Here is a 53,089-nt window from a genome sequence, read left to right as displayed (position 1 = left end):
CCGCGACCCCGACGCCGGGCCGAAGTTCGTGTCGACATAGCCGGGATCGAACGCCGCCACCGAAAGCCCGGCGTCATGGTAGCGCCGGTGTAATTCCTTGGTGAACAAGACGATTCCCAATTTGGTGAGCGCATAGGCCTTGCTTGGGCGCACACGGTGAGTCTGCTCCAGATCCTCGGCGCCGACCCCGCGGAGCAGTTTGTGCGATGCGCTGGAGGTGTTGAGCACACACGCCCGCGAATCGACCAGCACGTCCAACAGCAGCGTGGTGAGCAGAAACGGCGCCAGGTAGTTGACCTGGTAGGCCAGTTCATACCCGTCGCCGGTTATCTGCAGAGTGCTGGTCATGGCTCCGGCGTTGTTGGCCAGTACATCGATTCGGGGGTATCGCGACCGCAACTGCCGCGCCAACGAGCCCACCTGGCACAGGTCCGTGAAGTCGGCCACGAAGCAGTCTGCGCCCAATTCCGTTGCTACAGTGCGGGTCTTGCTTTCCGAGCGCCCGACCACGACGACACGCGCCCCGCTGTGCGACAACCGGCGCGCGGCCGCTGCGCCGATACCGTCGCTAGCGCCGGTGATGACAATCGTCTTGTCTGCGGCGCTCACCCCGCCATGGTAAAGGTGAGGTGCAATTCGGACAGCCCGCGCAGGATGTAGGTCGGCTCGTACGTGTAGCGACGCTCGCCGGCCGGTCCGTGCTTGGCGTCGTCGATACGGATGTCGGACATGCGGTCGAGGATGCGCTCGATCGAGACGCGACCTTCCACCCGGGCCAGCGGCGCGCCGGGGCAGGAGTGCACCCCGCGGGCGAATGCCATGTGCTCGCGGACGTTCTTGCGGTCGAGTGAGAACTCGTGCGGGTTGTCGAAGCGGCGCGGATCACGGTTGACCGCACCCGGCAACACCATCACCACGGTGCCGACGGGAATGTCGACACCGCCGATGGTGGCTGGCTTGCGGGCCAGCCGCGAGTCACTTTTGACCGGGCTCTCCATCCGCAGCGACTCCTCGATGAACGCCGGAATCAGGCTGCGGTCGGTGCGCAGCCTTTGCTGGATGTCGGGCCGGTCGCCGAGTACCTGCAGCGCCGCGGAGAGCAGCTTGGCGGTGGTCTCCTGTCCGGCGGCGAACAGGAATGTCGCCGACCGGACCACCTCGATGATCTCGGGTGTGGAGCCGTCGGGATACTTCGCGGTGGCCAGCGCGGTCAGCACGTCGTCGCGGGGGTGGCTGCGCCGGTCCTCGATGTAGCCGCAGAACTTGTCGTCGAGCCACTCCAGCGGGTTTACGCCAACCGAGCCGTGGTCGAGCGAGCCCACCCGGTTTTCCGGGCGATCGGCCCCCAGCACGGTGCGGAACTGCTTGTGGTCTTCCTCCGGCACACCGAGCAGATCGGCAATCACCAAGGTGGCGAACGGTTTTGAATATTCGGCGATGAATTCACACTCGCCGTTGTCAAGGAACTCCTCGAGCTGGCGGTCGGCGAGGCTCCACATGAAGTCCTCGTTCTCCTTGAGCCGGCTGGGCGTCAGCAGCCGGCTCAGCAGCGAGCGCGCGCGGGTGTGGTCGGGCGGGTCCATCGTGACCATGTGCTCGAACATCGGGAACTGCTCACGGTGCGCGTCGATCTGGGCGGACAGGTCGTCACCCTCGGGCTCGAAGGGCAGCGGCGGGAACGGCCCGCCGAGCGCGACGCAGTTGGAGAACGTGTCGGGATCCTTGTAGACCGCGTTGGCCTCTTCCCAGCCGGTGACCGCGACGACGTTGTAGTGCGGCAGCCGCAGCACGGGGTTCTGGCTCCGCAGATAGTCGAAGTAGTCGTACGGGTCGGGAACCAGGGAGGCGTCGGTGAAGAAGTCGACCGATTCGAAAGTGGTCATGTACTGCGTGCCTCCCGAAGCTGAGATTTGATTGGCGGCGACGTGAGCTGGCGTCACCCGGAAATCGACCAAAGTGCTGAGCACTTGCTTAGCATGGCGCTAAGGTCGGGGTCAAGGTTGCCGATACGATCGGCGTGGTCGGCACAGTCGAAGGTTCGGAGCATCGCATGACAACGGCGCGCAGAATCGGGGCGCCGGACGCCAAGAATCGCTCCGTCCTGCTCGACGCGGCCGAGCAGTTGATGCTCGAAGAAGGGTATGCCGCAGTCACGTCACGTCGCGTCGCCGAGAAGGCGGGGCTCAAGCCGCAGCTGGTGCACTATTACTTCCGCACAATGGACGAGCTGTTCCTGGCGGCGTTTCGTCGTCGCGCGGAAGAGGGGCTTCGCGTCCACGCGCAAGCGCTGCAATCGCCGCAACCGCTGTGGGCGCTGTGGCGGTTCAGCATCGACCCGACCGCTACAGCGGTGACGATGGAATACGTCGCCCTTGCCAATCATCGCAAGGCCCTCAAGGCCGAAATCGCTTACTATGCTGAGCGATTCAGAGAGGAACAACGCGAGGCAGTGTCGAATGTACTGGAGCGCTACGGCATTGACGCGGCGGAGGTTCCGCCGCTCGTTTGGTCGGTTCTGATCACCAGTGTTTCGCGAGTGCTGGTCATGGAGCAGGCGCTGGGAATGTCCGCCGGCCATGCCGAAACCGTGGAATTCGTCGAACGTTATCTGCGCCGGCTGGAGGGCGACCCTCTGGCCAGCGGTACCGAATGGCCGCACTGAGCACGGGGACACAGCCGAACCTACTGGGCAGCAAAGTAAAAGCCCAGCAAGAGCCCGAAAAGAGCGACCAGCCATCCGTTCGTCGTCATCTTGAGCCAGGCCGGGGCCCGCCGGACCTCCATGAAGTGCCATATCACCAGCTGAGTCTTGAACGCTGCGATCAGCAGCACGACGACGGTGACCGTTGCGTTGAGGTGGTGCGCCGCGCCGCCGCCGCGGGCGGTCAGCCACGACGCGACTGTCACCGCTGTGAGCAGTGCCCACACGTAGGTCAGTGGGTTGCGAAGATACGCGGTCACAAGATCACCTCATCAGATAGAGCAATGCGAACAGCACGAGCCACAAGATGTCGACCATGTGCCAGTACGTTGCGCCGGTTTCCGCGAACAAGATTCGGGGTTTCGCTGGTCCGCGCAGGTTGCGGATCACGAAGCAGAGGATTACCAAGCCCAGCAGCACGTGGCAGAGGTGCAGTCCCGTCATCACGTAGTAGTACATGAAGAACAGGTCTGTTCCCGGCGTAATGCCGGCGACGATCTTCGGGATGTACTCGAACATCTTGAGCAGCGGGAAGACCGCACCGCAAACAACGGCAAGCCAGAAGAGCCGGTAGGCATCCGCGGTCCTGCCGCTGCGGCCCGCCGACGTACCCAGCGCAACGAACAGCGAACTCGTCAGCAGCACGACGGTGTTGATGATGCCGATGTTCAGATTCAGCTTCGCCTGGCTCTGCAGGAACATGGCGTGGTCTTGACCGCGGTAGTACATATAGCCCACGAAGTACGCGCCGAAGATGAACAGGTCGCCGATGACGAAGAACCACATACTGGGCTCACCGGGAAGGTGTCTGCGCACATCGACGTCTCGTGGCGAGCTGCCGGTATTGAACTTCTCTGAGACCTCGGTCATGCGCTGGCTCTCGGCAGCAGTTCCGGTGACGCGGGTTCCTTGGTGGGCCAGGCATTTTCGAGCTCGTGGTCGGGCTGATTCTTGATCGCCCGGTAGATGCACACGTACACGATGAACTGCCATGACACGAACAGCGCCATCGCCAACCAGAAGGTCATCAGGCCGTTCCAGGCGAACGGGCCCGACTTGGCGATCCAGACCGGTGCGGCGATCAACTCGGTCACGTACTGCCATACGGTGTAGTAGCCGAGCCATTTCGGCAGGATGTTGTTCTGGTCGAGGATGATGGCCAGGCTGAAGGCCATCCACATGATGCAAAAGCACCCCAGCGAGCCGATGAAGGCAAGGTAGCCGAAGTCGTAGAGCATCCCCAGGATCGCCGGGTCATAGCCGGGGCGGAAGGCGCCCAGCCCGAAGCAGAACATCGGGAAGAGCATGCCGACGATGGTGCCGGTGGTGGCACCCATGATGACGGTGTACCGAAATACCGGGCTGACCGACATTCGCTTGATCTGGATGAGGTAACACGCGTTGGACACCGGCGCCAGACCGAACGCCAATGTCAGGATGACGCAGGCGATCACCAGGTTGTGAGACTGCATGAACTCGACGATCTCCGATTGCGAACTGCTCGGCGATCGTGGCGGCATCATCCAGCTGAGGGGGACGAACACCAACCCGAACAGGCTGAAGAAAACCGGGACCGACCAGAACGCGATCCACTGATCAAGCTTCTTGGAGTCGCGCCACCGGACGGTGGTGGTCATACCAGCGCCTCCTGCTCCTCGCCCTGGCGGTTGACCACGCCGAGCAACACAATGAACATCACCACGACGTAGCAGGCAAAAGCGCTGAGGCGCAGGGTGAATGACAGTGCTCCATCCCAGGCGAGCGGTCCCGACATGTGCAGAATCGAGAACGCACTAGGTACCAGCACGGCAGCAACCGCGATGTTGAAGTGCGCCACCCAGCGCGGAAAGATCGGGTCTGGCCGAGCGTCTAGGTAGATGCTGGCGGCCAGGCAGAGGTTCGCCACGATGATCGTGCCGACCGGCGCGATGAAGAAGAACCACGCCATGTCGTTGAGCAGGCTGATCAACTGGGGGTCGCGCTCGGGCCGAAACGCCGCAATCCCCCAGCAGTAGTCGGCGAGGATGAACGCCGTCAGTCCGACTCCGACACAGAGGATGTAGGCGTAGGTGAAGACGTCGCTCGACGTGCCGGTGCGGGATATCTGCACGGCAGTGACGGCGAAGAGCGGTACCAGAGAGCACGCAATGAGATTGCACAGAATCGCAACCCCGAGTATGCCCGTGACGTTTTCGGCGAAGAACGTCGCGACCTGTTCGGGAGTCATCGTCGGCGACAGCGGCGGCGAAAACACCGGGAACAGAAAATAGGCCAGCACGAAGAGCGCCGCTGCCGGCGGCACTGTCCATAACAGGATCCGCTGGCCCCTGGTATTCATCGCTGTAGAGGTCGTCATCGCCACTGTCCTGCCTGTCTGGATCTGCTGCCCCGGGCGACCAGATTCGCGCCCCTTCGTCAACCAGGGCGGATCGCCGGCTCTCGACCTGCTGGAGCCTTCATAGGTCCTATCACAGTGGCTGACAGATGACAATGAGAAATTGCAACCTGTACGCCGATGATCTTGCCTCAACCTGTGTTGAACTGCATTTATCACGCTCGTCGACGGTGTGCCGGCGCTGACGGCTTGGTCGATCTCCAGGCGATTTCATTGACAATCGTCAGATTTCTGGACTTGTGCTGCACAATGGGTGCGTGCCACGCAGTGCGACTCGACGCGAAATCCAGCGTCGGAACACCCGAGAGCGCCTATTGGATGCCGCAATTGTGGAGTTTCAGCGTGCCGGCACCCAATCGGCGGACATCAACGCCATCGTCAAGGCGGCAGGGGTGGCGCGAAGTACCTTCTACTTCCACTTCCCCACCAAGGAACATGTGCTCCTTGAGCTCATCCGGCGAGACGAGATGCGCCTTGCGGAGGAGCTCGGGCGATTTCTCGACACTCGCCATGACCTACCGGGCGTGCTGAAGACGATCGTCGAGTTGGTCTTGGACCTCGAAAGCCGCTGGGGCTCGGCCTTGTTCCACGACGTCATCCGTCTCTACTTCTCACCCGCCCGACCCGAACGAGAACAATGGTCCAACCACCCGATCTTCGTGCTACTTGCTGCTGAGATCGAGCGCTCGCGCATCCGCGGCGAACTCTACGACGACGTCGATGCCTACCACAGCGCGGCGTTCTTTCTCCTCGGCGTCTACGCACTCCTCACTACCCTCGGAGAATTTCGATCTGAACGCGACGTGGCACTTACGAAATTCGTGACGAGCACCCTGCGCAGTTTGCAACGCGTGGAGGCGCATACCGCCGCCCCCGCCTGACGGGCAGTTCACGCGCATCGACTGCCCCCGCTTACGCACTAATCCAGTTGCCAGCTCATGTTTTTGGCGAAGGCCAGCGCATCATCGGAGATGGTGCCGAGGGCCTTGGAACGCTTGGTGTACTCGTGCACCATCGCCAGGAAGTTCATCGGGTTGTAGGCGTCTTCCTCGTAGCTCCACAGCCCGTCGCCGCCGTAGTGCAGCACGGTCAAGTTCGCGGCCTGATGGATGCTGCCGTCGCCGGGGTCCTTCATGCGGTTGAGGACCTTCATGACGACCCAGCCCCGGTCCTCGTCGATGATGTACCACTCGGCCGGATAAAACGGCATCTCCGAGCCGGGAAAAGTGTTCATTGTCGAGGCGATCCACTCGCGGATCTGTTCTCTGCCATGCATTTCCCCGTACACGTGCTCCAGGTATACGGCGTCCTCGGTGAACAGGTCAGCGTAATGTGACCAGTTCCAGGTCTGCCCGATCTCGACGACAGCCTGGCTGTAGTCGTTGAATGCGCGCTCAATTTCGCTACGCGACCAACGCCCCATCTATTCCTCCGATCAGTTAACGCCAGCGCGGACTCATCACAGCCTGCAGCGCTTCGGACACCATTTCCTGAAGCGGTCGATGATCGTCGCGGGAGGTGCGCACCCACTGCTGGAACGCGAAATCGGCTGCAGCGAACGCCAAGTGGACGAGCAGGGCGGGCCGGATGTCCTGTTCGGGATCGGTGCGCATGCGGGCGGCGGTGAGTTTCACCAAGCGGCTCTTGTCCTCGGGCGCCATGGTGGCCTTGTCGAGCAGGCCGGTCGCGGCGAGGATGGCGGTCCGCCATTGCTCGGTGTCGTCGTCCTGGAAAGCGGCGGTGCGGGCTTCGATCGCGCGGGCCAGCGCAACGTCGGACGGCTCCGCGCTGGGGCGCTCCTCGAGCAGCGACGCGATCGCCTCCCAGCCGCGCCGAACCTGGTGCAGCAGCAGCTCCTCCTTGCTGGCGATGTGGCGGAAGAAGGTGCTCGGCGAAACGCCTGCGGCGGCGGCGATCTGCTCGGTGGTGACGTTGTCGAACCCGTGCTCGGCGAACAGCCGGTAGGCAGCCAACCGGATTTCGTCGCGGACCTGCGCACGCTGGCGGTCCCGCAGTGATAAGGGCTTGTCAGGCAACGGGTTTGGACTCCCGAATAGTCGGCAGGAGTTTGGGCGCGGGCCGCCCCGCGATCAACGGCAGGTCGAGATAAGTCTTGATGCCGGGCTCGGCGGCGCACGTCTGCGGGATGGCGTGCACGCAATGGTTGGCGGTCGCCACCACGCCGGGATTGCGCTTCAGGCCCTCCGCGATCGAATCCGGTTGCAGCCCTTTGACAACCACTTCGAGGTGTGGGTCGCCGTCGACCTCCAGCTCGAACCGTTCACCCCGCTCGCCAAACGTCCACGGCGGGTCCAGGTGCTCCTCGCCCATCAGCCAGTTGACCGCGGCGGTGATCACCGGCTCGCCGTCCACGAGCGCCTGCCAACGGAAGCGCCGTGCCGCCACCCGGCCCGGCTCGATCTTGAGATAACCGGCATCGATTGGCGCGGCGGCCACCGCCACCTCCTGCGTCGAGGCGAACGTCGGATCGCGCAAGCCCAGATAGTCCGCCACCATCCACACCGAGGACTTGAAGCCGCCCTCCAACAGCGCAGCCATCGGGCCCTGCGCGGCCTCTTCGGGTGTGGCCCCGAAGCCCATGATGTGATGCACCACGTCGGGCGCGTTGTACGTGCGGATGTCGGAGAATTCCTCCGCTCGCACATGGGTGATGGCCGTGGACAGCGCTGAGATCATCAGCGGGAACTTCTCGGTGATGCCCCCGGGATGCAGACCCGAGCCGTGCAAGGTCACCGCGCCGTCCCGGCAGGCCTGCTCGATCGCCTGCACCCGAGCGTCGCGACGGTCCGGGTATACCCAACCGAGCGGTGTCACAACGTTTTTCCCCGACCGCAGAATGGTTTTGACCTCGCCGTCGTCGGGAATCAGCGGTGCATACACCACGCAGTCGGCGTCGAGCGCCAGCACGTCGTCCTTGTTGGAACTGGCGACGACACCGAGCGGTTCTCGGCCGAGGATTTCACCGACGTCGCGCCCGTGCTTCTCGGCACTGTGTACCCAGCAGCCGGCCAGCTCTAGCTCAGGGTGATTGAGCACCGCTTCGACGGCCGCCTTGCCAACTCCACCGGTGGCCCACTGAATGACCTTGAGGGCCTTGGTGTTTGGCTCCATAACGAACCTTCCTTACGACCACAGCTCAGCCGGAAGCGTGTCGTATGGTGGGAGCGTATGGCGAGTTGAGAGTGACTGTCAAGAGCGCGCCATGCAGTGTCCGATGAAGAGCGCCGCTGGTGACTCAGTCCTCAGTAACCGAACAGCGGGTAACGGCACGCCGTGCCATCCTCACCAGTGACGTATCGAGCAGAGCACACCTTTGGGGCCGTCCTTTGACACCACGACCTTGCCGTCGACCGTTAGATCGCAGTGCAAACCTGGTGTGCCGGGTTCGGTGCCGGTGCTGGCCGTGACCATCGCCCAGACCTCAGGTTTGGCCAGGTCGAGCTCGTAGCTCCACGGGTGGCCCGGCGAGATGTCGACTTTGACGTTGGGCACGAACTGATACGGGTTGTGGCTGTAGTCGGAGAAGATCGCCGGTTCCTGATCGAGGTAATAGATGTCGGTGTAGATCGGTTTGGCCGCCGACACCGTGTACTTGACGTGATGCTTGACGACGGTGTCGTCGGCGCGCGCCGGTGCGGCGACGCTTGTGGCCGCCAACAGGACTGCCGACATCGTGAGTGCCCTACCGATGGCTGTCACGTCGCACCTCCAGCCCGAGAATTGTTGCCGCGGTTCATCACTCGATCCGCGGCCTGCCAGTGAGCGTCGCTCACCCACAGCCGCGCGAAGGCCTGCACCGCTTCGTCGGGGGAAACCCCGCCCACCACACGCTTGATCTCACCGGCCGGGCGGCTGGCCAACGCGCGGGCGATCATTCGCCAATCATCGTCGAAGGTGGACCGCGGCAACACCCGATCGACCAATCCGATGCGTTCGGCCTCGGCGGCGTCGAGCACGGTTCCCGTCCCCGCCAGCAGCAGCGCCCGGCTCTTGCCCACCAGCGCGGCCAGTCTTTCCGCGCCGCCCCAGGCCGGCATGATCTCCAGCGTCACCTGGTTGAAACCGATCTTGATGTCGTCGGCGGCCAGCCGGATGTCGGCGGCGACGGCCACCTCGGCGCCGCCGCCCAGCGCGTGGCCGTTGAGCGCGGCGATCACCGGCGCCGGAAAACCGGCCAGCCGATCGCAGATCGACCGCATCCGTCGCGCCATTGCCGCCGCGTCGTCCTCGGTCCTGATCGCGCTGAGCTCTTTGAGGTCCCCGCCCGACACGAATGCACGATCACCCGCGCCGGTGATGGCCAGCGCGCGGGCTCCTTCGGCCGCGTCGAGCGCCTTGTCCAACTGGTCCATGGTGTCCAGGGAGATGGCGTTGCGCGCGTGCGGGCGGTCGATCGTGAGCACCGCAAGCCCGTCGTCGAACTCCAGGTCGACCATCCGCGGCGCTCCATCGTGCGATATTGGCATTCTCTTCAGCGGAGAATAGCATCGCCGTCGCGCTGGCCAGGCGCCGATCCCAGGGCGGCCACTGCGACCCGGCGTTGCGATAGGCTCAGCGTGAGAATAGTATTCTCCCAAACTGCGAAGGAGGATTTCATGGGGCAGTTGTCGCACCGGGAAGACGTCCCGTTTCCGATTTTCGACGCCGATAACCATCTCTACGAGCCGCCGGAGGCGCTGACCAAGTTCCTGCCCAAGGAGTACAAGGACTTCGTCCAGTACGTGCAGATCAACGGGCGCACCAAGATCGCGCTGCGCGGGGTGATCAGCAACTACATTCCCAACCCCACCTTCGAGGTCGTCGCCCGGCCGGGCGCCTGGGAGGAGTACTTCAAGTACGGCAACCCGGACGGCAAGAGCAAGCGCGAGCTGTTCGGCGAGCCGATGCGCGCGATCCCCGCGTTCTTCGAGCCCGGCCCGCGCCTGGAGAAGATGAACGAGCTGGGCCTGGACCGCACCCTGATGTTCCCGACGCTGGCCAGCCTGATCGAGGAGCGGCTGCGCGACGACCCAGTCGCCATCCACGTCCTGATCCATGCGCTGAACCAATGGCTCGACGAGGTCTGGGGCTTCAACTACCAGAACCGGATCTTCACCACCCCGGTCATCACCTTGCCGATCGTGGAGAAGGCGATCGAGGAGCTGGAGTGGGTGGTCAAGCGCGGTGCCCGCGCGATCCTGGTCCGCCCGGCGCCGGTTCCCGGCTTCCGCGGCCCCCGGTCGTTCGCGCTGCCCGAGTTCGACCCGTTCTGGGAGCGGGTCGTCGAGCACGACGTGCTGGTCGGCATGCACTCGTCCGACAGCGGCTACTCCCGCTACACCTCCGAGTGGGACGGCGCCGACCAGGAGATGCTGCCGTTCCAGACCAACGCGATGGGCATCCTCAACGAGTGGCGGCCGATCCAGGACTCGGTCGCGTCCTGGGTGATCCACGGCGCGCTCTACCGCCATCCCAAGCTGAAGGTCGCGATCGTCGAGGCCGGATCGAAGTGGATGACCCCGTTGCTGGACGGCCTGGCCGAAGTCTTCCGCAAGGCCCCGGAAGCGTTCCCGAGCGACCCGGTCGAGATGGTCAAGAACCGCATCCATGTCAGCCCGTTCTTCGAGGACGGCATCGACGATCTGGTCAACCTCGTCGGCGTGGATCAGGTCTTGTACGGCTCGGACTGGCCGCACCCAGAAGGGCTGGCGGAGCCGACCTACTACGTCAACGCGCTGTCGCACCTGCCCGTCGAGGATCAGGCAAAGATCATGGGCGGCAACCTCGGTCGACTCGTCACGGTGTGACATCCGGGCGGTAGTCGATGCAGTGGGGGTACCCCCAGCCGCGTAGCGGCGAGGGGGCCGCGTAGCGCGATGAGGAGGAGCCGGCCAATCGGGACTTGGAGGACCATCCCCGAGATGGTCTTGAGCGCGGCGGACCGGTTCTGCGACGCGGAAGCAGTTGTCGACGGTCCGCTGCGCCTCACCTTTGCGCAACTTGTCGAACGAATCCGCTGCGCCGCAGGCGCTTTCGCTGACCTCGGAGTCGGCAAGGGTGATCGGGTTGCCGTCTGGGCGCCCAACAGCGCCGAGTGGATCATCGCGGCGTTCGGCTTGCTCACCGCGGGCGGGGTGCTGGTCCCGGTCAACACGCGGTTCAAGACCGAAGAAGCCGGCGACATCATCGCGCGCAGCGGAGCCAGGGCAGTCCTGGTGCAGAAGGGTTTTTTGGCCCAGGACTACACGGCGCCCGCAGGTATCCCGGTCATCGATCTGAAATCCGACTTCCTTGCCAGCGGTTCGCCATTCGAACGGGCCGTGAGTGGCACCGACATCGCCGACGTCATCTTCACCTCGGGCACCACGGGCCGCCCGAAGGGCGCGATGATGAATCACCAACAGACGCTGCGGATGTACGACGAGTGGGCCACCCTTGCGGCCCTGCGCGAGGGCGACCGCTATCTGCAGATCAATCCGTACTTCCACACATTCGGTTTGAAAGCGGGACTGATCACGTCCTTTTTGCGCGGCGCGACGATGGTGCCCGTCGCTGTGTTCGACCTCGACGCAGTGGTGGAACTGATAGCGCGCGAACGCATCACGATGCTGCCCGGGCCGCCGACGCTGTACCACTCGTTGTTGACGGTCCGCGACAAGGACAAGCTGTCGACGTTGCGGGCGGGCGTGACCGGTGCCGCCGACATCCCCGTCGAACTGGTCCGCCGCATCCACGGCGAATTGCCGTTCCAGACGTTGATGACCGGATACGGGCTCACCGAGGCCGGCAACGTCACGCTGTCACGCCCCGGCGACTCCTTCGAAGATGTGGCCACCACCGCGGGCCTGCCCTGCGACGGGGTCGAAGTGCGTATCGCCGACGACGGTGAGGTCCTCGTCCGCGGATACGGCGTCATGCAGGGGTATTTCGGCGACCCCGTCGCAACCGAACAAGCAATCGACGCCGAAGGCTGGTTGCACACTGGCGATCTGGGTACGCTGAACGCGGCGGGACGGCTACGGATCGACGGGCGCAAAAAGGACATGTTCATCGTCGGCGGGTTCAATGCCTATCCGGCCGAGATCGAGAGCTTTTTACTGGAACACCCCGCGGTTGCCCAGGCCGCCGTGATCGGTGTTCCCGACCAGCGACTCGGCCAGGTGGGCAAGGCCTTCGTCGTGCCGAAATCACCGGTGTCCGAAAACGATTTGATCGCATGGTGCCGCGAGCGGATGGCCGGATTCAAAGCGCCGCGATCGATCGAGTTTCTCGACGAGCTGCCGCTGAACGCCACCGGCAAGGTGATGAAGGACCAACTCCGGTGAGCACCGCCGACCTCAACTCGCACTCGATGGTGCTCGCGTCGGATTACCGGGTTCCGGATCCGGATCGGGTGTGGCCGCTGCTGCAACGCCGCAAATCGGCCCTCGCCGACATCGGCGCCCACCACGTTCTGCTGTACAAGTCGACACAGGACTACGGACGCGTCCTCGTCACGATCGGCGTGCGCAGCCGGGAGCCGATCGTCGAGCTGCTGCGGTCGCGGGTGTTCTTCGACTGGTTCGACGCAGTCGGTGTCGATGACATTCCGGCGGTATTCGCCGGCGAAATCGTCGAACGGTTCGATTCGTCCCGGGCTTCCGAGCCGCATGCGCCCGGGATCGTGCTGGCCGCTGTCGCACCCGTCGACAGCGTGGCCACGCTGACCACCGGAGTCCGGGCCGCCTGGGACCGGTTCACCGCAGCAGGCATCCGAAAGACGTGGCTGTTCCAGGCTTTCGACGACGGGCAGGAAGTGATGATCCTGCAGGAATTCGACGACGAGGCCACGGCGCAGCACTGGATCGACCAGCCCGACCCCGCGGCCGAATGGATGAGCGGGCCGGGAACCGGCGCCTATCCGCCGTTGTTCGTCGGCAGATTCGTCGACGTGATGCGTATCGAGGCGGGGCGGTGATGTTCGTCTGCTTGTGCAACGGGATCACCAACAACAAGGTGGCCGAGGTTGTCGCCCAAGGTGCGTCGAGCACCAAGCAGATCGCCGAGGCATGCGGCGCCGGCGCGGAGTGTGGCCGCTGCCGGCACACGTTGCGCGCAATCCTTGGCGCATCAAGCGACTCAGCGACGCGCACTCCCGTCCGGTGACGTGGGTTTGGTCAGCTCGGCCAGCAGATCGGGGGCGTCGAGTCGTGGTACGACGGCCTCGATGAGCACCATCCGGTCTTGATGGGCGGCGGCGGCGGTGAGCGCCGCGTCGAGTTCACCATAGGTCTGCGCCCGGAACGTCAGATGATCGGTCACGCCCAGCGCGCCCGGAATCTCGGCCCAGTTCCAGCGCACAATGTCGTTGTAGGGGGCCGTCTTTCCGTGAATCATCCGCTCGACGGTATAGCCGTCGTTGTTGACCAGCACGATGACCGGTGAGAGTCCTTCGCGAGAAAAGGTGCCCAGTTCCTGCACGGTCAACTGTGCGGCCCCGTCGCCGATCAGCAGCACCGGTCTGCGGTCGCGATGCGCCAGTCCCGCCCCGAGTGTGGCGGGCAGCGTGTATCCGATCGACCCCCACAGTGGTTGACCGATGAAGGTCACCCCGCGCGGAAGCCGATGGCCCGCCATGCCGTAAAACGAGGTGCCCTGATCAGCCAGCACCACATTGCCGGGGGTCAGCGCCTGACAGAACCTGTCCCACAACGCTTTTTGGGTGAGCGCCGTGTCGGGCGGCGGAAGCTGCGGCGGCTCACCGCCGTCCGTCGAGACCACCGGCGGCGAGCTGACCCCGCGCCGGGTGAGGATCGTGGTGACGGCGTCCAGCGCCGCCTCCATCTCCAGCGGCGCGAACACCTGGGTCCCGACGGTGCTCTGCTGCGCGCCGACGTCGATGGTGCACGCCGGATCGATGCGTTGGCTGAAGAAGCCGCTGACCATATCGGTGAACACCACCCCGGCAGTCAGCAGCACCGGTGCGTCTTCGATCGCGCGGCGAACCGGTTCGTCGCTGGCCGCGCCAGCGTAGATCCCCAGGAAATTGGGGGAGCTCTCGTCGACCAGGCTCTTGCCCCACATCAAAGTGGCGTGCGGCACCTCGTCGGCGGCAAGCAGCGCCTCGAGTTGTGGGATTGCGTCGAGGCGGTGGACGAGGTAGTCCGCGAGCACGGTGACTTGGTGATCCGCAATGAGTTCGGTTGCGGCTTCGGTGAAATGAGCCAGCGCACGCGGACTGGTCCCACCGGTGTAGTGGGGCAGCGGTGCGGTGGGCCGCTCGACTTCGAAGCGCGCCACGTCGGTGGGCAGCAGCAGGTAGCCGGGCCGCTTCTGCTCCCGCACCTCGCACAGCACCCTATCGATCTCCCGGGTCGCCGTGGCCGGCATGAGATTGGCTTGGGCGCAGGTGATTTCCCGGCTCATTCGAAAGAAGTGCTCGAAATCGCCGTCGCCCAGCGAATGATGCAGCGCGCGGCGGGTGCCCTGCGCGTCTTTCGATGGCCCGCCGACGATGTGCAGGACCGGCACGTGCTCGGCGTAGCTGCCCGCTATCGCGTTGGTTGCCGAGAGCTCGCCTACGCCGAATGTCGTTACCACAGCAGACATTCCACGCAGCCGCCCGTAGCCGTCGGCGGCGTAGCCGGCGTTGAGCTCGTTCGCGTTGCCCACCCACCGGACGTCGGGGTGCGCGACGATGTGGTCGAGGAACTCCAGGTTGTAGTCGCCGGGAACACCGAAGATTTCGGACACGCCGAGTTCGGCGAGACGGTCGAGCAGGTAATCACCGACGGTGTAGGCAGCAGTCACGGCATCGACGGTACGCCCGGCCGAAAACACCCCAGATCAGACGGCGCCTCGCTATGGTGCGGACCATGGCCATCAAGGAATCCCGCGAAGTAGTCATCGAAGCAACCCCCGAAGAGATCCTGGACGTCATCGCCGATCTGGAGTCGCTGACCGAGTGGTCGTCGTCGCATCAGAGCTCCGAGGTGGTCGAGCGGGGCGACGACGGGCGGCCCAGCGTGGCGAAGATGAAAGTCAAAGCGGCCGGCATCACCGACGAGCAGGTGGTGGCCTACACCTGGGGCGAGAACACCGTCAGCTGGACCCTGGTAAGCGCCGGCCAGCAGCGCGCCCAGGACGCCACGTACACGCTGATACCCGAGGGCGACAAGACGCGGGTGAAGTTCAACATCACGATCGACCCGATGGTTCCACTGCCTGGGTTCCTGCTCAAACGCACCATCAAGGGAGTGATGGACACCTCCACCGAGGGATTGCGCAAGCGCGTGCTGAGCGTGAAGAAAGGCAAATGACCGGCCCGTTGGCCGGTGTGCGGGTCATCGAACTCGGCGGCATCGGGCCAGGGCCGCATGCCGGGATGGTGCTTGCGGATCTGGGCGCCGACGTCGTGCGGGTGCGCCGCCCCGGCGGGCTCACGATGCCGGCCGAGGACCGCGACCTGCTGCACCGCGGCAAGCGAATCGTCGACCTCGACGTCAAGACCCAGCCGCAGCTGTTGCTGGACCTGGCCGCCAAGGCCGATGTGCTGTTGGACTGCTTCCGGCCCGGCACGTGTGAACGGCTCGGCATCGGCCCTGAGGAGTGCGCGGCGGTCAACCCGCGGCTGATCTTCGCGCGGATCACCGGATGGGGCCAGGACGGGCCGCGTGCCAGTACGGCCGGCCACGACATCAACTATCTGTCGCAGACCGGGGCGCTGTCGTCGCTCGGGTACCGCGACCGGCCGCCGATGCCGCCGCTGAACCTGGTCGCCGACTTCGGCGGCGGGTCGATGTTCGTGCTGCTGGGCATCGTGGCCGCGCTCTACGAACGGGAGCGCTCCGGGCAGGGGCAGGTGGTCGACGCCGCGATGGTCGACGGCGTCAGCGTGCTGGCGCAGATGATGTGGACCATGCGCTCGACCGGCGCGCTGCGCGACCAACGCGAGTCGTTCCTGCTCGACGGCGGCGCCCCGTTCTACCGCTGCTACGAGACCGCGGACGGCAAGTACGTCGCCGTCGGCGCCATCGAGCCGCAGTTCTTCGCCGCATTGCTGGCCGGGCTGGGGTTGTCGGCCGACGAGGTGCCGGGGCAGCTCGAGATCGGTTCGTATCCGCGGATGTTGGCCGTCTTCACCGAGCGGTTCGCCGGCAAGACCCGCGACGAGTGGGCCGAGATTTTCGCCGGCACCGACGCGTGCGTCACCCCGGTGCTGACGTGGAGCGAGGCGGCCGCCGATCCGCACATGACCGAGCGGGCCACGGTGATCCGCGCCCACGGCGTCGAACAGGCCGCGCCGGCGCCGCGGTTCTCCCGCACCCGGACCGCAGCGGTCGGTGCGCCGCCGACGGGCACCACGCCGTTGGACGAAATCGGCTGGTAATCGCGGATCTGCCCTCTACATCCGGTCGCGGGGCTACGTTGGGAATAGTGGCCGTACGAGCATCGCGGGAAATTGTCATCGACGCGCCGCCGGAAGAAATCATGGAGGCGCTGGCCGATCTCGGCTCAGTGCCGACTTGGTCGTCGGTGCACAAGCGCGCCGAGGTCATCGATACCTATCCCGACGGCCGGCCGCACCACGTGAAGGTCACGGTCAAGGTGGTCGGCATCGTCGACAAGGAAGTGCTCGAATACCACTGGGGCCCGGACTGGGTGGTGTGGGACGCCGAGAAGACCCTTCATCAGCACGGCCAGCATGCCGAGTACACGCTGCAACGTGAGGGGCTCGAGAAGACGCGGGTGCGCTTCGAGGTCACGCTGGAACCGTCGGCGCCGCTGCCGGAGTTTCTGGTCAGCCGGGCCCGCAAGAAGATCCTCAATGCCGCGACCGAAGGATTGCGCAGGCGCGTGATGGGCGTCGTCGGTTCGGATCGGCGGAGGTAGGCCTCGACGTGGCCGTCCAAGCGTCACGGGAAATCGTCATCGACGCGCCGCCCGAGGTGGTGATGGAAGCGCTGGCCGACATCAGCACTTTGACGTCGTGGTCGCCGGTGCACAAAAACGTCGAGGTGCTCGACCGCTACGAAGACGGCAAGCCCCACCACGTGCGGGCCACCATCAAGATTTTCGGGCTGGTCGACAAGGAGATCCTCGAATACCACTGGGGCCCCGACTGGGTGGTCTGGGACGCCGAGGCGACGTTCCAGCAACGCGGCCAGCACGTCGAGTACACGCTGCAACGTGAGGGCCTCGACAAGACGAGGGTGCGCTTCGACATCACCGTCGAACCGTCGGGACCGGTTCCGGAGTTCCTCGTCAAGCGGGCCAGCAACATCGTGTTGGGCACGGCGACAGAAGGTTTGCGCAAGCGGGTGATGGGCCGCAAAGGCTAGCGTAGGGCCGCCAGGCGCCGGATCGCCTCGTCGAGCGTGTCGTCGCGCTTAGCAAAAGTGAACCGCACCAAGTGATTCCACGGTCCACCGACCGCCGGGTCGCAGAACGCGGACATCGGGATCGCCGCCACCCCGACCTGTTCGGGCAATGACGCGCAGAACTTGGTGCTGTCGTCGTAGCCCAGTGGTCGCGGGTCGGCGCACAGAAAGTAGGTGCCCGCACTGTCGTGGACCTCGAAGCCGATGTCGGCCAGCCCGTTGGCAAGCCGGTCTCTTCGGGATTGCAGCGACGCGCGCAGCGCGGCCACCCAGTCGTCCTCCGTGTCGAGCGCGTGCGCCACCGCCGGCTGAAATGGCGCGCCGCCCACATAGCTCAGGTACTGCTTGGCCGACCGCACTCCGACGATGAGTTCGCTTGGGCCGCATGCCCATCCGATCTTCCAGCCGGTGCAGTTGAACATCTTGGCGGCGCTGGAGATGGTGATCGTGCGCTCGGCCATCCCGTCGTAGGTGGCCAGCGGAAGGTGGCTTTTGCCGTCGAAGACCAGGTGCTCGTAAACCTCGTCGGTGATGACCAGTAGGTCTGCTTGGACGGCTATCTCGGCGATGGCCTTGAGTTCTTGTGCGCTCAGCACCATGCCGGTCGGATTGTGCGGCGAGTTGACGATCAGCGCCCTGGTGCGCGGCGTCACCGCATGCCGCAGCGCGTCGGCGTGCAGCGCGAAGCCACGACCGTCGGGCACCAGCGGCACCACGACGCGTTGCGCGCCGGCCATCGCCACCACAGGTGAGTAGGAGTCGTAGAACGGCTGGATCAAGATGACCTCGTCGCCGGGTTCGACCAGTCCGAGCACCGCGGCGGCGATGGCCTCGGTGGCCCCGACCGTCACCAGCACCTCGGTGTCCGGGTCGTAGTCGATGCCGAAGTGCCGCTGGCGCTGGGCGGCGATCGCGTGGCGCAGCTCGGCGACACCGATGCCCGGCGGGTACTGGTTGACGCCTTGGGCGATGGCGTCTTGCGCGGCCTTCAGCATTCCCGGCGGGCCGTCCTCGTCGGGGAAGCCCTGGCCGAGGTTGACCGCGCCGATGCGCGCGGCCAGCGCCGACATCTCGGCGAACACCGTCGTCGCGTATGGCCGCAATCGCGACACCGTCATGGTCGTCGAGCTTAGGACGGCGAGCGTGCGGCCAGCCGCACGTTGGGTGTCGAGTGTGCGGCCAGCCGCACGCTGGGGTCGCGGGCCTCCCAACCAACAGGTTGATCGGGGCCTGCTGTTAAGGTGGCAGGCATACGGATCCGACCCTTGGAAGAGGAATCAGCCATGTCCGAAGAAGCCTTCATCTACGAGGCCATCCGCACGCCACGCGGCAAGCAGCGCAACGGGTCGTTACACGAGGTCAAGCCGCTGAGCCTGGTCGTCGGCCTGGTCGACGAACTGCGCCGACGCTTCCCCGACCTGGACGAAACGCTGATCAGCGACGTCATCCTCGGCGTCGTCTCGCCGGTGGGCGACCAGGGCGGCGACATCGCGCGCACCGCGGTACTGGCGGCCGGCCTGCCGGACACCACCGGCGGTGTCCAGCTCAACCGCTTCTGCGCATCGGGCCTGGAGGCCGTCAACACCGCCGCGCAGAAGGTGCGCTCCGGCTGGGACGACCTGGTGCTGGCCGGCGGCGTGGAGTCGATGAGCCGCGTGCCGATGGGCTCCGACGGCGGCGCGTGGGCGCTGGACCCGGCCACCAACTACGACCTGGGCTTCGTCCCGCAAGGTATTGGCGCCGACCTGATCGCCACCATCGAGGGGTTCTCGCGGGAAGACGTCGACGCCTACGCGCTGCGCAGCCAGGAAAAGGCCGCGGCGGCATGGTCGGGCGGCTACTTCGCCAAGTCGGTGGTGCCGGTCCGCGACCAGAACGGTCTGCTGATCCTCGACCACGACGAGCACATGCGGCCCGACACGACGATGGAGGGCCTGGCCAAGCTGAAGCCCGCCTTCGAAGGCGTTGCGGCACTGGGCGGTTTCGACGACGTGGCGCTGCAGAAGTACCACTGGGTCGAGAAGATCAACCACGTCCACACCGGCGGCAACAGCTCCGGCATTGTCGACGGCGCCGCGCTGGTGCTGGTCGGCTCCGAGGCCGCCGGGAAGTCGCAGGGCCTCACACCGCGCGCCCGCATCGTTGCCACCGCCACCAGCGGCGCCGAGCCGACGATCATGCTGACCGGCCCCACCCCGGCCACCCGCAAGGTGCTCGACCGGGCCGGCCTGACCGTCGACGACATCGACCTGTTCGAGCTCAACGAGGCGTTCGCGTCGGTGGTGCTGAAGTTCCAGAAGGACCTGAACATCCCCGACGAGAAGCTCAACGTCAACGGCGGCGCCATTGCGATGGGTCACCCGCTGGGCGCCACCGGGGCGATGATCATGGGCACCATGGTCGACGAACTGGAGCGACGGGGGGCGCGACGCGCGCTGGTCACGTTGTGTATCGGCGGCGGCATGGGCGTCGCGACCATTATCGAGAGGGTTTAAAGGCATGGCAGACAACACGATCCAGTGGGACAAGGACGCCGACGGCATCGTCACGCTGACCATGGACGACCCGTCAGGGTCGGCCAACGTGATGAACGAGGCCTACATCGAATCGATGGGCAAGGCGGTGGAACGCCTTGTCGCCGAAGCGGATTCGATCACCGGTGTGGTGATCACCAGCGGCAAGAAGACCTTCTTCGCCGGCGGTGACCTGACCGCAATGGTCAAGGCGCGACCCGAGGATGCCGGACAGTTCTTCGACACCGTCGAACGGGTCAAGAAGGACCTGCGCACCCTCGAGACGTTCGGCAAGCCCGTCGTCGCGGCCATCAACGGAGCGGCTTTGGGGGGCGGCCTGGAGATCGCGCTGGCTTGTCACCACCGCATTGCCGCCGACGTCAAGGGCAGCCAGATCGGGCTGCCGGAGGTGACGCTGGGCCTGCTGCCGGGCGGCGGCGGGGTGACCCGCACCGTGCGAATGCTGGGTATTCAGAACGCTTTTGTGACAGTCCTGGCACAGGGCACGCGGTTCAAGCCGGCCAAGGCCAAGGAAATCGGTCTGGTCGACGAGGTGTTGCCGACGGTCGAGGAGCTGGTGCCCGCGGCCAAGGCGTGGATCAAGGCCAACCCCGACGCGCATGTGCAGCCGTGGGATGTCAAGGGCTACAAGATGCCTGGCGGCACTCCTTCGTCGCCCTCGCTTGCGGCGATCCTGCCGTCGTTCCCGTCGAACCTGCGCAAGCAGCTCAAGGGCGCGCCGATGCCCGCGCCGCGGGCCATCCTGGCCGCCGCGGTCGAGGGCGCGCAAGTCGACTTCGACACCGCCACGCGCATCGAAAGCCGTTATTTCGCTTCGCTGGTCACCTCTCAGGTGGCCAAGAACATGATCCAGGCGTTCTTCTTCGACCTGCAGCACATCAACTCCGGCGGCTCGCGGCCCGACGGCATCGGCAAGACCCCGATCAAGAAGATCGGTGTGCTGGGCGCCGGGATGATGGGCGCGGGGATCGCCTACGTGTCGGCCAAGGCCGGCTTCGACGTGGTGCTCAAAGATGTGAGCGCGGAAGCCGCCGCTAAAGGCAAGGGCTACTCGGAAAAGCTCGAGGCCAAGGCTTTGGAGCGGGGCCGCACCACCGAAGAGAAGTCCAAGGCGCTGCTGGACCGGATCAAGCCGACCGGCGACGCTGCGGACCTGGCCGGCGTGGACTTCGTGATCGAGGCGGTGTTCGAGAACCAGGAACTCAAGCACAAGGTGTTCCAGGAGATCGAGGACATCGTCGAGCCCGACGCGCTGCTCGGCTCCAACACCTCGACGCTGCCGATCACCGGTCTGGCGACCGGTGTCAAGCGGCAAGAGGACTTCATCGGGATCCACTTCTTCTCGCCGGTCGACAAGATGCCACTGGTCGAGATCATCAAGGGCGAGAAGACATCTGACGAGGCGCTGGCCCGGGTGTTCGACTACACGCTGGCTATCGGCAAGACCCCGATCGTGGTCAACGACAGCCGCGGCTTCTTTACCTCCCGCGTCATCGGCACGTTCGTCAACGAGGCGCTGGCGATGCTGGGCGAGGGTGTGGAGCCTGCGTCGATCGAGCAGGCCGGCTCGCAAGCCGGCTACCCGGCGCCGCCGCTGCAGCTCTCCGACGAGCTCAACATGGAGCTGATGCACAAGATCGCCGTCGCCACCCGCAAGGGTGTCGAGGATGCCGGCGGCACCTACGAGCCGCACCCGGCCGAAGCCGTCGTCGAGAAGATGATCGAGCTGGGGCGGCCAAGTCGGTTGTCCGGCAAAGGTTTCTACGAGTACGCCGACGGCAAGCGGGTCGGCCTGTGGCCGGGTCTGCGCGAGACGTTCAACTCGGGTACGTCGCAGCCGCCGCTCCAGGACATGATCGACCGGATGCTGTTCGCCGAGGCGTTGGAAACTCAGAAGTGCCTCGACGAGGGTGTGCTGACGTCGACCGCCGACGCCAACATCGGCTCGATCATGGGAATCGGCTTCCCACCGTGGACTGGTGGCACCGCGCAGTACATCGTCGGTTATGAGGGCGCGCACGGCACGGGTAAGCAAGCGTTTGTCGCCCGGGCTCGCGAGCTGGCGGCCAAATACGGCGACCGGTTCCTGCCGCCTGCGTCACTGGCTTAATGCGGGCTTAACTGGCGAGCAGACGCAGAATCGCGTAAAACACGCTCTCGCAACGCGATTCTGCGTCTGCTCGCCGTAGCTACTGGCGCTGCAGCACATAGCTGCGCGCTTTGAATCGAGCCGCAAACCTGCCGGCGATTCCGCCCTGAGGGGTCCACTGCGGTTCGTCGTCCGCCGCCAGTAGCGCCCACGCGGGTGTGAACCGGCGCTCGATCTCGGCCTGTTCGACTCCTGCCGGCCCGGGGCCGCCGCCGGGTTTGAACGCGATCATCAGCAGGCGTGAGCCGGGGGCGGCCTCCGCGCTGATCTCTTGGACGTAAAGGTCGCGATCGGCCGCGCTCATGCCGTGGAAGCAGCCGTTGTCCACGATCAACTGGAAGGGTCCATTGATTCCAGCCTGACGCAAGTGCGTGACGTCGGCGTGGACAAAGTTGACGGTAGCGTTCGCGGCCTGGGCCTTGGCACGGGCCTTGTCCAGGGCCTTCGGCGTGAAGTCCGCTCCCGTGACTTGCCATCCGTGTTGGGCGAGATAGATGGAGGTGTCTCCGGTGCCGCATCCGACATCGAGTGCCGATCCTGGTGGCGTGTCGGTTTCCTCGACGAGTTCTCGCAGCTTCGTCGAGAGCGGATGTCCGTCCCACGGGGTAAAGCCAAGTGCGTAGAACACGCGAAACAATAAATGCCGAGAAGCCATGTCACAGTCCTCCTAGGTCGGCGGAAAGCCAGTGTTGCGGCTGCAGATAGATCGCGACGCTCTCGCCGAGCTCGTTGCGCGCGTAGTCGAGGTAGGGCTCCACCTTCTCCGGCGGCATGTAGCGGCGGGTCATCTCGACGAGGTGGTCGTCGGTGCCGGGCTCGATTCGGCTCACTGGGCCGTCGACCGCGACATACCGCACCGTCGGCTCGAGCCGTTCGACCATCAGCGAGAAGTAGCCGGCCGCCTCGATGAGCCGCGTCTTGCGTGACCCGGCTCCGGTCAGCACCCACGGCTCGCCGCCGGGCGTGTACTGGTACCAGATCGGGACGGACAATGGCCCGCGGCTGTCGCCGGCGTATACCGACAGCGCCGCAATGTGTGGTTCGGCAAGAAATTGTTCGCGTTCGTCTTTCGACAGGGGCATAGGCAACAGGCTAATAGCGATCGACGACATGGGCGGGCCTGCAGCCGGCGCTCGTCAGTAGTCGGGCACCGGTATCGAGTCGTGCATGCGCACCCCTTTGGTGTTGAGCTTGGCGACGGCGCGGCTGATCGGGGTCGGCAGCGCCGACACCAGTTGCGCCCCGCGCGTCACCACCCACAGCGCGGGAGCCGAACCCGGAACGACGGTTCTGGCGGCGCCACGCGCGAAAGCCCGGCTGCGGCGCACCGGTTCGCGCATCCGCTTCTCGTAGGCCGCGAACGCTTTGGTGTAGTCGCCCTGTGCCTGTGCCAACTCGCCGGCCAACACGTAGGCGCCGATCACCGCGAGGCTGGTGCTGCCGCCGACCGCCGGTCCGGGGCAATAGCCGGCGTCGCCGACCAGACTGACCCGAGCCCGCGACCAGTTGTCGGTCTGCAGCTGGGTGATCGAGTCGAAGTAGAACGTCGGCGTGGTGTCGAGCTGCTCGAGCCAGCCGTCCACGCGCGGATGCATGCCGGCGAACGCGTCGCGCAGTAACTCCTTCTGCTGTTGCACATCTCGATGGTGGTAGTGCAGTTCGGGGCTGTGGAACATGAACAGCACGCGGGCGTCGTCCAAATGCCGAGCGCTGTAGACGCCGGCGATTCGGCCGACCTCGACCTGACCGAGCATCTCGCCATCGGGCGCAAGGGCTTTCGGCGCCGACGCCACCGCCAGGTAGCCCCCGAGGTAACGGGTGAGGCCGGCATCGTCGCCGAAGACCAGCCGCCGAACGTTGGAATGCAGCCCGTCGGCACCGATTACGACGTCGAAGCGGGAGCCGGCCGCGTGCTCGAAGGTCACCTCGCCGTCGGGGGAGATGGCCGTGATCGAGTCACCGAATAGGTACTCGACATCGGCTGCGCTGTAATAGATTTCGCTGAGGTCGTCGCGCATGATCTCGACGTGGCGGTCGGAGGCGGCGCGGTAGATCTTGGTGAGGTCGACGCGGATCGGCCGCGCGGCGCCGTCGCGGTAGATGCTCAGTCGCGTGGTCTCAGTGGCGCGTTCTTCGATGTGGGGCAGCACGCCCATCTTCGCCGAGATCTCCATGGCCGGGCGGAACAGGTCGACGGCGTGGCCACCGGTCTTGCGCAACGTCGGCGCTTGCTCGACGACGGTCACGTCGAACCCGTACCGGTCGAGCCAGTACGCCAACACCGGCCCGGCGATGCTCGCGCCCGAGATCAGAACCCGCATGCCGCGTCTCCTTACTTAACGATCGGTAAGCTCATGATGGGGCTTACCTACCGTTAAGTCAAGGTAGGCTTTACCGGGTGAGCAGGCCCCGCTCCGACACCCGCGAGCGCATCCAGGACGTCGCCCGAGAGCTGTTCGCGCAGCAAGGCGTGCAACGCACCAGCCTGCAGGACATCGCCGACAGGTTGGGCATCACCAAACCGGCGTTGTACTACCACTTCCCGTCGCGCGAGGAGCTGGTGCGTAGCATCGTGCAGCCGTTGATCGACGACGGCGAGCGGTTTGTCGCCGATCAGGAGGCACGCGACGGCGTGGACGTGCGCGAGTTGCTCGAGGGCTATTTCGACTTTCATTACCGGCGTCGGCGGGATCTCGTTGTGGTGCTGGCGGAATTCGCCATCCTGGAAGACTTCGGTCTGGTGGAGAAGGTGATTGCCTGGCGCGATCGGCTGGGCAAGTTGGTCTTTGGGCCAAAGCCGACGCTTGGGCAGGCCACTCGCGCGGCGATCGCGTTCGGTGGTCTGCAGGACTGCTGCATGCAGTTCCCGGATGCGCCCGCCAACAAGCTGCGCGCCGCGTCGGTGGAAGGTGCGCTCGCCGCCCTGGGGATCTAGAGTCCCTCGCTATGCGCTTCGGACTTTTCATCCCCCAGGGCTGGCGGCTGGATCTCGTCGGGATCGAACCCGACAAACACTGGGCGGTGATGCGCGATCTGGCGGCATACGCCGACGACAGCGCGTGGGATTCGTTGTGGGTCTACGACCATTTCCACACCGTGCCGATGCCGACCGGCGAAGCCACCCACGAGGCGTGGTCGCTGATGTCGGCGTATGCGGCGACGACGTCGCGGATCAAGCTGGGGCAGATGTGCACGGCGATGAGCTACCGCAACCCGGTCTACCTGGCCAAGGTCGCCGCCACGGCTGATGTCATCTCCGGGGGCCGCATCCAGATGGGCATCGGCGGCGGCTGGTACGAACACGAATGGCGCGCTTACGGTTACGGTTTCCCGTCGGCGAAGGTGCGCCTCGGCCGCCTCGACGAGGGTGTGCAGATCATGCGCGACGCCTGGCGCGACGGCAAGGTCAGTTTCAGCGGTGAGCACTACCAGGTCGACGGCGCGATCGTTGCACCGAAGCCGTTGCAGGACAATGGTATTCCGCTCTGGATTGCCGGCGGCGGGGAGAAGGTGACGCTGCGGATCGCCGCCAAATACGCGCAGTACACCAATTTCACGCCCGAGCCGTCGGCGTTTGCTCACAAGTCCGAAGTGCTCGCGCAGCATTGCCGCGACGTGGACACCGATTTCGACGCGATCGTGCGCTCGGTCAACGTCAATGCCGTGCTTGGCTCTTCGCAGGCGGAGGTCGACGAGCGCCTGCAGCGGATCCGCGACCGGATGGTCAGCTACGTGCCCGAGTCGGCCGCCGATTCGATGATCGCCGGCACCAGCGGCCCCGAGTCGGCCACCGGGACCACCGAGCAGGTGGTTGAGCGGCTGGGGCGCCTGCGCGACCTCGGCTGCGGCTACGTCATCTGCTACTTCCCCGAGGCCGCGTATGACCGCTCGAGCATCGAGCTCTTCGAGCGCGAGGTGATACCCGCGCTGAGCTAGAGGTCGGTGGTCGTATACCTGGTCTTGACCGGAGGGGCAGCCAACAGCGGTGGAAGCTGCGTCAGCTTGCCTTCGCCGGCGCGAAACCGGCGATACGCCTCGTCATGCTCGACCGATTCCCAGAGTTCGTAGATGATCCAGTGCGCCTCGTCGCCCTCGTCGACGAGCACATCGGTTCGCACATTGCCGTCGAACGCCCGGGTGTCTTGCAGTGCCCGGCCCATGAGTTCGCGCCCCGCCGCGACCTCGTCGGGCTTGAACCTGAGCTCGAGTAACACCGTGACCGCCATGGTCGCCAACCTAGTGCAACCGTGCCCGCATGCCGGTTAGGAGAATGGTATTTCCAGTTTTCGGAAGGCTGGTATACGGTTCGATTATGCAGAAGGCACTGGCGCCCGAGATTTCGACCTGGCCGGACGACAACCCGCAGCTCATCGGCAGTAAATGCGGCGACTGCGGCGCCACCACGTTCCCGGTGCAGCAGCGTTGCCCGCGGTGCAGCGGCGACGACATGTCCGAGCTGCTGCTGCCGCGGCGGGGCACGTTGGTGGCCTGGACGACGCAGGGCTTCCCGCCGGGACCGCCCTACGCCGGCCCGACGGGCAAGGATTTCGTCCCGTTCGGTGTCGGGCTGGTCCAGCTCGGCGACGTCATCCGCGTCGAGGGCCGGCTCACCGAAAACGATCCGGCCAAGCTGGAGTTCGTCCAGGAGGTCGAGCTGACCATGGTGCCGTTTACTACTGACGACGAGGGCAACGAGGTCGTCACGTTCGCGTTCGCACCGATCGGAGCAGGGAAATGAACGACGTTGCGATCATCGGCGTGGGCCTGCACCCGTTTGGCAGGTTCGACAAGACGGCGATGCAGATGGGCGCCGAGGCCATCCATGCCGCGCTCACCGATGCGGGTGTGGAGTGGAAGGACATCCAGTTCGGGTTCGGCGGCAGCCATGAGGTGTCCAATCCTGACGCCGTGACACGCCTGGTCGGACTGACGGGCATCACGTTCACCAACGTGTTCAATGCGTGTGCGACCGCGGCCAGCGCCATCCAGCAGACTGCCGACACGATCCGGTTGGGCAAGTACGACATCGGGATTGCCATCGGGCTGGACAAGCATCCGCGCGGCGCGTTCACCGACGACCCCGCGAAACTGGCGCTGCCGCAGTGGTATGCGCAGAACGGGCAGTTCGTCACCACCAAGTTCTTCGGGATGAAGGCCAACAAATACCTTCATGACCACAACATCTCGCAAGCCACGCTGGCCAAGGTGGCCGCCAAGAACTTCCGCAATGGCGCGCTGAACCCAAACGCGTTCCGCCGCAAGCCGCTTTCCGAGGAAGAGATCCTCAACTCGGCTGTGCTCAACTACCCGTTGACGCAGTACATGTTCTGCGCGCCCGACGAGGGTGCCGCCGCCGTGGTGATGTGCCGGGCAGACATCGCGCACAAGTACACCGACAAGCCGGTCTATGTGCGAGCCTGCGAAATCCGCACCCGCCGATACGGCGCCTACGAAGTGCATGCCACGTTCGCGCCACTCGACGAGGACGTTTCCCCAACGGTTTACGCGTCCAAAGCGGCCTACGAGGCCGCGGGTATCGGGCCTGAGGACGTCGACGTGGCCCAACTGCAGGACACCGATGCCGGCAACGAGGTCATCCACATGGCCGAGACGGGTCTGTGCGCCGACGGCGAGCAGGAGAAATTGCTGGCCGACGGCGCCACCGAGATCCACGGCTCAATGCCAGTCAACACCGACGGCGGATTGATCGCCAACGGCGAGCCGATCGGTGCGTCGGGGCTGCGGCAGATGCACGAGCTGGTGCGGCAGTTGCGCGGCGAGGCGGGCGAGCGTCAGGTGCCCGGCAACCCGCGCGTGGGCCTGGCGCAGGTGTACGGGGCACCCGGCACGGCGTCGGCGACCATCGTGTCGCTGTAGCGCTGCGTCCGCGCTAGCGCTAAATGGCCGGGCCCAGCAGGTCGTCCGCGTCTCGGATGACGTAGCCGTAGCCCTGCTCGGCCAGAAAACGCTGCCGGTGTGCGGCGTACTCGGCGTCCTGGCTGTCGCGTGCGACCACCGAGTAGAAGATGGCGCCGCCGCCGTCGGCCTTGGGCCGCAGCAACCGGCCGAGGCGCTGCGCCTCCTCCTGACGTGACCCGAACGTGCCCGAAACCTGAACTGCTACAGCGGCTTCCGGTAGGTCGATGGAGAAGTTAGCCACTTTGGATACCACCAGCGTGGTGATCTCTCCCCGGCGGAACGCGTCGAACAGCGCCTCACGCTCAGCGGTCTTGGTCGAGCCCTGGATCACCGGCGCGTTCAGCACCTCGCCGAGTTCCTCCAGTTGATCCAGGTAGGCGCCGATCACCAGTGTCTGCTCGCCGGGGTGTCGGCTCAGGATCGATTTGACCACCGCGATCTTCGAATGCGCCGTCGAACAAATCCGGTAGCGCTCGTCGGGCTCGGCGGTGGCGTACGTCATCCGTTCGCTGTCGGTCAGCGTGACGCGCACCTCGACGCATTCCGCCGGCGCGATCCAGCCCTGTGCCTCAATGTCTTTCCACGGCGCGTCGTAGCGTTTGGGGCCGATCAGGGAAAACACGTCGCCTTCGCGACCGTCCTCGCGGATCAGCGTGGCGGTCAGGCCCAGCCGCCGCCGCGACTGCAGATCGGCGGTCATCCGGAACACCGGCGCCGGCAGCAGATGCACCTCGTCGTAGATGATCAGCCCCCAGTCGCGACTGTCGAACAGCTCCAGGTGCCGATATTCGCCCTTGGTGCGACGGGTGATCACCTGATAGGTGGCGATGGTGACCGGCCGGATTTCCTTGCGCTCGCCGGAGTATTCGCCGATCTCGTTCTCAGTCAAGGATGTTCGGGCGATCAGCTCGCGTTTCCACTGGCGGCCCGCGACGGTGTTGGTGACCAGAATCAGCGTCGTCGCACTGGCTTTCGCCATCGCCGCCGCACCGACCAGTGTCTTGCCGGCCCCGCACGGCAGTACCACCACACCGGAGCCGCCGGACCAGAACGATTCGGTGGCCATCTCCTGGTAGTCGCGCAGGTGCCAGCCGTTCTGGCGCAGGCTGATCGGATGCGCCTCGCCGTCGACGTAGCCGGCCAGATCCTCGGCGGGCCAGCCGATCTTGAGCAGCATCTGCTTGACCCGGCCGCGCTCACTCGGGTGCACCACGACAGTGTCGTCGTCGATGCGCGCCCCCAGCATCGGCGCGATCTTCTTGTGCCGCAACACTTCTTCGAGCACCGCGCGGTCCAAGCTGACCAGCGTCAGACCGTGCGCGGGGTTCTTGACCAACTGCAGTCGGCCGTAACGGGCCATGGTGTCGACGATGTCGACCAGCAGCGGCTGGGGCACCGCGTAGCGGGAGAAGCTGACCAGCGCGTCGACAACCTGTTCGGCGTCGTGCCCGGCGGCCCGCGCGTTCCACAGCGCCAGCGGCGTGATCCGGTAGGTGTGCACATGCTCGGGTGCGCGCTCCAGCTCGGCGAATGGCGCGATCGCCGCGCGTGCGGCGCCTGCCAGGTCATGATCCACCTCGAGCAGCACCGTCTTGTCGGACTGCACGATCAACGGCCCGTCAGTCATGACTTCGATTATCCGGACTCGGCCGACATCATCTGCGCCGCTCCTCAGCATCGCTTCGCTCTGCATCGGACTCGGCCGACACGGACGTGATGCGATGGATGGCGAAGTCGCGAGCCTGCCCGGACGTCGAATCGAAAGCCACCAGCTGCCCGCCGAGCACGGCGATCGGCGACACCACCCGCTGGGTGGCCACCCCGGCGGCGTCGACGTAGCCGATCACCACGGTCTCGTCTCGCTGGGCCGCCCGCTGCAGCAGCGACATGGCGACCGCCGGGTCGACGCGGACGTTGGCGAACGGTGCGCTGCTCACTTTGCGCAAAACCGCGACGATCCCGCTTAGCGACTCGGTGCTCGGCCGGGGGATCGGCCGCGGCGCCCGGCGCTGCTGGGGCGTGGGCACCCGCGCGCCGCGGGCCCGGATGTCGACGATGGTGCCGGTGGAGTCCTCCGCGGCCGGCGCGAACCCGGCGCCGCGCAGCGCCGCGAGCACCTCTGCGATCGGCGCCTGCGAGATCGCCACCGTCGGCGCCAGTATCCGCAGTCCCAGTTGTTCGGCCGCGGCCACCGCCTGGGCCAGCAGGGCGGGGTCTTCGCAACGGACGAACGAGGTGGCCATGCCGATCCGCAGCTGCCCGTGCCGGCGGGCCACGTCGTCGATGAGGTACGTAAGTGATTGCGGCACCGGCGTTTTGGAGTGCTTCTCGAACAGCGCCCGGATGCCATCGGCGGTTTTGCCGATGTCGAGCGCGTGCCGGATGGAAGCTTCGCTGATCCGGTATACCATTGCCGCGCCGGCCGACTCCACGGTGGCGACCGCGGCCAGTTCGTCGGCCAGATCACGTTCCAGCGGCCCCGGCACCACCACGGTCAGGTCGGCCTGCACCAGGAAGTGGTCGATCGGTTCGGGCAGTGCCCGGTTCATCGCGTCGACGACGGAGTCGTCTTGGCTCAGCAGCGCGCGACCCGGTGTGCTGATCGCCCCGCGGCCGACCAACCCGAGGAAGTGCGCCTCCTCGAGCAGATCGGCGACCGGCACGGGCTGCAGCCGCTTGCCCCACCGCGGCCGCCGCCACACCAGGGCCGCCGACGCCGACGTCTCGTCGACTCCCGTGCCGGGCGGAAGCTCGGCCAGCAGGGTCAACAACAGCCTGCGGTCCAGCGGCGCAGCCGTGGAATACACCGAATCTGACAGTGCCCCATAGGGTTTGGCGTCCGGACCGCGAGTGCCGATCAGCCCCGGGCGCCGCGGCAGGTCCAGCCAGGTGCGGGCCAGCAGATGCCAGCGGTCGGCGGTGGACGTCTCGGCATAGCGGTCGGCGGCCACCGTCGGCGCCCAGTACGGTCCCTCGCCGTCCTCGGGTTGCGGTTCGGGCATGCCAGCCGCGATCAGTCCGGCCGCCGCGGCCAGTTCCAAGATCAGGCTCAGCCGGGCTTCGTCGATGCCGGTGACCTTGGCCAGCCGCTTGACTTCGCGGACCCCGAGTCCGCCGCTGCGCAGCTCGGGAACCGGTGCGGCGCTGAGGGTTTCCAGCAGCACGTCGATTTCGCGCAGCAGGTCAATGACCGCCCCGGCGGCCGCCGCGTCGGCATCGGCCGGTGTTGTGGCGGTGACGGCCGGATCGGGTGCGGTGAGTCGGGTAGGGCCGGGGTCTTCACCGCGCAGCACGTGTCCGACCTGGCGTGGCAGGATCACCGTCTCGGCGTCGATCCGGCGCAGCAGGCCCGTGGCCAGCAACCGCGGCACCGGGCGGTCCGGCGGAGCGCCCGGCGCGGCGTCGCGGGTGCGTCCCAGCGGCGATCCGTCCGACAGCTTGTCCAGCACGAGCAGCGCCTCGTCGTCCAGTTCGTCCAGCAGAGCGACGATCTGGTCGCGAGTGCGGGATTCGTCCTCCAGGATCGCTTGCCCGGGATACCAGGGCAGTCCCGCACCGGCGTCGGCTGCCACCCGTACCGCGGTCTCACCCCACACCAGGGCGCGCTCCCGGAGGTCGTCGAGCGCGCCGAGGACGTCGGCTTCGGGCGCCCGATCACCGATCAGCGCGACCAGCTTGGCGACCGGCACCGCCTCGGAATCGGCGTGCAGCACCAACAGCGCGTCGATGACGGCCAATCGCAGGAAGTCCAGCTCGTCGGTGGCGGCCCGGATCGACTGGCGGGCCTGGGCGCGGGCGGCCAGGGCCGCGATGCTGCCGGGCGGCGGCTGGGCAAGATCCGGGCGCAGTTCCAGCAGGCGGACCAGCCGTTCGTCGGGCAGGTCGGCCAGCCAGGACCCCAGCGGGATGCTCGGGGTGTGTTCTGTCATTGCTGACCAGCGTAAAGCAGCCAACCCGCACGCCGACTGCCCACGCGACCTGTCAGAATGGACCTCGTGGCTGACAACGCTGACAAGAAGACCAGGTACGTGGACCCGGGTTGGCCGACGGACGACCCCGACGACCACGCGGTGAGCGAACTGGCGACCGATCGCACGGGTGCGCTGTCCCCGTTCGGTGACCTGGTGTTTCCACTGCCGTCCGACGAGCTGCCCTACGTCCACCCGGTCACCGTCGTCAACAGGTAGATGTCCGGCTCCCCGTCTTCTCGGCTTTCGCATATCGACGAGCGCGGAGCCGCGCACATGGTCGACGTCACCGACAAGGGAGCCACCAAGCGCACCGCCGTCGCGGCCGGCACATTTCACACGTCGGCGCAGGTGGTGTCGCTGCTTTCGGCCGGCGGTCTGCCCAAGGGCGACGCGCTGGCCACCGCGCGGGTGGCCGGCATTCTGGCCGCCAAGCGCACCAGCGACCTGATCCCGCTGTGCCACCAACTGGCGCTCACCGGCGTCGACGTCGACTTCACCGTCGGCGAATCGGCCATCGACATCACCGCGACGGTCCGCAGCACCGACCGCACCGGGGTGGAGATGGAGGCGTTGACCGCGGTCAGCGTGGCCGGCCTGACGCTCTACGACATGGTCAAAGCGGTGGATCCGGCCGCGCGCATCGACGACATCCGGGTGCTGCGCAAGGACGGCGGCAAGACCGGGACCTGGGTGCGGTGATGGCCGGTCGGTCCGCGCGCGTCGTCATCGCCTCGACCCGGGCATCGGCCGGTGTGTACGAGGATCGATGCGGCCCAATCATCGCCGAATGGCTTGAGTTGCAAGGCTTTTCGCGTGTTGAGCCGGTGGTGGTGCCCGACGGCGACCCAGTCGGACAGGCGCTGCGCGACGCGGTCGGTGACGGCGTCGACGTCGTCATCACCTCGGGCGGTACCGGCATCTCACCCAGCGACGACACCCCGGCGCAGACGGCGGCGGTGCTCGACTACGAGATTCCCGGGCTGGCTGACGCGATTCGCCGCTCGGGCCTGCCGAAGGTGCCGACGTCGGTGCTCTCCCGCGGCCTGTGCGGGGTGGCTGGGCGCACGTTGGTGGTCAACCTGCCGGGGTCGACGGGCGGCGTGCGCGACGGGCTCGGCGTGCTGGCCGACGTGCTGGACCACGCGCTAGACCAACTGGCCGGCGGAGATCACTGATGACTCGCGCCGGCGACGATGCAGAGCGAAGCGATGAAGAGGAGCGGCGCCGATGACGCAGGTATTGCGGGCCGCGCTGACCGAGCAGCCGATTGTGCTGGCCGAGCACGAAGAGTTGGTGGGCCACGAGGCGGCGGGCGCGATCGTGGGCTTTGTCGGGATGATCCGCAACCACGACGGCGCGCGTGAGGTGCTGCGGCTGGAGTATTCGGCGCATCCGTCGGCCGAACAGGTGATGGCCGAGGTGTTGGCCGAGGTCGCCGAGCAGTGCAGCGGGGTGCGGGCGATCGCGGCCAGTCACCGCATCGGGGTGCTGCAGATCGGCGAGGCGGCGCTGGTGGCGGCGGTGGCCGCCGACCATCGCCGGGCCGCGTTCGAGACCTGCGCGCATCTGGTGGACACCATCAAGGCGCGGGTACCGGTGTGGAAGCACCAGTTCTTCGCCGACGGAACCGACGAATGGGTGGGCTCGGCCTGACTACGGCTGCGCGGGCTGCTGGGCGAGCGCGGCCAGTGCGTCGTTGCCGTTGACGCCCTGCGCCTGGATCGCCTGCCACAAGTCCTTGAGGTAGCCGGGGTCCATGTTCTGCGGCGCCGTGGCGGGCATCCCGTTGGCGTTGGACGGCAGATTGGTCGCCTGGTCGAGCAGCGGCGCGAACTGCGACGGCATCTGCAGGTCGTGCGCGGCCGAACCGGCGGCGGCCGGATCGATCGGCAGCGCCGGATCGCTCGGAGCCGGGGCCAGCGGTGCGTCCGTGACGACGGTCCAGTTCCCAACGGCCTGGGCCTCGTGAACGCCCTCGGGGGCGTCGGCGGGCGGCGCCTCGTCGAGGGCGGCGGGTTCGACCGGGGCCGGTTCGTCGGCCGGTGGCGCCTCGTCAAACACGACGGGCTCGACCGGCGGCGCGGGCTCGGCCGGCTCGTCGGTGGGTGCCGGCTCGTCGACCGGAGCGGGCGCGTCGAACGCGGCGGGCTCGGCCGGCTCGTCGGCGGGGACGGACTCGTCGACGGATGCCAACTCGACCGCCGGGGCGTCCTCCGGCGCCGGCGCGTCCTCTGGCGGCGGGGCGTCGAACGCGGTGGGCTCGCCCTCGGGAGCCGGGTTGTCCTCCGGCGGGTTCGCCGGGGCGTCGGCGAGGACGGTGCGCTGCGTCGGGCCCGACAAGCCGTGGCCGCAGACCGGCCAGGCGCCGCGGCCCTGAGTGGCCAGCACCCGCTCGGCGACCGCGATCTGCTGTTCCCGGGTGGCCATGTTGGCGGCTGGGGCGAATTCGCCGCCGCCGTGAGCGGCCCAGGTGCCGCGGTTGAACTGCAGGCCGCCCTGATAGCCGTTGCCGGTGTTGATCGACCAGTTGCCGCCCGACTCGCAACGAGCTACCTGGTCCCATTCGCCATCGGTGGCCGCCGATGCGTGGCCCGCGAGGGCGATGCCGCCGCCGCCGATCACTGCCCCGGTAAAGGCGATCTTGGCGACGCTGACGCTGGATGTCGTGGGCTTACGATGCCGTCCACTCATACGCCGGTGCTGTCCTCTCTGTATGCGCCTGCGAGGTCAGCTGTCGGGTTCGGGCTGGAGAGGTTGCCCGGCCACCGCGGTGGCTTCACCCCAAGGAGCCGCGCGCGGCTCCGGTCCGATCACGGCGGACTGGTTGGGTCCCCCGCCTCCATCCACGGTTGTCGTCGGACCCCCGCCTGCTGGATGGAGCTCGGCGCTACAAGCGGGGAAGGCCCGCCGCTCAACAAGATTCGGCAAGCCCGCGGAGAACGGTAGCGGGTCATGTCGGATGAGTCACGTCTGCGCAAATGCAGCGTTTTCGCCACTGATGCCCTACAAAAACGCCAGGAAAGCGCTCAATCTACGCAGGTCAGAGGCGGTCGCAATCGGACCGTTGCCGCGCTGTGATCAATCCGTTATGTGATGCAAATCACGGACGTCATCCGCCGGCGAAGGGCGGCAGAACGTCGATTGTCTGGCCTGCACGCAGAACGGCGGAGTGGTCGCGGACGGCGACGCCGTCGCACAGGTATGAGCATCGCTTCAGCACGGTCGCGAGCCGCTCATTGTGTTGAGCGAGGGCGTCGACCAGCTCGGCGACCGTGGCGTCCGGCCCTACCGTGGCGGTCTCGGTCTCGGTTCCGGCCGCGGCCCGCGCCGCCGCGAAATAGCGGACGGTGACCTGGATTCCGGTGAGTTCGTCAGGCACTTGGGTCATGGGTCAGCCGCCGATCGCGCTCATCGGCCGGGCCGGCTGGATGAAGTCCGGGTCGTTGATGCCGTGCCCGGCGGGTTTGCCCCACATCGCGGCACGCCATGCCGCCTCGATCGCGTCGTCGTCGGCGCCGGTGCGCAGAAGCCCGCGCAGGTCGGTCTCCTCGGAGGCGAACAGGCAGCTGCGGATCTGGCCGTCGGCGGTCAGCCGGGTGCGGTCACAGGCCGCGCAGAACGGGTGCGACACCGAGGCGATGATCCCGACCTTGCCCGACGGTCCGCCCGGGCCGGTGTCGACGAGCCACAGTTCGGCCGGCGCGGAACCGCGTGGTGTGGGGTCGGGCCGCAGGCGGAAATGCGGGCGCAGCGCGGCCAGCACGTCGTCGGCGCTCAGCGCGGCGCCCCGGCGCCACTGATGCCCGGCGTCCAGCGGCATCTGCTCGATCACCCGTAGCTGGTAACCGTGTTCGAGGCAGAACCGCAGCAACTCGACGACGTCCTTACGGCCGGTCACCGGGTCGAGTACCGCGTTCACCTTGACCGGCTCGAAGCCGGCCGCCTTGGCCGCGGCCAGGCCGGCCAGCACGTCGGCAAGCCGGTCGCGGCGGGTGATCGCCGCGAAGTGGTCGCGGTCGACGGTGTCCAGCGAGACGTTGACCCGGTCCAGGCCCGCCTGCGCAAGGGCGGCAGCCCGTCGCTCCAGCCCGAGGCCGTTGGTGGTCAGTGAGATCTCCGGGCGGGGTCGTAACGCCGCGGCCGCCGCCACCACTTCCTCGAGGTGGCGGGCCAGCAACGGCTCACCGCCGGTGAACCGCACGTTGGTGATGCCGAGCCGGGTCACCGCGATGCGCAGCAGCCGGGCCAGTTCGTCGGGGCGCAGCAGGTCCTCGCCGGGAAGCCAGTCCAGTCCTTCGGCGGGCATGCAGTAGGTGCAGCGCAGGTTGCAGCGGTCGGTCAGCGACACCCGCAGATCGGTGGCGATCCGACCGTACGTGTCGACCAGCGGACCGGTGGCCGGAGCCGGCCCGTGGCTGCCCGGGTCGTCTGGGGGGCGGCGCACCGTCGGCACGCCGAGCGCGATCACCGTCATGCCAATACCGATTCCGGTCGGGTCGGATGGTTTACGGGAACGATTTCTTTGCCCAGTGGCACCAGCGACACCGGGATCAGCTTGAGATTGGCCAATGCCAGCGGAATCCCGATGATCGTCGCCGCCATCGCGATCGCACTGGCCAGATGCCCGATCGCGAGCCAGATCCCGAACAACAGCACCCAGATCACGTTGCCGATCAGCGCGCCGGTTCCTGCGCCCGGTTTTTCGACGATCGTGCGCCCGAACGGCCACAGCGTGTACGACGCGATGCGCAGCGCCGCGAAGCCGAAGGGAATGGTGACGATCAGCAGGAAGCAGACAAGCGCCGCCAACAGATAGCCGACGGCCAACCAGAGGCCGCCGAAGATCAGCCAGATGACGTTCAGGATCAGGCGCATATCTTCCTCCAGCGGTACGCCCAGCCTACCGATTAATCGGGGGTGATCGTGCGCACGGCATCCGAGTAGGATCACCAGTCATCGCGTCCTGCACTCGCGGGGCGCTTCGTCGTGTAGGGATCCGTCAGACAAGCAGGTGAGACCAGTGCCGACCGGCAAGGTGAAGTGGTACGACCCGGACAAGGGGTTCGGCTTCCTGTCCCAGGAGGACGGCGAGGACGTCTACGTCCGCTCCTCGGCGTTGCCTGAAGGTGTCGAGGGCCTCAAGGCGGGGCAGCGCGTCGAGTTCGGCGTGGCCACCGGCCGACGGGGCCCGCAGGCATTGAGCCTCAAGCTGATTGATCCGCCGCCCAGCCTGTCGCGTGCCCGCCGCGAGGGACCCGCCGCCGAACACAAGCACAGCCCCGACGAACTGCACGGCATGGTCGAGGACATGATCACGCTGCTGGAAAGCACGGTGCAACCGGAACTGCGCAAGGGCCGCTACCCGGATCGCAAGACGGCCCGTCGCGTCTCCGAGGTGGTCAGGGCAGTGGCCCGCGAACTCGACGGCTGACCCTCAGGCGAGCGCCATTCCGCCAAAGCGGGTGTAGAGAAGCGCGCCACGGGCAACACTAGTTACTGACGAGTAAACTAGTCACCAGGAGTGTCCGATGGCGCAGCAGGTACAGGTCACCGAGGAGCAGGCGAGAGCCGTAGCCGAGGAGTCGCGCGAAAGCGGTTGGGATAAGCCATCTTTCGCCAAGGAACTCTTCCTAGGCCGCTTCCCGTTGGAGCTCATTCATCCGTTTCCCCGCCCGGCCGACGAGGAGGCCGCCCGCACCGAGGCATTCCTGGCCAAGCTGCGGGAGTTTCTCGGCACCGTCGACGGCGCCGTCATCGAGCGCGACGCCCAGATTCCCGACGAGTACGTCAAGGGCTTGGCCGACCTCGGCTGTTTCGGCATGAAGATTCCCACCGAGTACGGCGGCCTGGGCATGTCGCAGATCGCCTACAACCGGGCGTTGATGATGGCGTCGTCGGTGCACCCGAGCTTCGGTGCGCTGCTGAGCGCGCATCAGTCGATCGGTGTGCCGGAACCGCTCAAGCTGGCCGGGACTGAAGAACAGAAGCGGAAGTTCTTGCCGCGGTGCGCCGCCGGGGGAATATCGGCGTTTCTGCTCACCGAACCGGACGTGGGTTCCGACCCGGCGCGGCTGGCGTCGACCGCGACGCCCATCGAGGACGGCGCGGCGTACGAACTGGACGGGGTGAAGCTGTGGACCACCAACGGCGTCGTCGCCGATCTTCTGGTGGTGATGGCCCGCGTGCCCAAGAGTGAGGGCCACCGCGGCGGCATCAGCGCGTTTGTCGTCGAGGCCGATTCACCCGGCATCACCGTCGAGCGGCGCAACAAATTCATGGGGCTGCGCGGCATCGAAAACGGCCTGACCCGGCTCCATAATGTCCGCGTTCCCCGCGAAAACCTGATCGGGCGGGAAGGCGACGGCCTGAAGATCGCCCTGACAACCCTGAACGCCGGGCGGTTGTCCATTCCGGCGATGGCGGCCGGCGCCGCCAAATGGTCGCTGAAGATCGCGCGGGAGTGGTCGTGCGAGCGGGTGCAGTGGGGCAAGCCGGTCGGCGAGCACGCCGCGGTGGCCAACAAGCTCTCGTTCATCGCCGCGACCACGTATGCACTGGAGGCGGTGCTGGAACTGTCCGGCCAGATGGCCGACGAGGGCCGCAACGACATCCGGATCGAGGCGGCGTTGGCCAAGTTGTGGTCCAGCGAGATGGCCTGCGTGATCGCCGACGAGCTGGTGCAGATCCGCGGCGGCCGCGGCTACGAGAGCGCCGAGTCGCTGGCGGCCCGCGGTGAGCGCGCGGTGCCGGTGGAACAGATAGTCCGCGACCTTCGGATCAACCGGATCTTCGAAGGATCCAGCGAGATCATGCGGCTGCTGATCGCCCGGGAGGCGGTCGATGCGCACCTGACCGCCGCGGGCGACCTGGCCAACCCCAAGGCCGATATGCGGCAGAAGGCCAAGGCTGCTGCCGGCGCCAGTGGATTCTACGCAAAGTGGTTGCCGCAGCTGGTTTTCGGCGAAGGACAGCTGCCGACCACCTACCGCGACTTCGGCAGGCTGGCAACGCATCTGCGTTTTGTCGAGCGCTCGTCACGCAAGCTGGCCCGCAACACCTTCTACGGGATGGCGCGCTGGCAGGCCGCGCTGGAGCAAAAGCAGGGATTCCTGGGCCGCGTCGTGGACATCGGGGCGGAACTGTTCGCCATGGCGGCGTCGTGTGTTCGTGCTGAGGCGCAGCGGGTTTCGGATCGCGCCGAAGGCGAACAGGCATACGAGCTGGCCGATGCGTTCTGCCAGCAGGCCACTCTGCGGGTCGAGGCCTTGTTCCATGCGTTGTGGTCCAACACCGATGCCACCGATGCCGGGCTGGCCCGAAATGTGTTGGGGGGAAGCTACACCTGGCTGGAGGAGGGGGTCCTCGACCAGTCCGAGGGCACTGGGCCGTGGATTGCGCACTGGGAGCCGGGCCCGTCCACCGAGGAGAACCTGGCGCGGCGGTTCCTGACCGTATCGGAACCATGACCTACGTCGCGCAGTCCGGCGAATTCACCCGCGACACCAACTACATCGCGACACGCATCACCGCCGACGGGCGTGACGGCTACCCGGTCGAGCCCGGTCGGTACCGGCTGATCGTCGCGCGGGCCTGCCCGTGGGCCAATCGCGCGATTATCGTGCGGCGGCTGCTAGGTCTGGAAAAGGCTATCTCCATTGGCTTTTGCGGGCCCACCCACGACGAGCGCAGCTGGACTTTCGACCTGGACCCCGGTGGTGTCGACCCGGTGCTCAAGATTCCGCGGCTGCAGGACGCCTACTTCAAGCGGTTTCCCGACTACTCGAAGGGCATCACCGTCCCGGCGATCGTCGACGTGCCGACCGGCGCGGTGGTCACCAACGATTTCGCGCAGATCACGTTGGACTTCTCCACCGAATGGACGGCCTATCATCGGGACGGCGCCCCGCAACTGTATCCGGAGCCGTTGCGCGCCGAGATCGACGAAGTGGCGCAACGGATCTACACCGAGATCAACAACGGGGTATACCGCTGCGGGTTCGCCGGCTCACAGCAGGCTTACGACGCGGCCTACGACCGGTTGTTCACCGCGCTGGACTGGGTGAGCGATCGACTGGCAGGGCAGCGATACCTGGTGGGCGACACCATCACCGAAGCCGATGTGCGGCTGTTCACCACGCTTGCCCGGTTCGACGCGGTCTATCACGGCCATTTCAAATGCAATCGGTCCAAACTGTCCGAGATGCCGGTGCTGTGGGCCTATGCGCGCGACCTGTTCCAGACGCCTGGTTTCGGCGACACCATCGACTTCGTCCAGATCAAGCAGCACTACTACATGGTGCACACCGACATCAATCCCACCGGGATAGTGCCCAAGGGGCCGGACCTGGCTAACTGGCTCACTCCTCACGGCCGGGAAGCCTTGGGCGGCAGGCCATTTGGTGACGGCACTCCGCCCGGGCCGCCGCTCGAGGGCGAACGGGTGCCCGCTCAATTTTGAATGCCGAGCGTCGACTTGTTGTGCTGAAATGGCCGATTTCCCCTGACAACTCGACGTTCGGCGCTAGAAAACCGTTCGCACCGACCATTCGGCGTGCGGGACGTCGTGCAACTCGCCGGCGGGGTCGACGACCAGAGTCATCAACTGCACCGCGATCCCGGTCAGTCGCCCCCGCTGCGGGTCGACGGTGGGAATGGTGACGGCCAGCCGGCTGCCGGGCCGGAACACGGTGGTCGTGGTGTCAGACGGATCCTCGTAGACCCGCAGTAGCCGCCACGGCGCGCGGCCGATCGCCGTCGGCACCGAAAGCTGCACGGGGTCACGGGAATTCACTGGCAGCTCGCCCTGGGCATGCGGAGTGTCGCAGTCGGTGAGGTCGAGCACGTTGCAGTACAGGTACGGCCCGACCCGGGTGAGGTGGCCGTGCGAATACGCGCTGATTTCGGGGCGCGACGGACCATGCCCGCGCGCAAGGAACCACGCGCCCACCCCGGCGGCTGCCGACGCTGCGACCACGACCACCGCGAGCAGCACGACGAGCGGGCGCTTCACTGCGGCGTCGCCATCGCGCGGCTACCCTCCTGCTCGACCATCACCGGCCGGTTGCCGCCGAAGCCCGGGATCAGCGAGTCGCCACGGAAGCTGACGATGGTCTGCGCCAGGCCAGGAATCAGCAGGGCGCTGACAGCGGTGAACCCGATCCACAGCTCGGTGTACACCAGCACGCCCAGCGCGCCGCCGAGCACCCAGGCCAGTTGCAGCGTTGACTCCGAACGGCCGAACGCCGACGCCCGGGACTCCTCGGGCAGGTCGTCCTGCAACGAGGCGTCCAGTGCCGCCTTGGCGATCGCGCTGGCCCCCGACGTGATCAAGGTGGCGACGGCCGCGACCACCAGGGTGCCGGCCACCGCCCCGGCCAGCGCGGCGACGGTGACCGCGACGGTGCAGCGCACCACCAACACGGCGGGCCGGCCCAATTGCAGACGCGCACTGGTGAAGTTGCCCACGAAATTGCCCACCGCCGCCGCCGCCCCGATCAGCCCCAGCATGCCCAGCTGCACCCACCCGCTGGCGTCGTGCGCCTTGGCGACAAATGCCGGATACAAGAACAGGAAGCCGACCATGACCTTGATCGTGCAGTTACCCCACAGCGAGGTAATGATGTTGCGGCCCAGCGGTTGTCGAAGCGCGCGGTGCAGCGGGTCGCTGCGCCGGCGATAACTCAGCGTGGCGGGCACCTCGCCCGCGGTGACTTCGACCCAGCGGGGGATCCGCATCGACAGCCACGCGCCGGCCAGCGTCACCGCGACGATCACGAACAACGCGCCCGGCAGCTCGAACAGGTGGTTGCACACGAACTCGACGCCGCTGGCGATTGCGCCGCCGGCGATGGTGCCGCCCAGCAGACCGAACATGGTCAGCCGCGAATTGACCCGCACCAGGTCGATGGTCGGCGGCATCACCCGCGGCGTCACCGCACTGCGCAGCACCGAAAAGGATTTCGACAGCACCATCATCGCCAGCGCGCACGGGTAGAGCACCCAGGACGGGAAGCTGCCGGACAAGCCGTCGTAGTTGGCGATCAACACCAGGGCCAGCGCGGTGCGCAGCACGAACGACAGCGCCAGTGCGACGCGCCGGCCGTGCTGCAGCCGGTCCAGCGCCGGGCCGATCAGCGGCGCGATCACCGCGAACGGCGCGATCGTGATCAACAGGTACAGCGCAACCCTGTCCTTGCTTTCGCCGGTGGCCGCCGCGAAAAACAGCGTGTTGGCCAGCGCCACGGCCATTGCGGCGTCGACCGCGGAATTCGCCACCACCGGCCACGTCAGTGCCGTCAGCCCGGACTTGTCGGCGCCGTCGGCCGTCGCGGCCCGATGCACCAATCCGTACATACGCGAACCCATTTCGCGGCTGCGCAGCGCCGCCGCGCGGGTGACGGTGATGCGTTCGGTGCCGCGCGCGGCGGCCGGCGGCTCGCGGCGCGGGCCGGGCTCGGGCTGGCGGTGCAGCGGCGGCAGGTAGCGGTTGGCGCTGGGCATCGGGGCGCGCGGCGACCGCCGGCGGTAACCGGGATCGTCGGCCGGATAGTTGGCCATGCCGGGGTGCTGGGTCGGTTGATCACGCCGGCGTCCGGACACGCATCAATTCTCACCCATCGCGGGTGATCGAGCGCGCAGGTGACCGGTGTGGCTGGCCATCCGGTCGCTACGGCAGTATTGAAGGCGTATGGAAACAGCGGACAGCGTGACCACGGCAGAGTGGGCGGAAGGCCTGGGGCCGATCCTCACCGGCGCCGTCGAGCAGGCGCGCGCCGCCGTCGTCGAATTCAGCGGCGCCGACACGGTGGGCGACTACCTCGGCGTCAGCTACGAGGATCCGACCGCGGCCACCCACCGGTTCCTGGCCCATCTGCCCGGATATCAGGGATGGCAGTGGGCCGTCGTCGTCGCCGCCTACCCGGGTGCCGACCACGCGACCGTCAGCGAGGTGGTGCTAATTCCGGGGCCGACGGCGTTGCTGGCGCCGGAGTGGGTGCCGTGGGATCAGCGGGTCCGGCCCGGCGATCTGAGCCCCGGCGACCTGCTGGCGCCGCCGCCGGACGACCCGCGACTGGTGCCCGGCTATCTGGCAAGCGGTGATCCGCAGGTCGACGACGTTGCCGTCGAGGTCGGGTTCGGGCGGCGACGGGTGATGAGCGCCTGGGGTCGCGCCGAGGCCGCCCAACGCTGGCACGACGGCGACTACGGTCCCGGCTCGCCGATGGCGCGCTCGACCAAACGGGTCTGCCGCGACTGTGGTTTCTATCTGCCGCTGGCCGGTTCGCTGGGCGCGATGTTCGGCGTGTGCGGCAATGAAATGTCGGCCGACGGGCATGTCGTCGACTCCGGATACGGCTGCGGCGCGCATTCCGACACCCCGGCTCCGGCGGGCAGCGGTTCGCCGGCCTATGACCCCTACGACGACGGGGTGCTCGACATGGTCGAGAAAACCGACGACTAACTTTCCGCGGCGGCTTTGATCTTGGCCAGCGAGGTGTTCATGCCGTCGACCAGTTCGCGCTCGAAGCTGTCCTCGCCGCCCATCAGTGCGTTCACCGTCATGCTCGAGATCGGTTTGACGCCGTTCTCGGCGTGGCGGCTTTCGATCAGCCGGGTGCCCTCCGGGGTCGGCTGCAGCTCGTAGCTCCAGATGGTGCCGTTGGCGTTGACCTTGAACGCCAGCTTCTGCTCCGGAATGACCTCGGTGAGCGTGCATGTCGTCGGCCAGAACAGAAAGTTGCGGCGGTTCAGGTTGAGCGTGCGGGTGCCCTGCCGCACCGGGCCGAGCGGCTTCATCCACCGGCACTGAGGGCTCCACTGCGGCATCCGGCGGACGTCGGACACCAACTCCCACACCTTCGCGACCGGCGCGTTGATGTCGACCTGTGCTTGCAATAGCGGCGCTGCCATTGACCGTTCCTCCTATTTGGTGGTCCGCAAGTGCCCGAGCCCGGTTTGCGCACCGCGCGCGCCGCGGCGGACGGCGTCGCGCTGCCACAGAAAGATACCGGTGCCCAGCAGCCCGACGCCCAGCCCGGCCAGCGTCACCGGCCGCCAGTCGTCCAGGGCCGGCACGAGGAAGGCAGCAACCGTCGCACCCAGCCAGGCCAGCGCGCCGACCCCGACGACTGGCCACACCTCCAGCAGCACAGCGGGAAGCATCGGCGGGTTGGGGGTGGAGCCGGGCTCGGACATCGAGATCACGCTACTCGGTGGTTCGCTGTTGACGCTCCGAGGTTGTGTCGTAACCTTCGCGCTGTGACCGACGGCGATACGCGGCTGGCCAGCGACCTGTCGCTGGCGGTGATGCGGTTGTCGCGGCAACTGCGTTTTCGCCGCCCGCAGTCGCCGGTTTCGTTGTCGCAGCTGTCGGCGTTGTCGACGTTGGCCAAAGAAGGGCCGATGACGCCCGGCGCGCTGGCCATCCGGGAACGGGTGCGTCCGCCGTCGATGACCCGGGTGATCGCGTCGCTGGCCGAACTGGGTTTCGTGGACCGGGTCGCCCATCCCGACGACGGGCGGCAAGTCCTGGTGTCGGTCTCCGAGGCGGGCGCCGAGTTGCTGGAGGCCGAACGCCGGGCCAGCCAGGAGTGGCTGGCGCAGCGACTGGCGGGCCTGGGTCGCACCGACCGCGAAACCCTGCGCGACGCCGCCGATCTGATGCTGGCCATCGTCGACGAAACCCCGTGAGCGCCGTCTGCGACGTCAGCGATCCCGACGATCCGCGGCTCGACAACTTCCGCGACCTGAACAGCATCGATCGCCGCCCGGATCTGCCGACCGGTAAAGGTCTGGTGATCGCCGAGGGCGTGCTCGTCGTGCAGCGCATGCTGGCGTCCCAGTTCACGCCGCTGGCGTTGTTGGGCACCGATCGCAGACTGGCCGAACTGCAGGCCGACTTGAGGGGCTGCGAGGCACCGTATTACCGGGTCTCCGCCGACGTGATGGCCCGGGTGGTCGGGTTTCACCTCAACCGCGGCGTGTTGGCCGCGGCACGCCGGGTTCCCGAACCGAGCGTGGCCGAGGTGCTCGACGGCGCCCGCACGGTCGCGGTGCTCGAGGGCGTCAACGACCACGAGAACCTGGGGTCGATCTTCCGCAACGCCGCCGGCCTCGACGTCGACGCGGTGGTGTTCGGCAGCGGCTGCGCCGATCCGCTCTACCGGCGCGCGGTGCGGGTGTCAATGGGTCATGCGCTGCTGGTGCCGTACGCTCGTGCGACGAACTGGCCCCACGACTTGAACCTGTTGCGGAAGAAGGGCTTTCGACTGCTTGCGATGACGCCGGGCCGCGATGCCATGACGCTGTCGGCGGCGATGTCGACGGTGGGCGACCAACGGGTGGCGGTGCTGGTGGGTGCCGAAGGTCCGGGCCTGAGCCATGCCGCGATGCGGACAAGCGATCTGCGGGTACGTATCCCGATGTCGCGTGGCACCGACTCGCTCAACGTCGCCACTGCCGCGGCGCTGGCGTTCTATGAGCGGGTTAGGCTCGGTTCGTGACCGGCCAACGCAACGAATCCACGCCCTGGGCAACGGGTTTGACGGTGGCGGCGTTCGTCGCCGCGGTCACGGCTGCCGCGATCGTGGTGCTCAGTCTCGGTCTGGAGCGCGTGCACCCGTTGTTGGCGGTGGGACTCAACGTCGTCGCGGCCGGGGGATTGGCGCCGACGCTGTGGGGGTGGCGGCGGACGCCGGTGCTGCGCTGGTTCGTGCTAGGGGCGGGCGTGGGCGTGACGGGTGCGTGGCTGGCGTTGCTCACGCTGGCGATCGTCGGAGCAGGCTAGCGCTGTCCGCTGGAGCGCACGCCGAGCAGCACGTCCTCCCACGCCGGGACCGGTGGCTTGCGGCGACGAGCACGTGCCGGCTCGTGTTGCGGTTCTGGCGCGGCTTCTTCTGCGGGCGCGGGCTCGGGCTCGGGTTCGTCGAAGTCCAGCTGCGCCACGGGGGCCAGCGGGCGCAGCGGACGGTCGAAGTCGGGGTCGATCAGCTCGCTGGCGGCGTCGTCGACCGCGGTGACCGTCCCGCCGTGCGCGCCGGGGGCGAAGCGGAAATGCGCGACGTTGTCCGAGCGACCGGCCTTCCAACCCAGCTGCACCGTCCAGCGTCCGTCCTCGTTGCGCCAGGCGTCCCAGGTGGTGCCGTCCGGGTTGAGGCCGCGGGCGACCAGCGCGGCGGTGACCGTCTCCAGCAGCGTGAGCACCGCGGGCCCGTCGGCGAGGACCGGATGCGCGGCGGTTGCCAGCTCGGCCGCCCGGGATCGCTCCAACAGCACCGGGTGGGCGAATCGCTGGACCCGTTCGATGTCCACCCCGGCGGCCGCCGCGACCTGCTCGACGGATGCGCCGGCGCGGATGCGGGCCTGAATTTCCTTGGGACGCAGCATGCTGGGGACCTCGTAGTCGATCTGGGTTTGTGCGACCCGCGCCCCGTCGCCGCGTACCGCCGCGCGCAACCGGTCGTCGGCCCGTAGCTTGAACTTCTCGGCCGGGTCGTCACTTTCGCAGATGATGTGTTTGCCATCGACGTCGAGACCGACGACCTTGAGTTCCCGCATCGCGACCTCCTCGGGGGCCTGTCAGGTGCGCACTCTAATGCAGCGAGCGGCCGTAACCGCGCTGACACGCCGCCCAGCTCAGAGGCGTTCGACCACCCAGTCGACACACTCGGTCAGCGCGCTGACGTCGTCGGGCTCCACCGCGGGGAACATCGCGACCCGCAACTGGTTGCGGCCGAGTTTGCGGTACGGCTCGGTGTCGACGATGCCGTTGGCGCGCAGCACTTTGGCAACGGCGGCGGCATCGACGTCGTCGCTGAAATCGATGGTGCCCACCACCTGGGACCGCAAACGCGGCTCGGTGACAAAAGGCGTGGTGTACGGCCGATCCTGCGCCCACTGGTAGAGCCGCTGCGACGAATCTGCAGTGCGCTTGACCGCCCAGTCCAGCCCGCCGTTGCCCAACAGCCAGTCGATCTGCTCGGCCAGCAGCACCAGCGTGCCGATCGCCGGGGTGTTGTAGGTCTGATTTTTGAGGCTGTTCTCGACCGCGATCGGCAGCGACAGGAAGTCGGGTACCCAGCGGCCGGACCCGGCGATGGCGTCGATGCGGGCCAGCGCCGCCGGGCTGCAGATCGCCAACCACAGGCCGCCGTCCGCGGCGAAGTTCTTCTGCGGCGCGAAGTAGTAGGCGTCGGTCTCGGTGATGTCGACCGGCAGCCCGCCGGCGCCCGAGGTGGCGTCGATGACGACCAGTGCGTCGCCGGATCCGGCGGGACGCTGCACGGGCACGGCCACCCCGGTCGAGGTCTCGTTGTGCGCCCAGGCGATGACGTCGACGGACGGGTCGCTCTGCGGCTCGGGCGCGCTGCCGGGATCGGCCTTGACGACGATCGGTTCGTCGACGAAAGGGTTCTTGGTCACGGCGCTGGCGAATTTCGAGCTGAACTCGCCGTAGGACAGGTGCAGCGACCGCTTGTCGATCAGCCCGAACGCTGCCGCGTCCCAGAACGCCGTGGCACCGCCATTGCCCAGGATGACCTCGTAGCCGTCGGGCACTGAGAAGAAGTCGCGCAGTCCGCTGCGCACCCGTCCGACCAGGTCTTTGACCGGCGCTTGCCGGTGCGACGTGCCGAACAACCCGGCGGCGCTGGTCGCAAGGGTCTGCAGCTGTTCGGGGCGGACCTTTGACGGCCCCGATCCGAAGCGGCCGTCGCGGGGTTTGATGCCGTCGGGGATCGTGAGCGTCTCAGCCATATTCACCAGGCTAAAGCGTGCCGAAGCACTGGGTGTGCGGCACCACCCTTCTCGGGTGTCGTCGGTTCAGCCTGCGGCCGCAGTGTGAACGTCGGTTCCCGCGTCATTCGGGCTGGTTTCACCAGCACACATAGGGTGCTGGTCAGCGCCATCCCGTCGGCGGGCGTTGGTGGCCCGGCCTCCTGCTTGGGGGTCCGGGGATCGAGGTGATGCTGATGATTGTTTCTGGCCCCAGCGAGCGAGGTTGATTGCGGCGTTGAGGTCGCGATCAACGGAACTGCCACAGCTGCAAGTGAACGTCCTGTCCGCGAGTGTCAGATCCCTATTGACCGTGCCGCAGTGTGCGCAGAGCTTGCTCGAGGGAAACCACCGATCGGCCACGGCGACCAGGCCGCCGCGCCACATTTGTTTGTAGCGCACTAGCCGCGCGAATTCGGCCCACCCTGCGTCCGAAATGGCTTGGGCGACGCGATGATTGCGCAGCATCCCGGACACATTCAAGTCCTCGATGACAAGCCGGTCGTGGGTCTTGACTAGTTTGTTCGATACTTGGTGCAGGAAATGCCGACGCACGTTGGTGACGTGGTGGTGGTGCTGGCCCAGCCGGGCAACGGCCTGTCTGCGGTTGGCGGATCCTTTCTGTTTGCGCGACACCATTTTGGCGAGGCGCCGCTGGCGGTTCATCCCCGCCTGCAACGCCTTGGGTGCATCCTGGACGCGAGCCAGCTCGGCGCCGTCAGCGGTGGCGGCGACGATGAATGCGGCCAGGCCCCGATCGACACCGATCCAGCGGTCGTTGTCGCCGGGGTCGCGGACGCTGTGTTGTTGGGCAGGGTGTAAATCCGCGGCTTCCACATTGAGGGTGATCCACCAGCGCTCTGCGTGCTGGGTGACCGTCGCGAAGCAAATCTTGGCTCGGTTCTTGGCGAGCATGCGTCGCAACCGGCGTGTGTCGTCGTGCACACGGACCGTGCCAATGCCGGGCAGAGTCACTGAACGAGGATGGCCCTCGCCGACGCGGATCGTGGGCTTGCGCCCTTTTCGTTTCGTGTTGCGCAGTCGGAACGACCGTGCGGCCTCGGTTTTCCTCTTGAACCGGGGGAACCCGACTCGCCGACCTTTGCGCCTACCAGCGCGCGAGTCCGACCAGGCTGCCAACGCTCGCGCGCAGTCAACGGCCGCTTCCTCGAGCACCTGCTGGCACACTTCGTGTCGCCAGGGCAATCCGGTTACTACTGTCTCGGCGACGCCATCGTCGTCGACGACGAACAGCCGGCCCGCGTCCTCGGTCTTCTTCCACGTGTTGAACGTGTTGATCAGATCGAAACCCGTCCAGGGCACATTCACCGCGGGGTTGGCGCGGTGTTGGCTCAGTGCGGATTTCACGATGCGCAGACACTGATTGAAGGCGAACCGAGATGCGCCCGCGTGCCGTGCCATCCTGTCCCGCTGCGCGAGTGTCGGATCGAGACAGAACCTGAATGTGGTGTGCCGGGTCATTTCACGCGCAGTTTTGCACGCACCACTGACAGGGCCGGCGTCATACCACGATGTCAAGCAAAGTGATGACGATGGCCTCCAAGGGACCAGCACCGCCCGTCGCCCGGAATCGCCGGCGAGGTAGATGACGTGCCGTCCATTCATCAGATGTGGCCTAGACCACATCAAGGGCGTCTATCCCGGCTGCGCCACAGTGCCTGTGTTGGGTCTAGAAAGTTTGCGATACCTGCGGTACTGTCTAGACACAAGACGTCCAAATGTAAACCTCATCGGGAGGCTTCGATGGCTCGGACGAAAATCGTGCAGCGCTGGCGCCGCAACATGGAAGTACAGGACGACACAGAGTACGTCGAAATGTTGCAGACGCTCTCCGAGGGGTCGGTGCGCCGCAATTTCAACCCATACACCGACATCGACTGGAAAGCGCCCGAGTTCGCGGTCACCGAGAACGACCCGCGCTGGAAGCTGCCGGCCACCGACCCGCTGGGCCGCCACCCCTGGTACAAGGCGCAGCCCGAAGAGCGCCAGATCAAGATCGGCATGTGGCGCCAGGCGAACGTGGCCAAGGTCGGCCTGCACTTCGAATCGATCCTGATTCGCGGCCTGATGGAGTACGCGTTCTGGGTGCCCAACGGCTCACCGGAATACCGCTACTGTCTGCACGAGGCGGTCGAAGAGTGCAACCACACCATGATGTTCCAGGAGATGGTGAACCACATCGGCGCCGACGTGCCCGGCATGCCGCGGCTGCTGAAGTGGGTCCAGCCGCTGATCCCGCTGGTGGCCGGCCCGCTGCCGATTCCGTTCTGGTTCGGCATCCTCGCCGGCGAGGAGCCCATCGACCACACGCAGAAGAACATCCTGCGTGAGGGCAAGGAATTGCACCCGATCATGGAGCGGGTGATGGCCATCCACGTGGCCGAAGAGGCCCGCCACATCTCGTTCGCCCACGAGTACCTGCGCAAGCGTGTTCCGCACCTGCCGCGCCGCAAGCGGTTCTGGCTGTCGCTGTTCGTGCCGCTCACCATGCGGATCCTGTGCTCGGCAATAGTGGTGCCGCCCAAGGCTTTCTGGCGTGAGTTCGACATTCCGCGCGAGGTCCGCAAGGACGTGTTCTTCCGGTCGCCGGAGTCGCGCCAGATGCTGCGCGACATGTTCGGCGACGTGCGGATGCTCTGCCACGACACCGGCTTGATGAATCCCGTTGCCAAGCTGATGTGGCGGATCTGCAAGATCAACGGCAAGCCGTCGCGTTACCGCAGCGAGCCGCAGCGTCAGCACTTGTCCGCGGTCGCCTAGAGGGGTCCATGCCGCACGTCATCACCCAGTCGTGCTGTAACGACGGGTCCTGTGTTTTCGCTTGTCCGGTGAACTGCATTCACCCCACACCGGACGAGCCGGGGTTCGCCACCTCCGAGATGCTCTACATCGACCCGGATGCGTGTGTGGACTGCGGCGCGTGCGTGAGCGCTTGTCCGGTCGGCGCGATCGCGCCCGACACCCGGCTCGACGTCAGGCAATTGCCGTTCGTCGAAATCAACGCGTCGTTCTATCCGGAACGGCCGGCCGACGTGAAGCTGCCGCCGACGTCGAAGCTGGCCCCGGTGATCCCGGCCGCGGAGGTGCGCCAGGACGGGCACCCGCTGACCGTGGCGATCGTCGGTTCGGGGCCCGCGGCGATGTACGCCGCCGACGAGCTGCTCACCCAGCCTCGGGTGCGGGTCAACATGTTCGAAAAGCTGCCGACGCCTTACGGATTGGTGCGTGCGGGGGTGGCACCCGACCACCAGACCACCAAGCGGGTCACCCGGCTGTTCGACAAGGTTGCCGCTCGGCGGGGTTTCCAGTTCTTTCTGAACGTCGAAGTCGGCAAGCACCTGAGTCACGCCGATCTGCTGGCGCACCATCACGCGGTGGTGTACGCCAGCGGCGCGCCCAACGACCGCCGGTTGGAGATCGAGGGGATGGGCTTGGCCGGCAGCGGGACCGCGACCGAGTTGGTGGCGTGGTACAACGGGCACCCCGAATTCGCTGATCTGCCGGTCGATCTCGGCCACGAGCGGGTCGTGATCATCGGCAACGGCAATGTCGCCCTCGACGTGGCCCGGGTGCTCACCGCCGACCCCGATGAGTTGGTCCGCACCGACATTTCCGATCACGCGCTGGAAGTGCTGCGGGCGTCGCGGGTCCAGGAGGTGGTGATCGCCGCCCGGCGCAGCCCGGCGCACTCGGCGTTCACGCTGCCCGAGTTGATCGGACTAACCACCACCGCCGACGTGGTGCTCGACGCCGAAGACCACGAGCTGGTGCGGCGCGACCTCGCCAGCGCCACCGATACCCTGACCCGCCAGAAGCTGGAAATTCTCAGCAAACTCGGACAGGCCTCCGTTCCGGCGCGACGGCCCCGCATCCGGCTGGCCTACCAGCTGACCCCCGCTCGGATCCTCGGCGACGATCAGGTCGCCGGGATCGAGTTCACCGTCACGGGGACAGACCAGACCCGCCGCCTCGACGCGGGCCTGGTGTTGAGTTCAATCGGCTACCACGGCAAGCGGATTGCCGATCTGCCGTTCGACGACACCGCAGGAGTGGTACCCAACGACGACGGCCGCGTCGTCGACCCGGAGACCGGCCGTCCGGTGACGGGCGCGTATGTCGCGGGGTGGATCAAGCGCGGCCCGACGGGCTTCATCGGCACCAACAAGTCTTGCTCGCTGCAAACCGTGCAAGCGCTGGTCGCCGACTTCAACAAGGGCCTGCTGTCCGACCCGGTGGCCGGGCCGCGGGCGCTGGCCAGGCTGGTGCACGCCCGCCAACCCGACGTCGTCGACGCGGCCGGATGGCACGCTATCGACTCCGCCGAGGTGGCGCGGGGTAGCGCCGACGAACGACCCCGCGACAAGTTCACCTCGGTCGCCGAGATGCTCGCGGTCGCGGCGAGCGCGCCTCCGGTGCCGCTGCATCGGCGACTTCTGGCTGCGGTGCGGGGACGATAGCCGTAACTCGTTGTGTGCCATGCTGTCCGGCATGACCAACTACCCGCCGTATCCGCAAAACACACCACCGCCGCAGCAAGAGACTCAGCGCGAACCGATCGTAAAGCTGCGTGGCAGACGGGTTTCCACGTTTTGGATCTGTCTGTGCATCCTGGCGGCCGGTCTCTTCATCGGTTTGATGGCGAAGCATCCAGACCCGAACAAGCCACCGGTGCGGCATTTCGTCGACTCACTCGACAGTCACGGAGTCTGCTGGACTAGTGAGTCCGGCATCTCCTGTTACCCGACGCGCTAACCGGACTGCCGGCCCATTGCCGCGGCAGCTGCGGCGATCTGGTCGTAGTCGACCTCGCGCACCGGCTGGCCCAGTGACCAGCGGTGGCCGAACGGATCCTCGACCGCGCCGTAGCGGTCGCCCCAGAACTGATCCTCCACCGGCATCACCACGACCGCGCCGGCGTCCAGCGCCCGCTGGAACTTGGCGTCGACGTCGGTGACCGTCAGGTGGATGGTGACCGGAGTACCGCCGAGTGACTTCGGCGTCATCGACTTGCCACCGGACATTTCCGGGAAGTCGTCGGCCAACATCACCACAAAGCCGTTGATGCGCAGCGCGGCGTGGATCAGCTTCCCGTCGGGGCCGGGCACCCGGCCCAGCTCGACAGCGTCAAAAGCCTTGACGTAGAAGTCGATTGCGGCAGCAGCATCGTCGACGACGAGGTGCGGGGACAGTGCGGGTTCGACGGCGATCGCCATGATGGCCTCCTAGGGGTCACGGTTCTGACACCCGTATAGCCGCTTGAGGATCGACT

Annotated in this window: 61 protein-coding genes and 1 riboswitch (1 of these 62 cut by a window edge); of the genes, 30 read left to right on the top strand and 31 right to left on the bottom strand. The window is 66.7% G+C overall.

Annotation, left to right across the window (positions count from 1 at the left end):
* On the bottom strand, nucleotides 1-609 hold the 5' portion of the coding sequence (locus tag MFM001_RS22960) for an SDR family NAD(P)-dependent oxidoreductase (RefSeq protein ID WP_116377560.1). The gene continues 219 nt to the left of window position 1, outside the view; only the first 609 of its 828 coding nucleotides appear in the window; it begins with the start codon at nucleotides 607-609; its stop codon lies beyond the left edge, outside the window.
* Nucleotides 606-1,883, bottom strand: coding sequence for a cytochrome P450 (locus tag MFM001_RS22955; protein ID WP_116377568.1), 1,278 nt, complete (start codon nucleotides 1,881-1,883; stop codon nucleotides 606-608). The genes MFM001_RS22960 and MFM001_RS22955 overlap by 4 nt, the downstream gene beginning before the upstream one ends.
* Nucleotides 1,884-2,050: 167 nt before the next feature.
* On the opposite strand from MFM001_RS22955, the gene MFM001_RS22950 reads away from it, so the two are divergent.
* Nucleotides 2,051-2,662, top strand: coding sequence for a TetR/AcrR family transcriptional regulator (locus MFM001_RS22950; protein ID WP_116377567.1), 612 nt, complete (start codon nucleotides 2,051-2,053; stop codon nucleotides 2,660-2,662).
* A 20-nt stretch (nucleotides 2,663-2,682) separates the two neighbouring features.
* Here the strand turns inward: MFM001_RS22950 and MFM001_RS22945 are convergent, their stop codons facing one another.
* Genes MFM001_RS22945 through MFM001_RS22930 form a run of 4 tightly spaced genes read right to left on the bottom strand, consistent with a single transcriptional unit; the run spans nucleotide 2,683 to nucleotide 5,057 of the window.
* Complete coding sequence (locus MFM001_RS22945; RefSeq protein WP_116377559.1) at nucleotides 2,683-2,961, bottom strand: cytochrome C oxidase subunit IV family protein; 279 nt, start codon at nucleotides 2,959-2,961, stop codon at nucleotides 2,683-2,685.
* 4 nt (nucleotides 2,962-2,965) lie between these two features.
* Nucleotides 2,966-3,571, bottom strand: a complete 606-nt coding sequence (locus tag MFM001_RS22940; RefSeq protein ID WP_116377558.1) for a cytochrome c oxidase subunit 3 family protein — start codon at nucleotides 3,569-3,571, stop codon at nucleotides 2,966-2,968.
* Nucleotides 3,568-4,338, bottom strand: a complete 771-nt coding sequence (locus MFM001_RS22935) for a hypothetical protein (protein WP_116377557.1) — start codon at nucleotides 4,336-4,338, stop codon at nucleotides 3,568-3,570. The genes MFM001_RS22940 and MFM001_RS22935 overlap by 4 nt, the downstream gene beginning before the upstream one ends.
* Complete coding sequence (locus tag MFM001_RS22930) at nucleotides 4,335-5,057, bottom strand: hypothetical protein (RefSeq protein ID WP_116377566.1); 723 nt, start codon at nucleotides 5,055-5,057, stop codon at nucleotides 4,335-4,337. Before MFM001_RS22930 ends, MFM001_RS22935 begins: the two co-directional genes overlap by 4 nt.
* 296 nt (nucleotides 5,058-5,353) lie before the next feature.
* Between MFM001_RS22930 and MFM001_RS22925 the strand changes: the two genes are divergently transcribed.
* Nucleotides 5,354-5,977, top strand: a complete 624-nt coding sequence (locus tag MFM001_RS22925) for a TetR/AcrR family transcriptional regulator (protein ID WP_371685611.1) — start codon at nucleotides 5,354-5,356, stop codon at nucleotides 5,975-5,977.
* Between the two features lie 38 nt (nucleotides 5,978-6,015).
* Here the strand turns inward: MFM001_RS22925 and MFM001_RS22920 are convergent, their stop codons facing one another.
* The 5 genes from MFM001_RS22920 to MFM001_RS22900 all read right to left on the bottom strand — a co-directional run bounded on the left by MFM001_RS22920 (nucleotide 6,016) and on the right by MFM001_RS22900 (nucleotide 9,553).
* On the bottom strand, nucleotides 6,016-6,519 hold the full coding sequence (locus MFM001_RS22920) for a nuclear transport factor 2 family protein (RefSeq protein ID WP_116377555.1): 504 nt from the start codon (nucleotides 6,517-6,519) through the stop codon (nucleotides 6,016-6,018).
* Between the two features lie 16 nt (nucleotides 6,520-6,535).
* Nucleotides 6,536-7,132, bottom strand: a complete 597-nt coding sequence (locus tag MFM001_RS22915; protein ID WP_116377554.1) for a TetR family transcriptional regulator — start codon at nucleotides 7,130-7,132, stop codon at nucleotides 6,536-6,538.
* The gene (locus tag MFM001_RS22910) at nucleotides 7,125-8,228 is read right to left on the bottom strand and encodes a dihydrodipicolinate reductase (protein WP_116377553.1); all 1,104 of its coding nucleotides are present in this window, start codon (nucleotides 8,226-8,228) and stop codon (nucleotides 7,125-7,127) included. Before MFM001_RS22910 ends, MFM001_RS22915 begins: the two co-directional genes overlap by 8 nt.
* A 171-nt stretch (nucleotides 8,229-8,399) precedes the next feature.
* Nucleotides 8,400-8,789: a hypothetical protein gene (locus MFM001_RS24995; RefSeq protein ID WP_238159351.1), complete on the bottom strand. Its 390-nt coding sequence runs from the start codon at nucleotides 8,787-8,789 to the stop codon at nucleotides 8,400-8,402.
* A gap of 23 nt (nucleotides 8,790-8,812) precedes the next feature.
* Nucleotides 8,813-9,553 carry an enoyl-CoA hydratase/isomerase family protein gene (locus MFM001_RS22900; RefSeq protein WP_116377552.1) on the bottom strand — a complete coding sequence of 247 codons (741 nt, stop codon included), beginning with the start codon at nucleotides 9,551-9,553 and terminating at the stop codon, nucleotides 8,813-8,815.
* Between the two features lie 159 nt (nucleotides 9,554-9,712).
* On the opposite strand from MFM001_RS22900, the gene MFM001_RS22895 reads away from it, so the two are divergent.
* The 4 genes from MFM001_RS22895 (at nucleotide 9,713) to MFM001_RS22880 (ending at nucleotide 13,241) form a co-directional block, all read left to right on the top strand.
* Nucleotides 9,713-10,903: an amidohydrolase family protein gene (locus MFM001_RS22895; protein ID WP_116377551.1), complete on the top strand. Its 1,191-nt coding sequence runs from the start codon at nucleotides 9,713-9,715 to the stop codon at nucleotides 10,901-10,903.
* A gap of 69 nt (nucleotides 10,904-10,972) precedes the next feature.
* Nucleotides 10,973-12,421, top strand: coding sequence for a FadD3 family acyl-CoA ligase (locus MFM001_RS22890; RefSeq protein WP_116377550.1), 1,449 nt, complete (start codon nucleotides 10,973-10,975; stop codon nucleotides 12,419-12,421).
* Entirely contained in the window at nucleotides 12,418-13,053 is a 636-nt protein-coding gene (locus MFM001_RS22885) for a fatty-acid--CoA ligase (protein WP_116377549.1), read from the top strand. The genes MFM001_RS22890 and MFM001_RS22885 overlap by 4 nt, the downstream gene beginning before the upstream one ends.
* Complete coding sequence (locus tag MFM001_RS22880) at nucleotides 13,053-13,241, top strand: bacterioferritin-associated ferredoxin (RefSeq protein ID WP_116377548.1); 189 nt, start codon at nucleotides 13,053-13,055, stop codon at nucleotides 13,239-13,241. The genes MFM001_RS22885 and MFM001_RS22880 overlap by 1 nt, the downstream gene beginning before the upstream one ends.
* On the opposite strand, the gene MFM001_RS22875 is transcribed toward MFM001_RS22880, so the two are convergent.
* Entirely contained in the window at nucleotides 13,215-14,885 is a 1,671-nt protein-coding gene (locus tag MFM001_RS22875) for an alpha-keto acid decarboxylase family protein (RefSeq protein ID WP_238159347.1), read from the bottom strand. The genes MFM001_RS22880 and MFM001_RS22875 overlap by 27 nt on opposite strands.
* A 65-nt stretch (nucleotides 14,886-14,950) precedes the next feature.
* On the opposite strand from MFM001_RS22875, the gene MFM001_RS22870 reads away from it, so the two are divergent.
* The 4 genes from MFM001_RS22870 to MFM001_RS22855 are packed head-to-tail and all read left to right on the top strand — an operon-like array spanning nucleotide 14,951 to nucleotide 17,416.
* Nucleotides 14,951-15,394, top strand: a complete 444-nt coding sequence (locus MFM001_RS22870) for an SRPBCC family protein (protein ID WP_116377565.1) — start codon at nucleotides 14,951-14,953, stop codon at nucleotides 15,392-15,394.
* Nucleotides 15,391-16,464, top strand: coding sequence for a CaiB/BaiF CoA-transferase family protein (locus MFM001_RS22865; protein ID WP_116377546.1), 1,074 nt, complete (start codon nucleotides 15,391-15,393; stop codon nucleotides 16,462-16,464). The genes MFM001_RS22870 and MFM001_RS22865 overlap by 4 nt, the downstream gene beginning before the upstream one ends.
* A 47-nt stretch (nucleotides 16,465-16,511) precedes the next feature.
* Entirely contained in the window at nucleotides 16,512-16,967 is a 456-nt protein-coding gene (locus MFM001_RS22860) for an SRPBCC family protein (RefSeq protein WP_116377545.1), read from the top strand.
* Between the two features lie 8 nt (nucleotides 16,968-16,975).
* Nucleotides 16,976-17,416: an SRPBCC family protein gene (locus MFM001_RS22855; RefSeq protein ID WP_116377544.1), complete on the top strand. Its 441-nt coding sequence runs from the start codon at nucleotides 16,976-16,978 to the stop codon at nucleotides 17,414-17,416.
* On the opposite strand, the gene MFM001_RS22850 is transcribed toward MFM001_RS22855, so the two are convergent.
* Nucleotides 17,413-18,573, bottom strand: a complete 1,161-nt coding sequence (locus MFM001_RS22850; protein ID WP_116377543.1) for a pyridoxal phosphate-dependent aminotransferase — start codon at nucleotides 18,571-18,573, stop codon at nucleotides 17,413-17,415. The genes MFM001_RS22855 and MFM001_RS22850 overlap by 4 nt on opposite strands.
* Nucleotides 18,574-18,738: 165 nt before the next feature.
* Between MFM001_RS22850 and MFM001_RS22845 the strand changes: the two genes are divergently transcribed.
* Both MFM001_RS22845 and MFM001_RS22840 read left to right on the top strand, forming a co-directional pair.
* Nucleotides 18,739-19,950 carry an acetyl-CoA C-acetyltransferase gene (locus tag MFM001_RS22845; RefSeq protein ID WP_116377542.1) on the top strand — a complete coding sequence of 404 codons (1,212 nt, stop codon included), beginning with the start codon at nucleotides 18,739-18,741 and terminating at the stop codon, nucleotides 19,948-19,950.
* A 4-nt stretch (nucleotides 19,951-19,954) separates the two neighbouring features.
* Nucleotides 19,955-22,099: a 3-hydroxyacyl-CoA dehydrogenase NAD-binding domain-containing protein gene (locus MFM001_RS22840; RefSeq protein ID WP_116377541.1), complete on the top strand. Its 2,145-nt coding sequence runs from the start codon at nucleotides 19,955-19,957 to the stop codon at nucleotides 22,097-22,099.
* 79 nt (nucleotides 22,100-22,178) lie between these two features.
* On the opposite strand, the gene MFM001_RS22835 is transcribed toward MFM001_RS22840, so the two are convergent.
* The 3 genes from MFM001_RS22835 to MFM001_RS22825 are packed head-to-tail and all read right to left on the bottom strand — an operon-like array spanning nucleotide 22,179 to nucleotide 24,459.
* Nucleotides 22,179-22,793: a bifunctional 2-polyprenyl-6-hydroxyphenol methylase/3-demethylubiquinol 3-O-methyltransferase UbiG gene (locus MFM001_RS22835; protein WP_116377540.1), complete on the bottom strand. Its 615-nt coding sequence runs from the start codon at nucleotides 22,791-22,793 to the stop codon at nucleotides 22,179-22,181.
* Nucleotide 22,794: 1 nt separating this feature from the next.
* Complete coding sequence (locus tag MFM001_RS22830) at nucleotides 22,795-23,220, bottom strand: pyridoxamine 5'-phosphate oxidase family protein (protein WP_116377539.1); 426 nt, start codon at nucleotides 23,218-23,220, stop codon at nucleotides 22,795-22,797.
* A 54-nt stretch (nucleotides 23,221-23,274) separates the two neighbouring features.
* Nucleotides 23,275-24,459 carry an FAD-dependent monooxygenase gene (locus MFM001_RS22825; protein ID WP_116377538.1) on the bottom strand — a complete coding sequence of 395 codons (1,185 nt, stop codon included), beginning with the start codon at nucleotides 24,457-24,459 and terminating at the stop codon, nucleotides 23,275-23,277.
* Between the two features lie 77 nt (nucleotides 24,460-24,536).
* On the opposite strand from MFM001_RS22825, the gene MFM001_RS22820 reads away from it, so the two are divergent.
* Complete coding sequence (locus tag MFM001_RS22820; RefSeq protein ID WP_116377537.1) at nucleotides 24,537-25,073, top strand: TetR/AcrR family transcriptional regulator; 537 nt, start codon at nucleotides 24,537-24,539, stop codon at nucleotides 25,071-25,073.
* An 11-nt stretch (nucleotides 25,074-25,084) separates the two neighbouring features.
* Nucleotides 25,085-26,074, top strand: coding sequence for an LLM class F420-dependent oxidoreductase (locus tag MFM001_RS22815; RefSeq protein ID WP_116377536.1), 990 nt, complete (start codon nucleotides 25,085-25,087; stop codon nucleotides 26,072-26,074).
* On the opposite strand, the gene MFM001_RS22810 is transcribed toward MFM001_RS22815, so the two are convergent.
* The gene (locus tag MFM001_RS22810) at nucleotides 26,071-26,364 is read right to left on the bottom strand and encodes a putative quinol monooxygenase (RefSeq protein ID WP_116377535.1); all 294 of its coding nucleotides are present in this window, start codon (nucleotides 26,362-26,364) and stop codon (nucleotides 26,071-26,073) included. The genes MFM001_RS22815 and MFM001_RS22810 overlap by 4 nt on opposite strands.
* Nucleotides 26,365-26,450: 86 nt before the next feature.
* Between MFM001_RS22810 and MFM001_RS22805 the strand changes: the two genes are divergently transcribed.
* On the top strand, nucleotides 26,451-26,876 hold the full coding sequence (locus MFM001_RS22805; protein WP_116377534.1) for a Zn-ribbon domain-containing OB-fold protein: 426 nt from the start codon (nucleotides 26,451-26,453) through the stop codon (nucleotides 26,874-26,876).
* Complete coding sequence (locus tag MFM001_RS22800; RefSeq protein WP_116377533.1) at nucleotides 26,873-28,015, top strand: thiolase family protein; 1,143 nt, start codon at nucleotides 26,873-26,875, stop codon at nucleotides 28,013-28,015. Before MFM001_RS22805 ends, MFM001_RS22800 begins: the two co-directional genes overlap by 4 nt.
* A gap of 19 nt (nucleotides 28,016-28,034) precedes the next feature.
* Here MFM001_RS22800 and MFM001_RS22795 read toward each other — a convergent pair whose 3' ends face one another.
* Nucleotides 28,035-29,684 (bottom strand): DNA repair helicase XPB, encoded by a 1,650-nt coding sequence (locus tag MFM001_RS22795; RefSeq protein ID WP_116377532.1) that lies wholly within the window; start codon nucleotides 29,682-29,684, stop codon nucleotides 28,035-28,037.
* 28 nt (nucleotides 29,685-29,712) lie between these two features.
* Entirely contained in the window at nucleotides 29,713-31,986 is a 2,274-nt protein-coding gene (locus MFM001_RS22790; protein ID WP_116377531.1) for a helicase-associated domain-containing protein, read from the bottom strand.
* A gap of 57 nt (nucleotides 31,987-32,043) precedes the next feature.
* Here MFM001_RS22790 and MFM001_RS22785 point away from each other — a divergent pair, with 57 nt between their 5' ends.
* Genes MFM001_RS22785 through MFM001_RS22770 form a run of 4 tightly spaced genes read left to right on the top strand, consistent with a single transcriptional unit; the run spans nucleotide 32,044 to nucleotide 33,681 of the window.
* Entirely contained in the window at nucleotides 32,044-32,244 is a 201-nt protein-coding gene (locus MFM001_RS22785; RefSeq protein ID WP_116377530.1) for a hypothetical protein, read from the top strand.
* Nucleotides 32,245-32,727, top strand: coding sequence for a cyclic pyranopterin monophosphate synthase MoaC (gene moaC / locus MFM001_RS22780; RefSeq protein WP_116377529.1), 483 nt, complete (start codon nucleotides 32,245-32,247; stop codon nucleotides 32,725-32,727). It begins immediately after the preceding gene.
* Nucleotides 32,727-33,203 carry a molybdenum cofactor biosynthesis protein B gene (locus tag MFM001_RS22775; RefSeq protein ID WP_116377528.1) on the top strand — a complete coding sequence of 159 codons (477 nt, stop codon included), beginning with the start codon at nucleotides 32,727-32,729 and terminating at the stop codon, nucleotides 33,201-33,203. The genes moaC and MFM001_RS22775 overlap by 1 nt, the downstream gene beginning before the upstream one ends.
* A gap of 52 nt (nucleotides 33,204-33,255) precedes the next feature.
* Nucleotides 33,256-33,681: a molybdenum cofactor biosynthesis protein MoaE gene (locus MFM001_RS22770; protein ID WP_116377527.1), complete on the top strand. Its 426-nt coding sequence runs from the start codon at nucleotides 33,256-33,258 to the stop codon at nucleotides 33,679-33,681.
* Here the strand turns inward: MFM001_RS22770 and MFM001_RS22765 are convergent, their stop codons facing one another.
* From MFM001_RS22765 to MFM001_RS22750, 4 genes are all read right to left on the bottom strand, one after another.
* Complete coding sequence (locus MFM001_RS22765; protein ID WP_116377526.1) at nucleotides 33,682-34,719, bottom strand: transglycosylase family protein; 1,038 nt, start codon at nucleotides 34,717-34,719, stop codon at nucleotides 33,682-33,684. It abuts the gene before it with no gap.
* 9 nt (nucleotides 34,720-34,728) lie between these two features.
* A riboswitch (cyclic di-AMP (ydaO/yuaA leader) is annotated at nucleotides 34,729-34,925 on the bottom strand.
* Nucleotides 34,926-35,137: 212 nt separating this feature from the next.
* A complete protein-coding gene (locus MFM001_RS22760; RefSeq protein WP_116377525.1) occupies nucleotides 35,138-35,416 on the bottom strand; it encodes a MoaD/ThiS family protein in 279 nt (92 codons plus the stop codon).
* A gap of 3 nt (nucleotides 35,417-35,419) precedes the next feature.
* Complete coding sequence (gene moaA, locus MFM001_RS22755) at nucleotides 35,420-36,502, bottom strand: GTP 3',8-cyclase MoaA (RefSeq protein ID WP_116377524.1); 1,083 nt, start codon at nucleotides 36,500-36,502, stop codon at nucleotides 35,420-35,422.
* Nucleotides 36,499-36,903 carry a YccF domain-containing protein gene (locus MFM001_RS22750; RefSeq protein ID WP_116377523.1) on the bottom strand — a complete coding sequence of 135 codons (405 nt, stop codon included), beginning with the start codon at nucleotides 36,901-36,903 and terminating at the stop codon, nucleotides 36,499-36,501. Before MFM001_RS22750 ends, moaA begins: the two co-directional genes overlap by 4 nt.
* Before the next feature lie 145 nt (nucleotides 36,904-37,048).
* On the opposite strand from MFM001_RS22750, the gene MFM001_RS22745 reads away from it, so the two are divergent.
* The 3 genes from MFM001_RS22745 (at nucleotide 37,049) to MFM001_RS22735 (ending at nucleotide 40,486) form a co-directional block, all read left to right on the top strand.
* The gene (locus MFM001_RS22745; protein WP_083131322.1) at nucleotides 37,049-37,459 is read left to right on the top strand and encodes a cold-shock protein; all 411 of its coding nucleotides are present in this window, start codon (nucleotides 37,049-37,051) and stop codon (nucleotides 37,457-37,459) included.
* Nucleotides 37,460-37,556: 97 nt separating this feature from the next.
* Entirely contained in the window at nucleotides 37,557-39,494 is a 1,938-nt protein-coding gene (locus MFM001_RS22740) for an acyl-CoA dehydrogenase family protein (protein WP_116377522.1), read from the top strand.
* On the top strand, nucleotides 39,491-40,486 hold the full coding sequence (locus MFM001_RS22735; RefSeq protein WP_116377521.1) for a glutathione S-transferase family protein: 996 nt from the start codon (nucleotides 39,491-39,493) through the stop codon (nucleotides 40,484-40,486). Before MFM001_RS22740 ends, MFM001_RS22735 begins: the two co-directional genes overlap by 4 nt.
* 63 nt (nucleotides 40,487-40,549) lie before the next feature.
* Here MFM001_RS22735 and MFM001_RS22730 read toward each other — a convergent pair whose 3' ends face one another.
* Both MFM001_RS22730 and MFM001_RS22725 read right to left on the bottom strand, forming a co-directional pair.
* Nucleotides 40,550-41,038: a DUF2771 domain-containing protein gene (locus MFM001_RS22730; RefSeq protein WP_116377520.1), complete on the bottom strand. Its 489-nt coding sequence runs from the start codon at nucleotides 41,036-41,038 to the stop codon at nucleotides 40,550-40,552.
* A complete protein-coding gene (locus MFM001_RS22725) occupies nucleotides 41,035-42,585 on the bottom strand; it encodes an MFS transporter (protein ID WP_116377519.1) in 1,551 nt (516 codons plus the stop codon). Before MFM001_RS22725 ends, MFM001_RS22730 begins: the two co-directional genes overlap by 4 nt.
* Before the next feature lie 130 nt (nucleotides 42,586-42,715).
* Between MFM001_RS22725 and MFM001_RS22720 the strand changes: the two genes are divergently transcribed.
* The gene (locus tag MFM001_RS22720) at nucleotides 42,716-43,489 is read left to right on the top strand and encodes a DUF3027 domain-containing protein (protein ID WP_116377518.1); all 774 of its coding nucleotides are present in this window, start codon (nucleotides 42,716-42,718) and stop codon (nucleotides 43,487-43,489) included.
* Here MFM001_RS22720 and MFM001_RS22715 read toward each other — a convergent pair.
* Complete coding sequence (locus tag MFM001_RS22715) at nucleotides 43,486-43,938, bottom strand: SRPBCC family protein (protein WP_116377517.1); 453 nt, start codon at nucleotides 43,936-43,938, stop codon at nucleotides 43,486-43,488. The two genes, MFM001_RS22720 and MFM001_RS22715, sit on opposite strands and share 4 nt — an antisense overlap.
* 12 nt (nucleotides 43,939-43,950) lie before the next feature.
* Entirely contained in the window at nucleotides 43,951-44,223 is a 273-nt protein-coding gene (locus MFM001_RS22710; protein ID WP_116377564.1) for a DUF2530 domain-containing protein, read from the bottom strand.
* A gap of 63 nt (nucleotides 44,224-44,286) precedes the next feature.
* Here MFM001_RS22710 and MFM001_RS22705 point away from each other — a divergent pair, with 63 nt between their 5' ends.
* The 3 genes from MFM001_RS22705 to MFM001_RS22695 are packed head-to-tail and all read left to right on the top strand — an operon-like array spanning nucleotide 44,287 to nucleotide 45,814.
* Entirely contained in the window at nucleotides 44,287-44,718 is a 432-nt protein-coding gene (locus tag MFM001_RS22705; protein WP_116377516.1) for a MarR family winged helix-turn-helix transcriptional regulator, read from the top strand.
* A complete protein-coding gene (locus MFM001_RS22700; protein ID WP_116377515.1) occupies nucleotides 44,715-45,530 on the top strand; it encodes an RNA methyltransferase in 816 nt (271 codons plus the stop codon). The genes MFM001_RS22705 and MFM001_RS22700 overlap by 4 nt, the downstream gene beginning before the upstream one ends.
* Nucleotides 45,527-45,814, top strand: coding sequence for a DUF2537 domain-containing protein (locus tag MFM001_RS22695; RefSeq protein ID WP_116377514.1), 288 nt, complete (start codon nucleotides 45,527-45,529; stop codon nucleotides 45,812-45,814). Before MFM001_RS22700 ends, MFM001_RS22695 begins: the two co-directional genes overlap by 4 nt.
* Here MFM001_RS22695 and sepH read toward each other — a convergent pair.
* From sepH to MFM001_RS22680, 3 genes are all read right to left on the bottom strand, one after another.
* Complete coding sequence (gene sepH, locus MFM001_RS22690) at nucleotides 45,811-46,584, bottom strand: septation protein SepH (RefSeq protein ID WP_116377513.1); 774 nt, start codon at nucleotides 46,582-46,584, stop codon at nucleotides 45,811-45,813. The genes MFM001_RS22695 and sepH overlap by 4 nt on opposite strands.
* A gap of 78 nt (nucleotides 46,585-46,662) precedes the next feature.
* The gene (serC, locus tag MFM001_RS22685) at nucleotides 46,663-47,781 is read right to left on the bottom strand and encodes a phosphoserine transaminase (protein ID WP_116377512.1); all 1,119 of its coding nucleotides are present in this window, start codon (nucleotides 47,779-47,781) and stop codon (nucleotides 46,663-46,665) included.
* Nucleotides 47,782-47,847: 66 nt separating this feature from the next.
* A complete protein-coding gene (locus MFM001_RS22680) occupies nucleotides 47,848-49,374 on the bottom strand; it encodes a transposase (RefSeq protein ID WP_238159346.1) in 1,527 nt (508 codons plus the stop codon).
* A gap of 189 nt (nucleotides 49,375-49,563) precedes the next feature.
* Here MFM001_RS22680 and MFM001_RS22675 point away from each other — a divergent pair, with 189 nt between their 5' ends.
* The 3 genes from MFM001_RS22675 to MFM001_RS22665 are packed head-to-tail and all read left to right on the top strand — an operon-like array spanning nucleotide 49,564 to nucleotide 52,572.
* A complete protein-coding gene (locus tag MFM001_RS22675; protein ID WP_116377510.1) occupies nucleotides 49,564-50,580 on the top strand; it encodes a diiron oxygenase in 1,017 nt (338 codons plus the stop codon).
* Nucleotides 50,581-50,588: 8 nt separating this feature from the next.
* Nucleotides 50,589-52,277: a 4Fe-4S binding protein gene (locus tag MFM001_RS22670; RefSeq protein ID WP_116377509.1), complete on the top strand. Its 1,689-nt coding sequence runs from the start codon at nucleotides 50,589-50,591 to the stop codon at nucleotides 52,275-52,277.
* Nucleotides 52,278-52,308: 31 nt separating this feature from the next.
* Nucleotides 52,309-52,572, top strand: coding sequence for a hypothetical protein (locus MFM001_RS22665; protein WP_142760726.1), 264 nt, complete (start codon nucleotides 52,309-52,311; stop codon nucleotides 52,570-52,572).
* Here MFM001_RS22665 and MFM001_RS22660 read toward each other — a convergent pair.
* Nucleotides 52,569-53,033, bottom strand: coding sequence for a VOC family protein (locus MFM001_RS22660; RefSeq protein WP_116377507.1), 465 nt, complete (start codon nucleotides 53,031-53,033; stop codon nucleotides 52,569-52,571). The genes MFM001_RS22665 and MFM001_RS22660 overlap by 4 nt on opposite strands.
* Between the last annotated feature and the right edge of the window lie 56 nt (nucleotides 53,034-53,089).

The organism is Mycobacterium sp. MFM001, from assembly GCF_003402475.1.
Classification (GTDB): domain Bacteria; phylum Actinomycetota; class Actinomycetes; order Mycobacteriales; family Mycobacteriaceae; genus Mycobacterium.
This window is presented reverse-complemented; position numbering and strand designations above follow the sequence as displayed.

Excerpts from the sequence above, each read along its gene's own strand:
- MFM001_RS22710 (WP_116377564.1), bottom strand. The coding sequence starts at position 44,223 with ATGTCCGAGCCCGGCTCCACCCCCAACCCGCCGATGCTTCCCGCTGTG.
- MFM001_RS22770 (WP_116377527.1), top strand. The coding sequence starts at position 33,256 with ATGACGCAGGTATTGCGGGCCGCGCTGACCGAGCAGCCGATTGTGCTG.
- MFM001_RS22870 (WP_116377565.1), top strand. The coding sequence starts at position 14,951 with ATGGCCATCAAGGAATCCCGCGAAGTAGTCATCGAAGCAACCCCCGAA.
- MFM001_RS22795 (WP_116377532.1), bottom strand. The coding sequence starts at position 29,684 with ATGACTGACGGGCCGTTGATCGTGCAGTCCGACAAGACGGTGCTGCTC.
- MFM001_RS22785 (WP_116377530.1), top strand. The coding sequence starts at position 32,044 with ATGGACCTCGTGGCTGACAACGCTGACAAGAAGACCAGGTACGTGGAC.
- MFM001_RS24995 (WP_238159351.1), bottom strand. The coding sequence starts at position 8,789 with ATGTCGGCAGTCCTGTTGGCGGCCACAAGCGTCGCCGCACCGGCGCGC.
- MFM001_RS22750 (WP_116377523.1), bottom strand. The coding sequence starts at position 36,903 with ATGCGCCTGATCCTGAACGTCATCTGGCTGATCTTCGGCGGCCTCTGG.
- MFM001_RS22845 (WP_116377542.1), top strand. The coding sequence starts at position 18,739 with ATGTCCGAAGAAGCCTTCATCTACGAGGCCATCCGCACGCCACGCGGC.
- MFM001_RS22900 (WP_116377552.1), bottom strand. The coding sequence starts at position 9,553 with ATGGTCGACCTGGAGTTCGACGACGGGCTTGCGGTGCTCACGATCGAC.
- MFM001_RS22805 (WP_116377534.1), top strand. The coding sequence starts at position 26,451 with ATGCAGAAGGCACTGGCGCCCGAGATTTCGACCTGGCCGGACGACAAC.
- MFM001_RS22955 (WP_116377568.1), bottom strand. The coding sequence starts at position 1,883 with ATGACCACTTTCGAATCGGTCGACTTCTTCACCGACGCCTCCCTGGTT.
- MFM001_RS22815 (WP_116377536.1), top strand. The coding sequence starts at position 25,085 with ATGCGCTTCGGACTTTTCATCCCCCAGGGCTGGCGGCTGGATCTCGTC.
- MFM001_RS22665 (WP_142760726.1), top strand. The coding sequence starts at position 52,309 with ATGACCAACTACCCGCCGTATCCGCAAAACACACCACCGCCGCAGCAA.
- MFM001_RS22675 (WP_116377510.1), top strand. The coding sequence starts at position 49,564 with ATGGCTCGGACGAAAATCGTGCAGCGCTGGCGCCGCAACATGGAAGTA.
- MFM001_RS22935 (WP_116377557.1), bottom strand. The coding sequence starts at position 4,338 with ATGACCACCACCGTCCGGTGGCGCGACTCCAAGAAGCTTGATCAGTGG.
- MFM001_RS22670 (WP_116377509.1), top strand. The coding sequence starts at position 50,589 with ATGCCGCACGTCATCACCCAGTCGTGCTGTAACGACGGGTCCTGTGTT.
- MFM001_RS22765 (WP_116377526.1), bottom strand. The coding sequence starts at position 34,719 with ATGAGTGGACGGCATCGTAAGCCCACGACATCCAGCGTCAGCGTCGCC.
- MFM001_RS22830 (WP_116377539.1), bottom strand. The coding sequence starts at position 23,220 with ATGCCCCTGTCGAAAGACGAACGCGAACAATTTCTTGCCGAACCACAC.
- MFM001_RS22660 (WP_116377507.1), bottom strand. The coding sequence starts at position 53,033 with ATGGCGATCGCCGTCGAACCCGCACTGTCCCCGCACCTCGTCGTCGAC.
- MFM001_RS22720 (WP_116377518.1), top strand. The coding sequence starts at position 42,716 with ATGGAAACAGCGGACAGCGTGACCACGGCAGAGTGGGCGGAAGGCCTG.
- MFM001_RS22950 (WP_116377567.1), top strand. The coding sequence starts at position 2,051 with ATGACAACGGCGCGCAGAATCGGGGCGCCGGACGCCAAGAATCGCTCC.
- MFM001_RS22790 (WP_116377531.1), bottom strand. The coding sequence starts at position 31,986 with ATGACAGAACACACCCCGAGCATCCCGCTGGGGTCCTGGCTGGCCGAC.
- moaA (WP_116377524.1), bottom strand. The coding sequence starts at position 36,502 with ATGACGGTGATCGCGCTCGGCGTGCCGACGGTGCGCCGCCCCCCAGAC.
- MFM001_RS22800 (WP_116377533.1), top strand. The coding sequence starts at position 26,873 with ATGAACGACGTTGCGATCATCGGCGTGGGCCTGCACCCGTTTGGCAGG.
- MFM001_RS22715 (WP_116377517.1), bottom strand. The coding sequence starts at position 43,938 with ATGGCAGCGCCGCTATTGCAAGCACAGGTCGACATCAACGCGCCGGTC.
- MFM001_RS22850 (WP_116377543.1), bottom strand. The coding sequence starts at position 18,573 with ATGACGGTGTCGCGATTGCGGCCATACGCGACGACGGTGTTCGCCGAG.
- MFM001_RS22760 (WP_116377525.1), bottom strand. The coding sequence starts at position 35,416 with ATGACCCAAGTGCCTGACGAACTCACCGGAATCCAGGTCACCGTCCGC.
- MFM001_RS22880 (WP_116377548.1), top strand. The coding sequence starts at position 13,053 with ATGTTCGTCTGCTTGTGCAACGGGATCACCAACAACAAGGTGGCCGAG.
- MFM001_RS22825 (WP_116377538.1), bottom strand. The coding sequence starts at position 24,459 with ATGCGGGTTCTGATCTCGGGCGCGAGCATCGCCGGGCCGGTGTTGGCG.
- MFM001_RS22940 (WP_116377558.1), bottom strand. The coding sequence starts at position 3,571 with ATGACCGAGGTCTCAGAGAAGTTCAATACCGGCAGCTCGCCACGAGAC.
- sepH (WP_116377513.1), bottom strand. The coding sequence starts at position 46,584 with ATGCGGGAACTCAAGGTCGTCGGTCTCGACGTCGATGGCAAACACATC.
- MFM001_RS22895 (WP_116377551.1), top strand. The coding sequence starts at position 9,713 with ATGGGGCAGTTGTCGCACCGGGAAGACGTCCCGTTTCCGATTTTCGAC.
- MFM001_RS22735 (WP_116377521.1), top strand. The coding sequence starts at position 39,491 with ATGACCTACGTCGCGCAGTCCGGCGAATTCACCCGCGACACCAACTAC.
- serC (WP_116377512.1), bottom strand. The coding sequence starts at position 47,781 with ATGGCTGAGACGCTCACGATCCCCGACGGCATCAAACCCCGCGACGGC.
- MFM001_RS22865 (WP_116377546.1), top strand. The coding sequence starts at position 15,391 with ATGACCGGCCCGTTGGCCGGTGTGCGGGTCATCGAACTCGGCGGCATC.
- MFM001_RS22810 (WP_116377535.1), bottom strand. The coding sequence starts at position 26,364 with ATGGCGGTCACGGTGTTACTCGAGCTCAGGTTCAAGCCCGACGAGGTC.
- MFM001_RS22920 (WP_116377555.1), bottom strand. The coding sequence starts at position 6,519 with ATGGGGCGTTGGTCGCGTAGCGAAATTGAGCGCGCATTCAACGACTAC.
- MFM001_RS22725 (WP_116377519.1), bottom strand. The coding sequence starts at position 42,585 with ATGGCCAACTATCCGGCCGACGATCCCGGTTACCGCCGGCGGTCGCCG.
- MFM001_RS22890 (WP_116377550.1), top strand. The coding sequence starts at position 10,973 with ATGAGGAGGAGCCGGCCAATCGGGACTTGGAGGACCATCCCCGAGATG.
- MFM001_RS22910 (WP_116377553.1), bottom strand. The coding sequence starts at position 8,228 with ATGGAGCCAAACACCAAGGCCCTCAAGGTCATTCAGTGGGCCACCGGT.
- MFM001_RS22740 (WP_116377522.1), top strand. The coding sequence starts at position 37,557 with ATGGCGCAGCAGGTACAGGTCACCGAGGAGCAGGCGAGAGCCGTAGCC.
- MFM001_RS22930 (WP_116377566.1), bottom strand. The coding sequence starts at position 5,057 with ATGACGACCTCTACAGCGATGAATACCAGGGGCCAGCGGATCCTGTTA.
- MFM001_RS22840 (WP_116377541.1), top strand. The coding sequence starts at position 19,955 with ATGGCAGACAACACGATCCAGTGGGACAAGGACGCCGACGGCATCGTC.
- MFM001_RS22775 (WP_116377528.1), top strand. The coding sequence starts at position 32,727 with ATGGCCGGTCGGTCCGCGCGCGTCGTCATCGCCTCGACCCGGGCATCG.
- MFM001_RS22835 (WP_116377540.1), bottom strand. The coding sequence starts at position 22,793 with ATGGCTTCTCGGCATTTATTGTTTCGCGTGTTCTACGCACTTGGCTTT.
- moaC (WP_116377529.1), top strand. The coding sequence starts at position 32,245 with ATGTCCGGCTCCCCGTCTTCTCGGCTTTCGCATATCGACGAGCGCGGA.